Below are 52,910 nucleotides of genomic sequence, written 5' to 3'. Positions count from 1 at the left end.
TGTTGGATAATATCTTTAGGCTTTTTTGAAATCAAAAAGTGCCAGATATGGGAGGGATCGGGGGGGAGAATTAGGCACTTTTTCCCTGAAACTTAGGTAATTGACCACCTGAAAATGGGTAAAACCCCACACCCCACACCCAACCCCCCCGATGTCGGGGGGGTTGGGGGGGCCACACCCTACCCCCACGAAAAACTTTTTCAGCAAACCCTAATTATCCGATGATTGCTGGATTTAATCCCATGTATAGACGAGAATTACTGCAATTTATAGGCTCTCAGGCTCTTTTTGGGGCTATTAATCCAGAATTTGCTTGGAATTACCAAAATATTGACCATTGGGGCGAATTATCAAGGAATTATCGCCTCTGCACCACGGGAAAGCAACAAACACCGATCGATCTGAGTATAGTGACTGAAAAAGAGCTATACCACCCCACCTTTAATTATCGTCCTGTACCCCTAAAAATTCGCCATAACGGTCGTACAATCTTGGTTCAGACCGAAAAAGGTGGAAACATGAGTTTTCACGGCGAAAACTGGGATTTATTGCAGTTTCATTTTCATCATCCCAGCGAACATCAGATTAAAGGTCAGTCTTTCCCTCTAGAAATTCATTTAGTGCATCGAAATGGGAGGGGAAATTTAGCAGTTGTGGGCATCTTAGCCGAAATTGGTGCTTTTAATCCCTATTTACAAACCATTTGGGATTATTTGCCCCGAGAACCTTCTCCTGAAATGATTATCCCCGATACTTGGGTCAATGCCGGGCTTTTACTGCCAGAAAATAGCGATTTTTATGAATATCGGGGGTCTTTGTCCACTCCCCCCTGTAGCGAGGATGTTCTCTGGTTAGTCTGGCAAAATGCGATCAAAATTTCTCCCCAACAACTGCAACAATTGGCCGCAATTTTTCCCCGTAATGCGAGGAATATTCAACCCTTAAACGGGCGCTCGATCCTGCATTCCTAGTGGACGGTGAGCCTGTCGAACCGCAGAAATTGTCTGCATTTCAGCTAATTTAGATAATTTTATTAACTTTTAGACCAACAATGGTAAATAACTCAGGAATGCGCTCAATAACTAAAGCTTCTGCGGCTGTCCAGTCACTTTCCTTCGTGGCTAAAACCCCGAGAACACTCAGGGGAACCTGTAGAAATAGGTGACTTAAGAGGAGAGCGATCCCAGCGATTGCTAAACCTAAAAGCCGCCATTGGGGGAGATAGGCGGCCACGGCAGCCGCTAGAGGGGCAAAATTGTAGATTGGCCAAGCGATGAGAATTAAGAGGACGACTCCCAAAAGAGTAAGAAGACGATGGCGAGGACGTTGAAAAAGAGAGAGAATTTTTAACTGTTCGGGGGTGAGTTGACTCGGTTTCAGAGCAACCAACAAAAGACTAAAGATATCAAAAGGTTTTGTCCACTGCATCCAAAAAACGGGGACGATGGCGATCGCTCCTAGAAATAGCCATTCTAGCCAAAGAAAAGGCAAGGGATCACCCACAGCTAAACCAATCCAAGCGATTTGTAAAAAGATTGGCAAAGCCGCTAACCCTGCCAGATGAATCCACAAAAAAGGTTCTGATTTCATAGAGGCAAATGATAATTATAAATTATGAATTATGAATTATGAATTATGAAGTGGGGAGATGGGGGAGTGGGGGAGTGGGGGAATTATGACTGATAACTGATAACTGACTCCCGACTCCCGACGGTTCAAGTGTAATTAACTGGATAAAGTGCGACGTTTCATGACCATTTCGTAGGCTTCGATAATGTCGCCTTCTTTCCAGTCATTGAATTTAGAAACACCGACACCGCACTCGAAACCGGTGGCCACTTCCCGGGCATCTTCCTTCATCCGTTTGAGGGAATCGAGAACTCCCTGATAAACAATTTCCTTGCCGCGACGCACGCGCAGGAAGCGATTCCGCACCAGTTTACCTGATTGGACATAACAGCCCGCCACGGCCCCACGGCCGACGGTGAAGACGGCACGCACTTCGGCAAAACCGAGGTGTTCTTCCACTTCTTCGGGGTCAAGAAGACCTTCCATCGCCCCTTGAATATCATCCAGAAGCTTGTAGATGATATTGTAATCGCGGATATCGACCCCTTCCCGATCGGCGGATGCGCGCGCACCACTGGCCAGGGTGGTATTAAAGCCCACCACCACCGCACCACTAGCGGCGGCCAGATCCACATCGGTTTCGGTGATTTCCCCCGGAGAGGCGAGGAGAACCCGAATCTGCACTTCGTTTTGGGGTAACTGTTTGAGCGCACCGAGGATGGCCTCGACGGAACCTTGCACATCTGCCTTGAGGATGAGATTAAGTTCCTTGAGTTGTCCTTCTTGAGCTTGGATAGAGAGGGTGCTAAGGCTAACGCGACGAGAAGAGAGGGCCTGTTGTAAACGGGTGTTGCGTCGTTCGATCGCCCGTTGATCAGCGATCGATCGGGCTTCTTTCTCACTTTCATAGACATCGAATTCATCGCCGGCGGCCGGGACATCACTAAGACCGAGGATTTCCACGGCGAAGGAGGGGGTAGCCGCTTCGACTTTTTGACCGCGATCATCGATCATCGCCCGAATTTTGCCGAAAACGGAACCGGCGACGATGCTATCGCCCACCCGGAGAGTACCATTCTGGACGAGCAGGGTAGCCACGGGACCTTTGGTGCGATCGAGGTTAGCTTCGATGACGGTTCCCTTAGCCAAGCGATCGGGGTTAGCGACCAATTCCTCCACTTCTGCCACCAAGAGAATCATTTCCAGCAGATTATCGAGATTTTCACCCCGCAGGGCGCTCACGGGAACCATGATCGTCTCACCGCCCCAATCTTCGGCCACCAGTCCCTGTTCGGTCAATTCCTGTTTAATCCGGTCGGGGTTAGCTGAAGGTTTATCGACTTTGTTAATCGCCACAACGATGGGGACTTCGGCGGCCCTGGCGTGACTGATTGCCTCTTTCGTTTGGGGTTGTACGCCATCATCGGCGGCTACCACCAGCACCGCTATATCGGTGACTCTCGCCCCGCGGGCGCGCATGGCGGTAAAAGCTTCGTGGCCGGGGGTATCCAAAAAGACAATCTGTTCCGGTTTGCCGTTATGTTCCACATCGACGTGGTAAGCACCGATGTGCTGGGTGATGCCGCCGGCTTCCCCTTGGGCGACTTTGGTTTTGCGGATCGAGTCGAGGAGGGTGGTTTTGCCGTGGTCAACGTGACCCATAATGGTGACGACGGGGGGACGACGCTGGAGACTTTCCAAGTCGGAGACATCGATCATTTCCGTGGTTTTGATCGCCGCCGACTGGGTGCTGGGGGTTTCCACGGTCATCTCGAAGTCCCTGGCGATCATTTCGATCGTGTCCACGTCGAGAGTTTGGGTGATATTAACCGCCATCCCTTTAAAAAATAGGGTTCTGATGATCTCGGTTTCGGGGACTTTCATCAATTCCGAGAGGTCGCGCACGGTGAGACTGCCGGTGATGACGATGCTTTCCGGGCGTTTTTCCTCTTGGGGTTCTTGGCGCTCGCTTTTCGGGCCGCCGGTGTGGGCGGTTGGTTTACTAGGCCGCTTAACTTTGACTGCTGTTGGAGTGCTAGGGGTGGCAGCTTTAGCGGTGGGCGGTTTGGGGGGACGAGCGGTGGAGAGGGTAAAACTGGGGCTATTGATTAACCCGGATAGTTCCGATTCTAGATCATCATCATCTTCAAAGAGGGCTTGGGTGCGGCGTTTGTTTTTGCCGGCAGTTTTGGCGGTTTTGGCCGCTTTTTTCTCTTCTTCTTCTTCTTCTTCCCAGGTAGATTTTTTGGCCATGCGAGGGGGCATGGTCGGTCGTTTGAGTTTTTTCAGCCCGTCTGCTCCGAGCAATCCGGTATCTGTATCGATTTCTGTGCCATCAACGCCAGTTTTCTTGGTGGTGTCGGTTTCTTCCTCGCCAGTAGCCGAGATTTTAGCGGGCATACCGGGGCGAACCGGGCGCTTCAATTCCACCGTCTCCCGCACTTCTCTAGCTGGTTCCGCCAGTTTCGGGCTTTTTCCGTCGGGTTTGCGGTTGAGGGTCGGTTTTTCTGGTTTAGCCAAGCTAACCCTGCGCTCAGGACTAGGGGCGTTTTCGCTCTCGCCGCGCTCGCGTTTTTCTCCCCCCCTTCGACTTGGCTCAGGGCAAGGGGGCTTGTCGTTACTGCCAGGGGCATTTTTAGGTCGGGGTTCTGGCCGGCCCGAGGCGGTTTCAGGGCGTGGTTTCGGGGTGAGGGAGGGTCGATTAGGTGGGGCGATTAAGGTGGGGGCTGCTTCTGGCACTAGCGGGGTTTCGGTCGGGGTTTCTTTAACACTGGCGGCCTGAGATAGCATCTCCGCAGCGGTGGAGGGAGTTTTTTCGGCCGCACCGTCGCGCCCCGGGGGAGCGACAAGGGGTTTAACCGGGGGACGAGGGGGACTGATTAAAGTCGGTTTGGCCGAGGAACCGGCCTGACCGGGATAGCTTTGACCCTCTTCGCCGGTTTCGGGGCGGTTGTGTTTATGCAGGGCCAAAATCTTTTGTTTTTTTTCTTCGGCAGGACTAACCGATTCTCGCTGACCCGTGCTATTTTTACTGGTACTCGAAACAACTCCCTTCGCAGCGATTGCTTTGATGCGTTGGGCATCCTCTTCGCTGATCGTGCTACTGTGGCTCTTGTACTCGATGTTCAACTGGTCACAGATGTCCAAAATGTCTTTGTTGTCTAGATTCAATTCTTTTGATAAATCGTAAATTCTGACTTTCGCGTTACTCATCCATTATCCCCCGGCTAAAGTGTTAGTGATCCTATAAGTTGGCTGATTTTTTTATCCTGTCAAGACTGCCCCCTTTCCATGCTAACGATTTTGTGGCTATGATCGTCAATTTTAATCCTGATTTGGACGACCTTGCTTGGCAGTACCGAGGCGCTCTTGCAAGGATTCATAGAGCGTTTCGGGAATATTGGCTTTTAGGGCCCGTCCGAGACGATTTTTTTGCCGGGCCAGTTGCAGGCAATTAGGTTGCGGACAGATATAGGCAGCCCTTCCCATGCCTTGATCTAATTGTATCTGTCCGGACGGGTGTAGTCGGACAATTCGCCAAAAGGATTCTTTCGGGGCGAAGAGACGGCAGCTAATACAGCGTCGATAATTGACGAAGGGGTTCATTCTCGGTCTAAATCCTGCGCTTCTGGGTCGTTTTCATCGGTTTTTACCTCTTGTTCACCTTTATAGAGGGCTATATCCTTAATATCGATTTTCCAGCCCGTCAGACGGGCGGCTAGACGCACGTTCTGCCCTTCTTTGCCAATCGCTAAACTCAATTGATCCTGTGCCACCAGTACCAATGCTTGTCTTTCTTCGGCATTAGTGAACAAAACTTGGTCGATACGGGCGGGACTAAGGGCATTGGCGATGTAGGTGGCGGGATCTGGAGACCAGCGAATCACGTCGATTTTTTCGCCCCGCAATTCGTTCACCACGGCTTGAATCCGCGAACCTCTGGCCCCAATACAGGCCCCAACCGGATCCACGTCTCTCTCTAAGGTATCGACGGCGATTTTTGTCCGCGAACCAACGTGACGGGAGGGGGGATTGGCTTCTCGAGCGACGGCGACAATACGCACGATTTCCTCCTCGATTTCGGGAACTTCGTTAGCGAACAGATATACTACCAAACCCGCCGCCGCTCTGGAAACGATTAATTGCGGGCCGCGGTGAGAACCTTCTAGGACTTTTTTGAGCAGCACTTTAAAGGTGGCGTTGGCGCGATAGTTATCGTTGGGCAGTTGTTCCCGTTTGGGTAGTTCTGCTTCCACTTCCGGTTGACCGTAGGTACTTTGTACCATAACAATAGCGGCCTGTCTTTCAAAACGGACGACTCGGGCCTGTAAAACCGTTCCTTCCAGATCTTGGAACTCCTCTTGAATCAGTTTGCGTTGGTTATCCCGCAGTTTTTGCAGTAAAACCTGTTTAGTTTGAATCGCCGCCATACGACCAAATTCTTTTTGGTCGGGGGTGACATCAAGAACTACTTCATCCCCTAATTGGGCCTCATCGGCCACTTCTTGCACTTCTTTGAGGCCGATGTGATGGTCGGGATTGGTCACTTCTTCGACAATAGTTTTAGTAGAAAGGATGCGAAAGCCTTCTTCTTCTACGTCTAATTCTACATCAAAGTTATTGAAATAATCTTCATGGAATTGAGCGGCTTTTTCTAAACTTTGGGCGCGTCGATAGCGTTCATACCCCTTGATAAGTGCCTCACGCAAGGCTTCCTGTACGGCATTTTTTGGCAAATTATGTCGTTGGCTAATTTCTTCGAGCATTATTTTTAAACCAGGCAAATTAACAGTGGCCATAATTATTTTTTTCTCCTTACTTTTGAGTCATTAGTTTTTTAGCTATTAGCCTTGTATCAATGAGCAGTTATCAGTGATCAGTTATCAGATGTAAGTGATCAGTTATCAGATGTAAGTTTTAAGTTAATCAGTTAGTTAGTTATTTATTTATCTTCATCCTTATCCCTGATTACTGATTACTGTTTACTGATTACTGATTACTGATTACTGATTACTGATTACTGTTTACTGATTACTGTTTACTGATTACTGTTTACTGTTTACTGTTTACTGTTTACTGTTTACTGTTTACTGTTTACTGTTTACTGATCACTGATTATTGCGCTGCTCATCCAAACGGACGCTGATGACAGTGGTGCGATCGATGCTCAGGGAGCGACCTTTTTGGTTAAGATAAATAGATTGCTCATCTCTACCTTGCAGTTTTCCGCGCCATTCTTGCGGTTTTCCTTGGCTATCCTGGCCAGTAACGATGACGGGAAAGCCTTTAAAAGAGTGAAATTCGCGCTCACTGCTCAGTTGTCGAGAAATGCCGGGGCTAGATATTTCTAAAACGTAGGCCCCTGGTAAGATTTCTTGACTGTCGAGGGCGGTTTCCAAAGCCCGACTCATCTGCTCACAGTCCTCTAAACCAGTATCTCCCGCAAGATTGCGAATATCGACGCGCAGGACGGGAGGCCTTTTATTGGTTTGGAAAACGATATCGACCACTTCTAGCCCCAAGTTTTCAGCGATAGGGGTGGCTAGGTGCAGCAGGTCGGGGATGAGCGGATGGGTCATGATTTAGACAATAAAAAAAGCGGGCGAAACCCACTTCCCTAAACTGTTAGTGATTGGGATAGGCAGTTGTTAGACCACCTAGCTGAATACAGTATAGCAAAAAACCGTCATCACTATTTGCCCCCGGGGTCGTGCCTGGGGGAAAACAGAACAGTGGTCACGATCAAGTCGATCTGTCACAATGAATACAGGGTAACTAGATATAGAGTCAATTATGGATCAAAAATCTCCGCTCACCGTAGTTAGAGCCAAGTCAGCCAAGAATCGTGGTAATCGGCCAGTATGGAAAGGGATTGTCACCACTTGGATGATTCTGCAAACCTTTGGCCATGTCACTGCTGCTTGGAGTCAAAAAAACCCAAATACCCTCACCTACGGTGAATTGTTAGAGAAAATCGAGCAAGGAAAGGTAAAAAAGGTCGAAATCAATCCTTCTTTGCAGCAGGCAGCAGTTACCCTCGTCGGTCAAACGGACAAGGATCCCCCGAAAGAAGTCAATTTATTTGACCAAAATCCCGAATTAATCAAGAAACTCGATGCTGAAAAAATTGAGTACGGTATTCTCCCTCGCACTGACAATTCGGCCCTGATCAATGTTCTCACTAACCTGTTAGTGATTATTATCGTCTTGGGATTATTGGTGTTTATTATCCGTCGTTCCGCTAATGCTTCCGGTCAAGCGATGAACTTCGGTAAATCAAGGGCGCGGTTTCAGATGGAGGCGAAAACTGGCATAGAATTCAATGATGTGGCGGGTGTGGATGAGGCCAAGGAAGATTTACAGGAAGTGGTGACATTCCTCAAACAACCGGAAAAATTTACGGCTATTGGCGCAAAAATCCCCAAAGGAGTCCTGTTAATCGGTCCCCCGGGGACGGGGAAAACTTTACTGGCTAAAGCGATCGCGGGAGAGGCGGGAGTGCCTTTTTTCAGCATCTCCGGGTCGGAATTCGTGGAGATGTTTGTCGGGGTTGGTGCGTCGCGAGTGCGAGATCTGTTCCGAAAAGCCCAGGAAAATGCCCCTTGTTTGGTTTTTATCGATGAAATTGATGCCGTTGGTCGTCAACGAGGGATCGGTTATGGGGGAGGTAATGATGAACGGGAACAAACCCTGAACCAATTATTGACGGAAATGGACGGTTTTGAAGGAAATACTGGCATTATTGTCATTGCCGCCACCAACCGCCCTGATGTTTTGGATTCGGCCCTCTTGCGTCCGGGTCGTTTTGATCGGCAGGTAGTGGTGGATTATCCAGATTTTAAGGGACGTTTGGGCATTTTAGAGGTCCATTCTCGCGATAAAAAGGTGGCTGCTGATGTGGTTCTGGAGGCGATCGCCAGGCGCACACCGGGTTTTACTGGGGCAGATTTGGCTAATATGCTCAACGAAGCGGCGATTTTTACCGCTAGAAGGCGGAAAGAGGCCATTACCATGGCGGAAGTCAACGATGCCATCGATCGGATTGTGGCCGGTATGGAAGGGCGCGCTTTAGTTGATAGTAAAGCCAAGCGTTTGATCGCCTATCATGAGGTCGGCCATGCGATTGTCGGTACTCTCTGTCCCGGCCACGATCAAGTGGAAAAAGTCACCCTGATTCCCCGGGGTCAAGCGCAGGGGTTAACTTGGTTCACTCCCGATGAAGAACAGGGTTTAACCAGTCGTTCCCAGTTATTAGCCCGAATTGCGGGATTATTAGGGGGACGAGTGGCGGAGGAATGTGTCTTCGGTGAGGATGAAGTGACCACCGGGGCCGGTAATGATATTGAAAAAATTACCTATCTGGCCCGACAGATGGTAACGCGTCTGGGAATGTCGGAATTGGGATTGATTGCCCTAGAGGAGGAGGGCAATTCCTATCTCGGTGGTGCTGGTGCTGGTTATCATGCCGACCATTCTTTCGCGATGATGGCGAAAATTGATGCACAAGTACGGGAACTTGTCAAGCAATGCCACGATTTAGCAACAAAACTTATCCTTGACAATCGTGTGGCGATCGATCGCTTGGTGGATATACTGATTGAACAGGAAACCATTGACGGCGAAGAATTCCGGCGTTTATTGACGGAATTTCAGCGACAAGCGGACCGGTCAATGGTGACTATGGTTTAACTTGCCCTTCGTCTCCTCGCTTCGATTCAGTGGTTAGGAGACGATTTCAGCAAAAAATCTGCTAATCAGTCGGAGAAAGCCAGAATTAACGACTAACATTGTGATAAGCTGCCCGCGCATTTAAATTGCTTGTTGAGACGAGGCAAGAGGCAAGAGGCAAGAGGCAACAGTAAAGGGATTGGGGGAGATTCGGCTAATCTTAAGAATAAGCGCTTTAAATGCGTCTTAGCTTACTAAATCCGTTGAGTATAGGCTAGTTATGAGGAGAGGCACTCATGCAAGAGGCAACCCCCCCAACCCCCCACCCCCCTGCCCCCCCGACATCGGGGGGGCAGGGGGGGCAAGGGGGGGTAAGAGGGAATAGATAATCAGTCTTTAATAACCGGATTTAGTGTGAGCAGGAATTTTATTAATGGAATGGCCATTATGATTGCCTTTGGTGGGGGCAATAATATTAGCTTCTAAAGCTGAAGTCATCTCGGCCAACATTTCTAGATTGAAACGATAGCCGACGTTGCGGACAGTTTGAATTAAATTAGGTTGCCTGGGATCGGTTTCGATTTTTTTTCGCAGAGAGAGAACATGAGTATCAATTGTCCGGGGATTATCGATTTCCTCGGGCCAAGCGCGACGCAGCAAATCGGCTCTTGATAGGGGTGTTCCCTCCGCTTGGGCTAAAACGTAGAGTAAACTAAATTCTTGGGGCGTTAATTCGATATACTCCCCGTGAAATTGTACCCGTCGTTGGGCTAAATCTATTTTTAATTCCCCATAATCCAAGTGTAGGGGAGCGGCCACACCGCGTAAACGACGGGTTAACACTTCTACCCTAGCCATAAATTCTTGCATTCCAAAGGGCTTTTTCAGGTAGTCGTCGGCCCCTGCTTTTAAACCATTGACCACATCTTTTTCGCCATTACGGGCCGAGAGAATCAGTATTAAAGACTGTTTTTGTTGATAAAGCCAACGGCAGAGTTCGATCCCATCCCCATCTGGCAAGTCGGAATCGATAATTGCTAAGGTTGGTTGACGATGAAGGAAAGCTTGACGCGCACTTTGCAGGTTTGCCGATTGATTGACCAAATAACCGGCCTGTTGCAGATGCCAAGCTAATAGCGATCGCAAGTGCGGGTTGCCCTCAACAATAGAAATATGGATCGATACCACTTGAATTTCTGCCCCATTACTGCACAGATTGACACATTGTCAGGATATCAGAATTAATGTCAAGATGTTGTAACAATCGTAACATTCGTCGGTCGTCAGCTTTGAATCAGTTGTCAGTGATCAGTTATCAGTTATCAGATGTGAGTTTTCAGTTCACTGATTACTGTTTACTGATCACTGTTCACTGAAAAAAAGCTCCCCTCTCCTCTTATGCTCAAAAAAAACTCGTTTACTTTTCCGTAAACGAGTTGACTTTCCATGATACGATTAATAGTCCTTTGAGTTATTTGGCAACTGCTACCGGTGCTTTGACGGGCTGGGGCTGGGGCTGCAGGTCGCGCAAACTTGGGAAGAGGAAGTGGTTTTCCTCCACATATTGCGCTCCAAACAGTCCTTTTTCAGCCCAGAAATAGCGATCGGTTGTATGCTCGTTACGCTTAACAATCAATAAAGCTGGTGGGCTAATGCCTATAGCTTGAATATACTTACGCGCCGCAGTTACGGGTTTATCTTCGCCACTTTCAATACTATACTGGGGTACAAGTTCAAGTATCTTACGTCCTTCTTGACGACGGCGACTTTTACGTTTCCGTTTTCTGGCCAACCCAATTACCTCCTGTTTTGGCTAATCGTTGTAATGATAGTTACAAAAGCCGTAGCGATTATATCCCTTCTAGACCAAGAAATCAAGTGTCTCTCACCAACCCAATTACAAACAAATTTGACTGGAAGCTAGACTGAGACTATGTTTAAGTTTTTGTTATAAAAACACACCCCCAAATCCCGATACAAAACTTATTATTCTTAAACTTTTTTTAATACATACCGTGATCCACCCCGAAAATAGTGAGCAAACCCTTGTCCTAATTAATTGCTTTTTACTGGCTGCCCTCGACCCAAGAGGATCGCCCTTCTCTCCTGTGTAAACTGGGAAACAAAACTCGCAACCCTAGCTGTATCTAGGTTTTCTGACTTTTTACTTTTTACTTTCTTGGTATGGCCTTCTCCTCCCCTTCCCGGACTCCCCTTAGTGATGATTTTATTGCCCTCTGTCAGGCACAGATGGAACTTTTGCGGGAGCAAATGGAAGCGGACAGAAGTGCGGTTTATTTAACTGAACCTTTATCGAGTAATTTAATCCCAGTCGTTGTTTATCCTCCTTTTAATCCCCCTTATCCCCAAAAAAAGCGGCTTTCCTTACAACCAGGGCAACCAGAGGCAGACTTGTTAACTGCGGTTAAGCTAGAAGATTTATCCCACCTCTGGAGTAATCAGGAGACCGTCAGCAGTCATCGCTTGTTTTTACCCTTAATGTATGAAGAGGGCATGATCGGATTATTGGTGACAACCAGAGAAAAACGACCTTGGCAAAGTTGGGAATTAACCCAGATGGAAAAAATCACCCAAACCCTCGCTTTAGCCTGTGTACTCGATCGCCAATTAGGAGAAGAACGTTATTATCGACAATGGCAAAGTCAGCGCCTCGATACCTTTCTCCATCAAATCCGCAATCCCCTCACCGCTTTAAAAACCTTTGGTAAACTTCTGCTCAAAAGACTTTTAGCCGAAGAAGGTAACGATCCCGCCATTACCGGTATATTGAGGGAAAGCGATCGAGTTCGGGACTTAATTGCCGAATTTGAGGCACAAATTCAGCAAGAAAGCGAAAATTACCCCACTGTCGATATTCCTCTCCTGCAAGGGCAATCTTCCCCCACCGCCTTTCTCTTGCCTGCTGGCAGCGGCCCACTAACTCCGATCGATCTCCATGATCTTCTCGATCCGCTGCTCCTTTCCGCCCAAGCGGTAGCCAAAGAGAGAAATCTCAGTCTAGAAACGATTCACGGGGAAGACATACCACTTATTCGCGCCAATATCCCCAGTTTGCGGGAAGTATTCAGCAATTTAATCGATAATGCCCTCAAATATACTCCCGCCGGCGGAAAAGTCACCGTCGAGGTAAAAAATGTTAAGAATAGTGTAGAAATTGTTTTTAAAGACACGGGTTATGGTATTCCGAGGAGCGATCAAGAAAGAATTTTTCAACGTCACTACCGGGGAGTGCAAGCGGGGGGAGATATACCTGGTACGGGATTAGGTTTAGCGATCGCCAAAGAATTAATTACCAGCATGGGGGGGACGATTGAATTTATCAGTCCCAATCCCGAGCCAACAAGTTCCCTCTACCCCGGCACAGTTTTTCGGGTTAGTATGCCAGTTATGCCCGACGATAACCTCAGTATAGGAAAATGATCGGGCCCGTAAATTCTGCCTATTTTCTCGATAGTGAGATTCCCTGAGTGATCGGTTAAAATATATCGAAAATATCAGTGTCACTGGTAAATTGGCTGTGAAGCAAAGAATTAACTAATTATGGCGACTATCGAACAATTGGAACCCGCTAATAAGGCCGATGTGCTAGTATATATGCCCTACTATGCCAAGGACAAACATAGTATCCTGCCCTATGCGATCACTTTGTATCAAGGAGGATCTTTAGAAGGTCGTCGTCGCATAGAAAACAGTGAAGGGATTCCCTTTGTGGCCTCTTGGTATGTATCAAAATTGCCCTCGGAATTGACCCGTTGTCGTTTACAATTTGAAGGACAGGCCGACCTAAGCTATGAGATGACGATTATTAACTCCCAGTTGATCGAATATCTCATCGATGCGATTAAAACCTTTAAGCAGCTAGGTTCGGCCGACTTTTCGCAGGGATTTTATCGGAAACTCCTGCGATTTGAAGAATAAAAGTCGGGATTTTACGGGTTAAAAGGAGCAAATCGTGGCCAAATCAGCCAAATCTATACTTATCTCTTCCCTAGAACCCCTTAGTGGTAAATCGGGAACTGTCGTCGGTTTAGCGCATCTCTTGCGACAAAAAGGACTAGAGATAAGTTACGGCAAACCAATGGGCAATTGTCCGGGCTACGTCGATGGGCAACTGGTCGATGAGGATGTAGAATTTATTCGGCAATTACTAGAATTATCCCCCGAGCAGCTGCGTTTACCGGTGATTTACACAGATGTGGATTCCGTTGCTAAACGTTTACAAGGTACAGATAAACAGGACTACGGCAATGTTCTTGCCGGCTATCTCGATCGAGTTAACAGTGATATTACCCTTCTCGAAGGACCGGGGACCCTCTGGGAAGGGAGCATTTTTCAGCTATCCATGGGGGAGATGGCCAAAATTCTCCAGACTCCGATCCTATTGGTGGCCCGCTATAGTTCTCCCCTAATTGCCGAGAGTCTGCTGAAAGCGCAACGGGAATTAAATAATCAGCTGCTGGGGGTAGTAATCAGTGATATTCCCACGGATGATTGGGATGAAGTACAATCCCTCCTGAAACCCTATCTCGCTGGCCAAGGCGTGGAAGTTTTGGGACTGTTACCCGCTAGTAAACTGCTGCGTAGTATTAGTGTTCGGGAAATTGTCCATCTTTTAGGAGCAAAAGTGCTATGTCGGCCCGATCGTTTGGATTGGATGGTGGAAAGTTTAGCGATCGGGGCCATGAATGTCAACGCCGCTTTAGAATATTTTCGCAAGGGGGAAAATATGGCCGTGATTACGGGCGGCGATCGCACAGATCTACAGTTAGCTGCCCTAGAAACTTCCACCACCTGTTTAATCTTAACCGGTTCCATCTCTCCGGATCCCCTGATTCTAGGCCGGGCCGAGGATTTAGAAGTACCGATTCTCTCGGTAAATTTAGATACTCTCACCACCGTGGAAATCGTCGATCAGGCCTTCGGGAAGATTCGCTTACAGGAACAGGTAAAAGTTGCTTGTATTCGAGAATTAATGGAGGAACATTTTCAGATTGATCGCCTGTTAGAAAAGTTAACAATAGGGGCGTAATTTCTCCCCAGCTGCCGAGAATATGGCTCCATCATCCCCCCCTGTGTCCCCTCCGATCAAAGAAAATGACTGGAGATTATTATTAAGACTACTTCCCTACGCAAAAAAGCAAAAAGCCCTGCTATTTTGGTCATTAATACTTCTTTTTCCCCTATCTCTCACGGGGGCAGTCCAACCCTTAATTATCGGTCAAGCGGTCTCCCTTTTGCAAAAGGAACAAACTTGGGATTTTTTGGCTCAAATGCCCTTAACAGCAGCCATCAATACCCTAATTATTATCCTGTCGGCTGCGATTATTTTACGACTGATTTTAGGGACAACACAAGGTTATCTAGTGCAGAAAGTCGGTCAGTCAATTACTGCTAATGTCCGGGAAGATTTATTTACCCATGTCACCTCCCTTTCCTCTAGTTTTTTTGATCGCTCTCCCGTGGGACGTTTAGTCACTCGTTTAACCAGCGATGTGGAAGCATTAGGAGAAGTTTTTGCTAGTGGGGCGATCGGAGTTGTCAGTGATCTGGTCAATATTTTAGTTATTATCATCACCATGTTTACCCTGCAATGGCAATTAGCTCTATTGTTGGTGTTGATGTTATTTCCCGTCACTGCTTTAATTATCTTTTTTCAAAAACAATACCGCATCGCTAACTATCAAGTACGCGAGGAATTATCAAAACTTAATGCCCAATTACAGGAAAATGTAGTCGGAGTTAATATTGTTCAATTATTTCGCCGCGAACGCTTTAACGCTGAAATGTTTCGCTCTATCAATACTCACTATCGTCAATCCCTAGATAAAACAATTTTTTACGATTCGGCTGTGTCGGCCACTTTGGAATGGATCGGATTAATTGCCGTGGGAGGAGTATTATGGTTAGGCGGGATTTTGATTCTCCAGAAAACCATTGATTTTGGGGTTTTATCGGCTTTTATTTTATTCTCCCAACGTCTCTTTAATCCCCTGCGTCAGTTTGCCGAAAAATTTACCATGTTTCAATCGGGTTTTACTGCTATCGAACGCATTGGGGAATTAATTAGTATTCCCATTGAAATCGCCGATACTAACAGTTCTAAAGAGCTTTATTTCCCAGAAAAACGTCAAACTGGCGAGATTATTTTTGAGAATGTTTGGTTTGGTTATAAACCCGATGAATATATTATCAAAGGTCTCAATTTTACCATTCATCCCGGGGAAAAAGTCGCTTTAGTCGGTCCGACTGGTGCGGGAAAAAGTTCAATTATTCGTCTTCTTTGTCGTCTTTACGAACCAAGTAAGGGCAGAATTCTAGTGGATGGTATCGATATCCGTTATCTTCCCCAAGCGGAATTAAGACGTTATATCGGTGTCATTCTCCAAGAAACTTTTCTCTTTGCTGGAGATGTTACTCGCAATATTACTTTAGGGGAAAATTATGATTTTGAGCAGGTGAAGGCAGCAGCTAAATTAACCAATATCGATCACTTGATCGAGGAGTTACCCGATGGTTATAATACCCGTTTACGGGAACGGGGCGCAAATTTATCGGGAGGACAAAAACAATTACTCGCTTTTGCGAGAGTCGCTATTCGTAACCCCGAAATTTTAGTTTTAGATGAAGCTACCGCTAGTTTAGACGTGGGGACAGAAGTATTAATTCAAGAAGCTTTAGAACAGATTTTAGTCGATCGTACTGCTATTATTATCGCCCATCGTCTCTCTACTATTCGCGATGTCGATCGAATTCTTGTCCTTAAACGCGGGGAATTAGTCGAATCGGGAACCCATGAAGATTTATTAACTAAAGACGGCCTCTACGCTAGTTTATATAAACTGCAAATGTTAGGCACAGATAGTTAACAGTTATCAGTTATCAGTTATCAGTTATCAGTGATCAGATTAAAGTGATAAGTTTTAAGTTTTAAGTTTTAAATGATATTATTCACCGATCAATCTTCACTAATTACTGTTTACTGGTAACTGTTTACTGTTTACTGTTTACTGATAACTGACAAACCCCCCACACCCCAAAATGCCTTCACCAGAATCCGCTCCATTGGTATCACAACTGCAAAAAAAAGTCAATAGTTTGGATGTACCATTTTATGCGCCAGGGCATAAGCAGGGGGAAGGAATCGGGGAAGATTTAAGTAATTTACTGGGAAAAAGCGTCTTTAAAGCCGATTTACCCGAATTACCCGACCTTGATAATTTGTTTGCCCCGACGGGAGTGATTAAAGAAGCGCAAATTTTAGCAGCCGAGACATTTGGGGCAGATAAAAGCTGGTTTTTGGTCAATGGTTCCAGTTGTGGCATTATTGCGGCGATTTTAGCCACTTGCGGCGAGGGAGATAAAATTATTTTGGCGAGAAATATTCATAAATCGGCAATTTCGGGCTTAATTCTCTCCGGGGCGCGACCTATCTTTATCAATCCCGAATATAATCCCACTATCGATCTAAATTTAAATATAACCCCCCAATCCCTCGAAAATGCCCTGAAACTTCATCCCGACGCCAAAGCGGTGATGGTAGTCTCTCCCACCTATCAAGGGGTTTGCTGTGACTTAGAAACTATCGCCCAGATTACCAATCATTATTCTATCCCGCTGCTCGTCGATGAGGCTCACGGGGCGCATTTTGCCTTTCATCCCGATTTACCTCCGGCTGCCCTGTCTCTCGGCGCCGATATGGCTATTCAGTCCACCCATAAGGTTTTAGGGGCATTAACTCAAGCATCGATGTTACACTTAAAAAGCGATCGCATTAGTTCCGAAAAAGTCGATCGAGCCTTACAATTAGTTCAAACCACTAGCCCTAGTTATCTACTTCTCGCCTCCCTTGATAGTGCTAGAAAGCAAATGGCGATGCAAGGACTAGATTTACTGACCAAAACCCTCGATTTAGCCGCTACTGCCCGAAAAGAACTCAATAAAATCCCTAATATCTCTGTTTTAGACTTTCCCCATTCTATCCCGGGTTGTCACTGGTTCGATCGCACTCGTTTAACGGTAATCGTCAAAGATTTTGGCTTAACTGGTTACGAAATAGACGATATTTTGCGAGAAAAATACGCCGTCACCGCAGAATTACCGACTTTAAGCCAACTTACTTTTATTATCTCCATCGGCAATCATCGCGAACACATTAATCGCCTCATTACTGCTTTTCAATGCCTTAAATCCCCTTCCTCTACCAGTTTACCCCCCACTCCTGCCCCAGTCACGGGAAATTCGACTATTTCTCCTAGAAAGGCTTTTTTTGCCCCTACAGAGATAGTATCCCGGAAAAATGCCCTCGATCGTCTTAGTGCTGATGTTATCTGTCCCTATCCCCCCGGTATTCCCGTTTTGATGCCGGGTGAGTTAATTTCTCAGGAAGTCCTCGACTATCTGCAAACTATTTTAGACCTCGGTGGCACAATTACTGGCGGTAGTGATGATAATTTTGAAACTTTTAGGGTTTTAAAATAATCGCAAAATTATCTGATATATTAACCGGAAAAAGGCGGTAATAGCAATTGCCCCGATGGCTGCCATCACGGCAATGATAGCAATTTCAGGAAAACTTAGGCTGCCTTGCAGTTGCGGAATTAACAGGAAGGCGAGGGTAATTGCTGCTAGAATCGGTAAATCTCTCCCTTCAATTACTTTTTTAAATAATGCCAAAACTAAGCCACCTAAAATCATAAAGGCGATGACAATTCCTGCCGAGGGGACTAAACTATTTAAGGCAATTACTAATAATGTCCCCTCAAATCCTGTAAAGGCAGCATTAGCGAAAGTTTCCCCAAGAGAAAAGCGGAAAGTTTTTCTCATCACTGGGGAAGCTGGAGGAATTGGGGAAGGTGGAGGAGATGGGGAAGATGGAGGAATTGGAGAAGGTGGAGGAGATGGGGGAGGAGGATTTAAAGCGCTTAAAACTTCTCCACAGGATTGAAATCTATCCCGGGGATTTGCTAGTAACATTTTATTGAATACTTGGGCTAAATCTGCACTGATATTAGGGGCATAATTTTGCCAATTCCAGACCTGTTTTTGCGGATCGTATAGATCATCAGGATCGCGATTAGTTAAGAGTATAACACAGGTAGCTGCTAGGGCATATAAATCTGTGGCTGCCGATACCTGATTGCCTAATTGTTGTTCGGGAGGAGCAAATCCAGCTGAGTAAATTGTTGTGGATTTCTGTTGTGTATTATTGGGATTATTGGTAGCCTGTTTTACTGCCCCAAAATCGAGTAAATAGAGGCGACCATTTTTGTCGCGCATGATGTTAGATGGTTTTATATCCCGGTGAATGGAACCATTTTCATGAATAAATTTGAGGATAAGAAGTAATTCTTTGAGAAGGTTTTTAACTTCACTTTCTTGAAAGGGTTTTTGTTGCTGTTGGAGAATTTCTTCTAGGTTTTTACCGTCGATATATTCCTGGGCCAGATAGAAAAATTGCTCTTCTTCTCCCGTTAATTGATTCTTGACTTTTAAAGGGAAAAAAGCATAGAGATCGGGGATTTGGGGATGTTCTCTTCCTAAATCTTCTAAAACGTGCGCTTCTTGAAAAAATAAGTTTTTTGCTTTTTCTAAAGCTTGCGGACTTAAATTACCGGAAGGTTGAAATTGTTTGAGTACACATTTAGCTTTTTTGGGACTATAACGATCTACTGCTAAAAATGCCGCTCCAAATCCTCCTTTTCCCAATAGACGTTCTGGTAAATAACGTCCACCCAAAATTAATGGCATCCCGCAAGTAATACAATATTTCTGCTCGATCGAGGTTAAAAGATTGCTATCGTCTAGGTCTAGGCATTGATTACGCGGTCTCGGACAGTGTGGACGCGTGCAAATAACTTCCATAGTCACCGTTTCCCGTGGTACTGCTCTTAGTTTAGCTACTACCGGCAATTCGGGTTAAAATTTTTGTTCTTGAGAAAGAGTTAAAAAGAGCGTTCGTAGGCCGACACGGATTCCCATTATACTACAAGGTTAGCAGAAATTTTGGAGTTTGTCAAGTCTTTGGCCACAAAAAAGGCTGAAAAAAATCCAGCCAGATAAGGGCGTTTATCGAAAAAATCGGGTCGCGCATATCACCCAAGGCAAGGGTTCTGGCCACGACTTGAGCGAAACGGTCTTGAACCATCTACTCCTGTGTCACCTCGTTTTCAGGCTCTTGAAAATATTGCTTTTTTTTCCCAAAGACAGTAAACTCAAATGTATTGTAAATGTATTTGAGATGAATTATGACTCTATATCTAGTAGAGGATGATCGACAAGAAAGGACAAAAGAAGAGGTGAGCGAGATATTGGAGCGCATTGCCACACTCGCATCAAAATCCCAGGGAGAGTTAATCGAAGCCCTAATCGGTGAAACAGAAGGGCGGTTATTCCTGATTATCAAAGCGATCGATCGCGCCTCCCTCGAACAAGTACTAGAAAACGCTGGGCTAAGTTGGCAACTAATCAAGGAAATGCGCTTGATTGGGCAGGACTTAGCCACTGTGCGAGAGCGCAAAGACAAAGCCAACTATCTAGTACAGTGGAATTTACCCCCGGGGCTAACGATGGAAACTTACCTGCAACGAAAAGCGGAGAAAACCCCCCTTTATGCTCAAGTGCCGGAAGTCAGTTTCGAGCGTACATATATTTGCGAAGACTTGAGTAAATGTCTCTGTTTCTACGATAGTCCCGATGAAGCGGCGGTAAAAAGAGCCAGAGAAGTGGTCGGCGCACCTATAGATAGTTTGACCTCGATTGAAAATATTCACCCCTAGGAGAGAACAATTATGCTCGATCGAGGCTCCGAAATCCTTTCTTTTCTGGAAGAAAGAGCCACTGACCTCAACAACGGTACAGCTAATCTCAACGTCGGTTGGGCCCTAACCAAGCTAGGAGAATCGGGCTGGTTCGGCTATGCTATACCTGAAAGCTTAGGAGGCCGGGGTGGCTCCTTATTACAGGCAGTAGAGGCGATTTCCTCTGTGTCCCAATGCTGCCTGACCACCGGTTTTGTTTTCTGGTGTCAGCGCGTCTTCATCCAATATCTGGCCGCCAGTAATAACACTTACCTACAAAACAAAATTCTACCTGCTGTTCTCAAGGGAGAGATAGCCGGAGCCACAGGACTCTCCAACGCCATGAAGTACCTCGGCGGGATCGAGGAGCTGCGTTTACAGGCAAAGATCGAGGGAGAAAACGTCACTGTTAATGGCTTCCTGCCCTGGGCCTCTAACCTCGACTCTAACGGAGAATTCATAGTAGCCGTTGCCGCTCAAACTACATCGGGAGAAACTCTTATCCTCGCCCTTCCCTCCTTCGCAGAGGGGTTAAAACGGGGTGAAGACCTACAATTATTGGGTTTACAGGCTTCCCGCACCAGTACCCTTGAATTCGATCGAGTTCAGTTATCTCACGACTGGATTATCAGCTTGGAAGCAGCAAAATTTTTACCCTCAGTCCGCCCCTGTTTCTTGCTGTTACAATGCGGACTGGCCCTTGGCATTACGCGTAAATCCCTTGGGGAGACAGAGAAAAGTTTAGGGGGAAAGGCAGCGGTAGCCAGCGATCGTTATTTCTTCGCCCGGGAGCGTCTGACTCGTCTAGAAAAGACAATCGAGCAATTCAGCACCCTAGAAAGCTTCGATCTCGGACGAACACGCCAACTATTCACCCTCAGAGTGGACATTACCCGGTTAGCGGTGGAATCCGTATGGTTAGAAGCGGAAATTAAGGGAGGAAAAGGCTATTTCCGTAATAGCGACACGGCCCGACGGCTGCGCGAGGTCGCCTTTTTACCGGTGTTAACTCCGAGCCTGATTCAACTAGAAAGAGAATTACAACGTCAGTCCTCTACCGATAAAATTCTCCCTGGCGAACTCGAGCGAGCGGGGGTGAGAGAATGAGCGTCGCCACGGATTACCCCGTCCTCACCCTCAAAAATCTCCATAAACGCTATAAAACCCGCCATGGCTACCGTACCGTTTTTGAGGATATTAACCTACAGGTGCGCTCCGGTGAGGTGGTTTGTTTGCTTGGGGCCAGTGGTTGCGGTAAATCTACCCTCCTTGCTACCGCCGCTGGTTTGCAGAGTGCCGATGGCGGAGAAATACAATTGCACTCACGACCCTTACAAGCCCCAGACATCCGCAGCTCGATCGTCTTTCAATCCCCCGCCCTTTTACCTTGGTTAACCGTTTGGCAAAACGTGGCTTTTGGTTTGAAATTAAAGCGGATGCCCCGCCTCGATCATCAGCAATTACGCGAAAGGGTTCACACCGCCGTTAAAAGCGTCAAACTAGAGGGCTTCGAGCGTGCCTATCCTCATCAACTATCGGGCGGTATGGCTCAGAGAGTTTCTCTAGCCCGCGTCCTCGCCCGGCGCCCCTCTCTCCTCCTCCTGGATGAGCCGTTTAGCGCCCTCGACGCGATCACCCGTTTCGAGATGCAAAAACTCCTCCTAGAAGTCATAGCTCTCTATAACAGCACGGTTCTCCTCGTTACCCACGACATCGACGAGGCCTTATTAGTAGCCGATCGAGTTCTTCTCATGGGCCGTCATCCGGTGGGCATCCGCCGAGAATGGACCATCTCGATGCCGAAACCCCGTTTCGAGTCAGCCAAGCTTTTGAGTGATCTACGCCAGTCAATTTTTCAAGAATTAGCCCTTGTCATGACACTGTAAATCCATGAACCTACACCATAATTGTGCTTGTTGCGGCATGAGCCGTCGAGATTTCCTGAAACTTTCGGCACTGTTTACCAGTTCCTTCGGAGCAGCGATCGCCGCCGATAATTGGAATCTCCCCGTTCACGCCAATGCCAACGATCAGCCTGTGAAAATCGGTTATCTACCGATTACGGATGCCGCCCCCCTATTGGTAGCCCACTCCCGAAAACTTTATCAAGCGGAAGGTTTAACTACAGAACAACCGCGCCTATTCCGTTCTTGGGCGCAGATTGTTGAAGCCTTTCTCGCTCGGCAGGTGAACGTTATTCATGTTCTTTTTCCCACCTCGATCTGGATTCGTTACGGGCGCAATTTCCCCGCTAAAATCGTCGCTTGGAACCATACCAACGGTTCAGCCCTCACCGTCCTTCCCGATATTGAAAATCCCAGGGAATTGGGAGGTAAAACGATCGCGGTTCCTTTCTGGTATTCGATTCATAATTTGGTCTTGCAACAACTCTTACAACGTAACGGGCTGAAAATAGTTCGCAAAGCCAAGGACGCGCCGATCGCTTCTAACGAGGTTAATCTAGTGGTTCTCCCGCCCCCGGATATGGTATCAGCCCTCGCCAATAAGAGCATCGGCGGTTATATCGTTGCTGAACCTTTCAACGCGGCGGCGGAAAATCTAAAAACCGGTAGGGTTCTCCGTTTCACTGGCGATGTCTGGAAGAATCACGCCTGTTGCGTCGTCTTTGTTCACGAGGAGGATATTAAGGAACGGAAACAATGGACGCAGAGGGTGGTAAACGCCCTCGTTAAAGCCCAACTCTGGTCCCGGGGCAATCGCTCCGAAGTAGCTCGGATTCTCTCTAAAGATGGTGGAAAATATACGCCTCACCCGCTGCCGGTATTGCAACGGGCGCTTACTTACTATGATCGCAATTTCTATAAAAAAGACGGGGCGATCGAGAATCCAGCTTGGCAAGTCAACCGGATCGATTTCCAGCCCTATCCTTTCCCTTCCTATAGGTCGGAACTGGTACGCTTGCTCAAAACCACTCAGGTGGAAGGAAATACGGATTTTCTCCAAAAACTGCAACCCCGACAGGTGGCGCGGGATCTCGTGGATGACTCTTTTGTCCGTAATGCCTTGCAACAGGTGGGCGGACCGAAAGCTTTCGGCTTACCGAATAATCTCTCCCGCATCGAGACGATCAAATTTTAAAGGTCTGAACCTATGAAGTCACAATCTTTGACCTCCCCGCCAATATCTTTACTACCCTTATGGGGTATCGGTTTTGGATTATTGCTCTGGTGGCTATTTACCAGTCCTCTATGGCACTCAAAACCGATTTTAAATGATTTTTCCCCTGAGCGATCTTTTGTCGCTTTATTACGTCTTTTTGTTGGGGGGGAGATTATGCCCCATATCCTCACCAGTTGCCGCCGGGTTATTGTGGGCTTGGTTCTCGCTAGTGCCATCGGTGTGCCGTTGGGGGTATTAATCGGGTTGTATCGCTCCCTTGAATCGGCTTTGTCGGCTGTATTTCAATTTCTACGCATGATCTCGCCCCTTTCTTGGATGCCTTTAGCGGTGATGGTTTTGGGAATTGGTGATCTACCGGTGTATTTTTTGCTGACGGTGGCGGCTATCTGGCCGATCCTTCTCAATACGGCTGCCGGGGTTAATGCGGTTGATCGCTCTTGGTTGACTTTAGCCCGCAGTCTCTGTGCTACCCGAGGGGAAACGGTTTTCCAGATTATTCTGCCTGCGATCCTCTCCCATCTCCTAACTGGTTTCCGTTTGGCTATAGGTATTATCTGGATCGTTCTTGTCCCGGCGGAAATGCTGGGGGTTAGTGCGGGTTTGGGCTATTATATTCTCGATACACGCGATCGACTCGCTTATTCGGAGTTGATGGCGGTGATTCTCGTTATTGGCGCGATTGGTTATCTGCTCGATTGGGGTTTGCGTCTGGCCCATCGCTCTTGGACGCATCAAGATTAGCCTATTGGTTCAACTATGGGGGAAGTGGGAAGGGGGAAGTCTTGGCGCTTTTCCTTAGTTGAAAGAGCGGGCCAGACGACTAACACCAGTGTGTAATAACTGTTCCAAGCTTTGGCGATCGCTAATGGCTTGAAAATTGATCACAAAACAGGTTAAACCTAGTCCAAAGAGGATAAAAGTGGGGGCCATAACCACACCAATCATCAACCAGGTGGCGACGTGGAAAAACATGGTGACAGCGAACAACAAAGCTAGGGAAGCAATGGGGAAGATTTGACGGGTAGGACGACCGAAATAGAGAAAAAGAACCGTTAAAAGGGTGGTTACTAAGTTAGCGGGTACTAAAAAGGCACAAATCGAGACGCAATAGTTGCGGGAAAATTCAGCGAGAGTATTAAAATCTATCATTAATATTACTTTACAATTGCCTGAGTCTTAGTACTCTCGATTGTAGCGAAAAATTTAGATGATCGGGATGAAGGCGGCTGAAGACGGATTAAGCTGTGGTCCAATAGATTTTCGAGAGGGAGCTAAAACGAGGATCGGGGTATAGATCCTCCGGTTATAATGAAATCTGGGAAAATGACACCGCCCTTCGGCTTCTCTCAGGGTCAACCCCATCCCGAAAACTCTTACCCCTTGCTAGGTATAATCGATCGCAGGAAGAATTTTATGAGTAAATTTGTCTTTGTCACTGGGGGAGTCGTCTCCAGCATTGGGAAAGGAATTGTCGCTGCTAGTTTGGGAAGATTGTTGAAAAGTCGGGATTATTCCGTCTCAATTCTGAAATTAGACCCCTATATCAACGTGGATCCGGGTACGATGAGTCCTTTTCAACACGGAGAGGTATTTGTCACCGATGATGGGGCCGAAACCGACCTCGACCTTGGCCACTACGAACGTTTTACCGATACGGAACTCTCCCGTCTCAATAGTGTGACTACCGGCTCGATTTATCAAGCGGTATTGAATAAAGAGCGCCGTGGTGCTTATATGGGGGGAACGGTGCAGGTAATCCCCCATATTACCAACGAAATCAAGGAAAGGATTCTCCGGGTGGCCAAAGATACCAACCCCGATATTGTCATCACAGAAATTGGTGGTACGGTGGGAGATATCGAATCTTTGCCTTTTTTAGAAGCAATTAGGCAATTTAGGAAGGATGTAGGTCGAAATAACGTGGTTTATATGCACGTTACCCTAATTCCTTGGATTCCGGCCGCTAAGGAGATGAAAACGAAACCGACGCAACACTCGGTCAAGGAATTAAGATCGATCGGTATTCAACCGGATGTGTTAGTCTGTCGTTGTCATCTACCCCTACAACCGGGGTTAAAAGAAAAACTCTCAGCTTTCTGTGATGTGCCGGTGGAATCGGTGATTACTGCTCAGGATGCCAGCAGTATCTACGAAGTGCCTCTCAATCTGGAAAAAGAGGGATTAGCGCAACAAACCCTAGAATTATTAAACCTGGGTCCCCGATACCCCCATCTGGAGGAGTGGGAAAATCTCATCCGACAGATGCAATCCCCCGGTCAAAAATTAGAGATAGCTATCGTCGGTAAATATGTGCAATTGGGGGACGCTTATCTCTCGGTGGTAGAGGCCTTGAAACACGCTGCTATTGCCCTTGATAGCGAGATAGAATTGCGTTGGGTAAGTGCCGAAGATGTGGACCACGATTCGGCCGAAGCTCATTTAAGCGGTGTTGACGGTATTGTTGTACCAGGTGGTTTTGGTATTAGGGGTGTGGATGGCAAAATTAAGGCGATCGAGTATGCTAGGGTCAATAATATTCCTTTCTTGGGTCTCTGTTTAGGGATGCAGTGTTCGATTATCGAATGGGGTCGCAATGTGGCCCGATTGGAAAGGGCTAATAGTTCCGAATTTGAAGAGGATACACCGAATCCAGTGATTAATTTACTGCCAGAACAGGCAGATGTGGTAGATTTAGGGGGAACAATGCGCTTAGGTCTCTATCCCTGTCGTTTAAATCCCGATAGTCTGGCTTTCTCTCTCTACGGTCAAGAGGTTATCTATGAGCGCCATCGTCACCGTTACGAGTTCAATAATGCCTATCGTAGTCTCTTTTTCGAGACTGGTTATCTGGTGAGTGGCACTTCTCCTGATGGTCGTTTGGTGGAAATTATCGAACTACCAAAACATCCTTTCTTTATTGCTACCCAATTTCACCCCGAATTTCGCTCCCGTCCCAATAAAGCTCATCCTCTCTTTTATGGTTTCATGAAAGCAGCCCTCAAGAGTGCAGAGCAAAAGTTCTCCCTTAGTGGTCAGCATTCGGCTATTAGTTAGGGTTTGCCGGTCTGATTGGCTCTAAATCTGGTTTTTTTGGGGGGAAACCCCCGAAAATTTGTCATCTTAACCCCAGTTTGGCCTAGGGTTTTCCGAATTGACGTTGATAAACTACTTCTTCCTTGCCAGATTCCAGTTTAATATCGGAGCGAGGATAGGCCACACATAACAAAGCATAGCCTTCTTTTTGCAGGTCGGGGGATAATCCCATGCCCTCACCTTGTTCGACGCTACCCTGGGAAAGTTGAGCGGCACAGGTAGTACATACGCCCGCATTGCAAGAACTGGGTAAGTCAATCCCCGCATCGTAGGCCGCTTGTAGTATAGTTTGATCTTCCCTAACTTCGATCGTTTGTGTTGTTCCTAAATGAGAAATTTCTACTTTGTAGGTTGTGGTCATAGCTAATGAATGATGCTTTGAACGTCACCCATTTTATCATTCTAGATACCCCAAACAAAATCGATCGCACTAATCCTACGATGAGCGATCAAATGACTGATCACAAACAACTGACAACTAAACCCTAATAATTCCATCTTGGGCCTTTTTCGCCACCGCTTCGGCTCTTCTGGTTTTCCTGTGTTAATTTTTGTTATGAATTAAAGCAAGCAAACAGCTTAAGTCGAAGATGTTCAAAATTGGTAAATCCATAACTTATTCTTTTAATAAGCTTTATTTTGGTATTCATTCCCTCAGTTAATCCATTGGTTGTCTGATTTTCAAAGTAATTACAGATACCCGCCAAATGCTTCTGAATCATACCAGCACTACTTTGATCTAATATTCCGCCTATTCTTATCCATTTTTCCAATTTTCTCTCAGCACCTCTGAACGTTCTACAACTGTTTATCCCCTTCAAATGCTAGTTCCAAATCATTGCCCCTTTGCCAACTGAAATATCCCGCATTATACCATATCCTGATGGCGGAATAACAATTTTTTCTATGCGATCGCGTCTTGCCAAAGTTTGATTAATAGAGAGAGCTATAAGCGATCGCCGCTGATAGGTAAAGGGTATGTCACTAAAGTAACACACCTTTATTAGTGTTGGGTTTCGTTGTTTCAATCTAATCGAGAAGAAGGGGCTGGATCATTGGGAGCTATTCCTTCATCTTGATCTAAGATCAATAATATTTTCATTTGTTGAGTTACACTAAATAAGCGCAATCGAATATTGAATGAAAATTGAATCACTTGTAATGATAGGGAGATTTTCAGCCATAGATTGAGCAATAATAATGCGTTCAAAAGGATCTCTATGGTGAAAAGGTAGAGAAGCATTAATTTTTAGATGCCCTAGTTCAAGATTTAGTAAAACAATCCTACTTTCGTTCACTTCTTTCTCAATAAACTCTTCCTAGTAAGGAACTAACCTTAACTTTACTAAATTCTATTTAATAGACATTTCCCAAAGACTGGCGATACTAAGATAACTAAAATTGTTCTCATCTTCAATTAAATCTTTGAGAGCATTGCTTAATCTAGGATCGTCATTAACAAACCAAAGAAAAATATGTGTGTCCAATAAAAAAGTCATTCCCTGGAATTTTGAAAGTCTTCAAGAGGTTCATCAAAGTCATCGCTCATCCATACTTTTCCCTTAGCACTTCCTCGTTTTAAGGGTCGTTTGATGGGGGAAATTTTGGCTACTGGCTCGTCGCCTTGTATAATAACGATTTCCTCTCCGTTAATTGCCAAATCGAGAAGTTTTGAGAGATCGGATTTAGCTTGAGCTATATCTAATTTAGTCATAATGTTAAATCTCTATTTAAGTTTTCAAAAAATCTTGCCAATGTTCTTCGTCATCAGCTACGATGGTAATCATTCCTTGACATAGTCCAGGGCTAGGGCGTTGGGGCGGTATGGGTATTTGCCCGATTAATTGGGCAATTGGATGATTATCGTCGGTGATTAACAATTCTTCCCCCAGTTTGAGATTGTCAATCAGTTCGGGGAGTTTAGCCTGAGCTTCTTTGAGAGAGATGATCATGGATGTTGGATTCTATCTAACTCATGCTGATAACGCTACAATTTTAACTGAATCTCAGCAAGGAATAGATAAAATACGGTTGGGTTTCACTATCGTTCAACCCAACTTACACTCTTCGCAGCTCACCATTAAGATAACTGCTATCAAACTGATATTATAGGTATATAATTAACCTTAACATCCCTTAAAAAGAGAGTAAAAATTGTGTTCAACCAGCTTGATTGGAATCCTGCCTACTCAATTGAAACCTTAGAACCAAATACGGTATTTTTTCTATCTGAGCGAGAATCTATCTGTTTTCAAGAGCCGCTTTATTATCGTTTAGTAAGATTAATCGATGGTCAACGTAATCTTGATGAAATTATTGATATTCTTCAGTTAGAATTTTTACAAAATCAAGAAATCAATCCCAATAATGCTAATTCCTTCGCAGTGATTATTAATTATAGTCTGGCAATTCAAAAAGCGATTTTTCAGTTATATAAACGAGGGTTTTTACTAGAAAAAAAAGAATTATTGCCGTCTAATCTAGCAATTTTATGCCATCATCTTCAGGTTTCTCAAGCCCAAGCTTTTGAACGATTACAATCTCTGAAGGTTACGGTTAAAAGCCTAGGCTCAATTCCCCAGCAAGATTTGATCAATATTTTAAATTCATTGCAAGTTCAAGTCGCAGATGAAGGGGATTTAACCATTATTTTAACCGATAATTATCTTCATCCTGATTTAGAGAGTATTAATCAACAAGCTTTAGTCTTGCAAAAGCCTTGGTTATTAGTTAATCCCCTGGGAAACCTAGCATGGATTGGTCCCTTATTTGATCCCGATAAAACTGGTTGTTGGCATTGTTTGGCTCAACGATTACGAGATAATCGTCCCGTGGAGGAATTTATTATTAGACAGAGAGAAAATAAGATTTCTTTAATTTCCCCTTTAGGGTTTTCTTCAGCGACAATACAGACGGTTTTAAATCTGACGGCTATGGAGGTTTTTAAGTGGATTATTCAAGGTAAAAATCAACGTTTAGAAGGAACAATGATGACTTATGATACTTTAAATTTACAATTTCAAGAGCATATTTTAGTTAAACGTCCGAACTGTCCTAGTTGTGGATATTCTCTAAATAAAACACCTTTACCTGTGGTTTTGGGACATCGTAAAAAGGCTTTTACCAGTGATGGGGGACATCGTTTTTGTTCTCCTGAAGAAACCTTAAGAACCTATCAACATCTTATCAGTCCCATTACGGGAATTGTGCGAGAATTAAATAAGATACAAGGGAATGCTTTAGTTCATACTTATGTAGCGAAACATCATTTTCGCAGTGTCTTTGATGATTTAGACAGTTTACGGCAAAATATTGGAGGTAGAAGTGCGGGAAAAGGCCGCACAGATAGTCAAGCAAAAGCAAGTGGATTTTGTGAAGCTATTGAGCGCTATTCGGGAGTTTTTCAAGGGAATGAAATCAGAGAAAAAGCGAATTATCAAGAGTTAGGAGATAAAGCTATTCATCCTAACAAATGTATGAATTTTAGTGAAAAACAATATCAACATCGAGAAGAATGGAATGCGAAGAATCAAGGATGGTTTCAAAAAGTCCCTGAACCTTTTGATGAAACTAGAATGATTGATTGGACACCTGTATGGTCTTTAACTGCTCAAGATTTTAAGTATTTACCGACGGTATATTGTTATTATGGTTATCCTCAATCTGAACCCTTAGATTGTTGGGCTGATTCTAATGGCTGCGCCGCAGGAAATACGATAGAAGAAGCGATTTTACAAGGATTTATGGAGTTAGTGGAACGAGATTGTGTGGCCTTATGGTGGTATAATCAATTAGTTAAACCTTCCGTTAATTTAGAGAGCTTTAATGAGCCATATTTTGAGCAATTAAAGCAATATTATGAGGGGTTAAATCGGGAGCTATGGGTGTTAGATATTACCAGTGATTTGAATATTCCCTGTTTTGCTGCTATTAGTCCGAGAAAGGAGCGGGAAGTGGAGGACATTTTGTTAGGGTATGGGGCGCATTTTGACCCGAAAATTGCCATTAGTCGGGCGTTAACGGAGGTTAATCAAATCTTACCGAATGTGTTATCTTTTAAGGAAGATGGGACAACGATTTATAATCCTTCTGCTGATCCTTTGGCGGTTAAATGGTGGCAAACTGCAAGGTTAAGCAATCAATCTTATTTAGTTCCCGATAGTAAAATAATACCGAAAAAAAGTAATGATTATTTACAATTAGCTAGTGATGATTTATTCGAGGATGTTAAATTGTGTCAGCGAATTGTTGAGTCAAAGGAGATGGAAATGTTAGTCTTAGATCAGACTCGTGCTGATATTGGTTTAAGAGTTGCTAAAGTCATTATCCCCGGAATGCGTCATATGTGGAAGCGTTTAGGGGCAGGAAGATTGTATGATGTTCCTGTTAGCATGGGATGGTTAAAAGAAGCTTTAACGGAAGATGAATTAAATCCTTTTCCCATGTGGATGTAATGCTTTGGAATAGGGGACATTATAACTGAATGGTTACAAATTAAGTTTTTATTTTGTTTGTAAAAAATCATCTGGACTAATGCCAGCCTGTTTGAGAATAGCTCTTACAGTCCCCTCTGGTAGATCACCAGAATGATTAGGAATTGTTGTATAGTTCTCTGTCTCTGGATTGTACCAAATTTCGTGACTACCTGCGGCTTGGCGATCTAAAACAAAACCAAGCTTTTTAAGTTTTTTGATAATATCACGATACCGAAATCCTGATAATCTTCCCATTTTTTATTTTAATCTGTTTAGACAACTAAAGGGTAGTAAAAATCATCTTCTATATCTTTTAAATTATCAATTTGATTGCGTTGTTTTTTAGCCTCGATTAATTGATGAGCGACATCTCTGGCAATTTCTAGGGTTTCTTTAAGGGTTTTCCCTTGTGCAACTAATCCCTGTAAGTCATCGGAGGTTGCTAAATAGAATCCTTCGGGTAGCTTTTCAATATGTAATTGGATCAATTTTTCCATCAGTTTTTCTCCTAGTTTAAGGCTTAATGGTCATTATAGGGTACATAGAGAATTAACAAAGTACAGGTATTTTATCCCTGACAAACTAGAAGCTTGTTCTACATTTTATTATGAGCGCGAGGATAAAACGAATTTCCAGGCTGATAACTTTTCAATTCTAACCGATCTGAGCCAGAAATGGATAAGCTGCCCTCATGACAGATAGATAAAAGGTATGTCACCATAGTAACACACCTTAAATAATGTGGTTCTTCCAAACTTGTCATGTAAAACTATCAGCAACTTACCCTTGTAAAGTTTGTACACTAAAGCTTTGAGTTTTTGTTAGATTAATATTTATCAGCTTTAGAGCATTGCTAACCCCAGAGGGAGCTTGAGGAATTTTCTACAGTGTAAGTTCGGAAGAACGAATAATGTTGGGTTTCGTTTCTAACTTTAGGCGATCATTAGCAAGAGATTTCTTTCCAACTAGGATTAAGTGTTGTTCCAGATATCTCATAACATTTGGTAACAGGGCTATTAAAATCTTGAGTAAAAATAGTACTCCAAGAACCAATAAACCAAGCTTCCTCAACTTTTAAGTGAATTTCAGTAGCACCTGCAGGGATACTGATAGATTTGTTAACACCTGCAGTAAACTCTCCACTATCTTTACTAAAATCTTGGCCTTCAAATTTGTAAGAGACTGAAAAGCGAGAAACATATCCTCCACTATTTCTTACAAGAAAAGAACCACCTACGGGTGCGTTTAATTGATTGGTTACAGCCATAGTCACAGTGTTCATAATTTGTTTCTTCCAGAAAAATCAGGTTTTTTGGGTTAAAAGTGATTTGTTTAATCACCTTTGATACCAGAATAAGTTTTATTTTGGGTAATGGCAATCTCTAAAGTTAATACTTTTCTAATATATTTTTTTGAGCAGAATATTAACTTTTATATGAGATTTATATTAGATTTATATTAGATTTAAAGGGTCACTTTATGGTATAATGGCGTAATCTCTTAAGTAGAACAAATGAATTAATCAATCAAATTATAGAGATTGAGTCAAAAGGGATGGAAATGTTAGTATTAGACCAAACTCGTCCTGATATTGGTTTAAGAGTAGCTAAAGTCATTGTCCCCGGAATGCGTCATATGTGGAAGCGTTTAGGGACAGGAAGATTGTATGATGTTCCTGTTAGCATGGGATGGTTAAAAGAAGCTTTAACGGAAGATGAATTAAATCCTTTTCCCATGTGGATGTAACCCTTGTTTATGGTCAATTGTTGATGATTTTAAGTTACTTGGTGAAGATTTCGAGTTTAACTTTTATTCCCGTTTTATCTAAAAGACTGAGTAATTTATCAACAGTAAAACGGCTAATTTCTCCATTCATTAAATCACTAATTTTCGGTTTTGTTTCCTCGAAAAAAGTGGCGGCTTCTTGCTGTGTCCATCTTTTTTCTTGGATAAAAGACCGCAAGGTTAACATCAAATCGGCTCTAATTTTTAAGTTAGTTGCTTCTTCACTGTTAAATCCTAAATCTTCAAAGATGTTATCGCTACCAAAAGTGATCTCAATAGTGTTAGATTGTGTCATGGTTATCCCTCCTGTAATTGTTGTCTAAATTGAATCATTTGTTGATAACGTTTTTGTCCCAATTCAATTTCTTTTTTCGAGGTTTTCTGTGTTTTTTAACCGAAAGCATGAAGGACATAAATCGCTTCTTTAAACCTTGCCACATAAAAGATTCTGTAGGTTTCTCCTGTCCAAATTCTAATTTCTTCTGTTCCTTGACCAATAATGGGAATGGGTTTAAAATCATTGGGTTTCTCTCCTTGTTGAATAGCTCTCAGTTGAAAACCTGCTTTACGCTTTGCGTCTTCAGGAAAATCTCTAATATCTTCCCTTAACGTCCCAATCCAGTAAATGGGTTTATCTCCCATGTTGGGGATAATGATTAAGGTTGATACCTAATTTAGTATAACAGGATCATCAGTTTGTCAATTGTTCGTTAGTTAACAAGCAAGATGATGATCATTTTAGTTTAACTGAATCTAAGTAAAGTGTATCAGGGCAAATATCTTGTTCATGAGGCCATAAGCAAAGTTATTCTGGACTTAAACGTACCTGTAGGGGCAAACCCCCTGTGGTTGACCCCGTGTTGCCCCTGCACTAAGCAATACAAGCGCGTAAATCATTAAGAGTAATCATCAACGTCATCGGTTCAAGAGGAGACACATCAAAACCTAAAGCCAAATAAAAATTCTTAGCTTCTTCTGAAATAGCATGAACAATAATTCCCCGAATACCAATGGTATCAGCCGCTTTAACAACCCGTAGCGCACCATCACGAAATAAACCGCATCCTAAACCTTGACCTTGGTAAGAAGTATCTACTGCCAATCGTGCCAAAATTACCACTGGAATTGGGTTAGGCATATTCCGCCGAAATTTACCATTAGCTGATTGTATACTAATCGCCCCGGAAGCAAGGGCGTAATACCCAACTACCCTATTGTCAACGCAGGTAACAAAAGTTCTAGTTGCACCACTGGCTTGATTAGCATAAGCTCGACGCTTCAACCAATCATCAAGAGAAGTAATTCCGCAGGAAAAATCAGTGATTGAGTGATAACTAGCCAGAGGTTCAGGTGGTGTCAAATTCATTCCTTCTCCCAAGGTGCGAGCGTCTGCATGGTTTTGCGTAAACGTTCATTAGGTTGAGGTGGTGCATCTAGAAGTGCGATAAATTCTGCATAAGCCTCTGGACTAGCCAAAAAAATAGTACGTTCGAGCAAAGTTTCCTCCGCAGCATTCCGCGCGGCTTCCAAAATAAAATCAGTTCTATTCTTACCTTTCACTTTGGCTGCCATATCGATCAAATTGCGTTCTTCTGGCTTAATTCGCAAATTTAGGGTATTACGCGGAGTCTTACTTTTTGTTTTACTACTCATGAGATGGGTGTGTAATTCCAAACTTAATTATTTTAACATAATGTAGTGACAACGACATTACACTATGTACGATACGATACCCGGATTTTTCAGAGAGATGAGCATCATTTGATGAAAGTCTAGGCTTCAAACCTTTCCATTATAACTGATAGGTAAAAGGTGTGTCACCGCAGTAACACACCTTAAATAGTCTTGGGTTTCGTTGTTTCAAACTAATCGAGAAGAAGGGGCGTGCTGCTATGCAGTGCCGTAGGCATCGCACTATTATTGAGGAATTAATTTAATTAAACTTCTTAAAGTAGCATTAACGGATTCCGAATTAGGAAAATACTTTTTAACATCAGGATCAAGAATAATTACATCATTTTGCGCTGGAAAATGTTCAACCGTTTTTGTTCCATCTTCATGATGAATAGTAACGCTATGACCTTCCCGATACTGTTGGTAATATTTTCCGCGAACAGGATTTTTAAGTTGACTTAAATCATATTCTTCTCGCAAGTCATCTTCTAATTCATCTTGGATTTTCTCGTTCATAATATCTCCTTTCTTTGGGTGTAACTAATCTTGCACTAATTAAACGAATTTTATGATCACGATCCGTATAAGAAACAAATAGAAATTTACTTTGATCTGATAAACCTATTATAAGATAGCGATTCTCCCCTGTAGAATGGTCAGGATCATCGAAATTTACAGCTAAGGGATCATCAAATACGGTGGATGCTTCTTCAAAAGAAATGTTATGTTTTCTTTGATTTATTTTTGCTTTCTGTTTATCCCATTCAAATGCTAGTTCCAAATCATTGCCACTTTGCCAACTGAAACACCCCCCATTATAGCATATCCTGATGGCCTAATAACAATTTTTTCTGTGCGATCGCGTCTTGCCAAAGTTTGACCAATAGAGAGATCTATAAGCGATCGCTGCCATAAGCATCTCAAAAAGCGAGTACAAATCAGTTCAAAACATAGAAATGCGAGCGCCATTTAGTTCAATATCCAGAAAAGCGTCGCCGTCATATAAAACAAGATGAAACTAATGTCTAGGCTTCAAACTTTCCCATTATAACTGATAGCTAAAAGGTGTGTCACCGCAGTAAAACACCTGATGAAAATAGGCGAGCGCTTTAGGGTCACTTTATGGTATAATCGCCCCATAAATCAATATTAAAGTAACCGTCATGACAAAATCATCATCATCGAAAACGGTACGACGGGGACGAATTTTCCCAGAAAAACAACTTTCTGCCGCAGAAAAAGTCAGACTAGAAGCGGAAGATGCCGTATTTTATCAACAGTGTCGTAAGGTGTTTGATCGAGTTCAACCTGAATTAATCAAAGACCATTATGATTGGTTTATTATTATTGAACCTGAGAGTGGGGATTATTTTATTGATAAGGATAAAAAAATAGCTCTGTCTCAATCTCGTGCTAAATATCCGGGGAAGAAGTGTATTATTATGCGGATAAATAAAACGGGAACTTGTGGAACAATATGAGCCAAGGAGAATTTAATGAACGTGGGGAGTTATTTTTTGAAATTGGCTTAATCTCTGCTGATGAGGAGATTATTTCTGTGATGGCACTGTTAGATACAGGGTTTACGGGTTGGTTAGCGATTGATAATCAAGATGCAGATAGTTTAGGATGGGTTTGTGATAGTGAACCACAGGATATGCAAACAGCTAACGGAGAAACACGGTTTAATTTATATGAAGGAAAAGTGATAATTGATGGGGAAATGTTTACGATTGAGGTGTTAGGAGGAAATGAGTTAATAAATGTGCTGTTAGGGGTTTGGTGGTTACAAACTAAGCGTTTAGTAGTGGATTGTCCGATGAGAGTGATAAGCAAAAACTGATAGCTAAAAGGTGCGTCACCGAAGTAACACACCTTAAATAGTGTTGGGTTTCGTTGTTTTAATCTAATCTAGAAGAAGGGGCGATCACATTTTAGTTATTGGGCTGTAATAAATGGATCCCAGTTAATGAAATAAGAAACAGGTTGAAGTTGACCAACTGTCACTTTGATCTGTATCTGATAGGTTTGTGATCCTGTATTTAACGCTTGTCCAATCCAATAGCTGCCATCAGGTTCTTTATTAGGAGAAGGCTGTTTTCGGGGTTGACCAGCAGCAGTAAAAACATTTCCCTGAGATACTGTAAACCCAGTAATAATAACTTGATCTCCTGATACTCCTTCACCATTAATTGGTACTGTATTAAAGCCGATTAAGCTACCCACAGGACACTTAGTATGTAATTCTAGTGTTCCTTCCCCAGAGCTACCGTTAGCTACCATATTGTCCATCATATAAATACCTTGATTAATATTTCGACCTTGCTGTGCAGCAACATAGGCTGTGTCAACAGCAATCGTAATCGCCGTTGTCGGATTAAATTGTGGTTTCTCGGCTACGCGAATAACAGTACGATCTGGATGTAAAGTAATCATGGTTTGTCTCTCTGGTTTAATTGTGTTGATTAGAATTGAATGCCCAAAGTTTTTGAAACCCCATGCGGAATGTTTAGGAGTGCACTGACAGAGTTGGATTAACAGTCGTGGTAATTCCTACACCTTTTTCAGCATTGAAGGTTATTGAATACTGAGCCTCTCCATTAGCTTGTACTTGTCCAGTCCAAATATTAGGCTGATATTGTTGCGGCGTACCTCCCGCTCCAAAAACACTTGCATTTGAAAGATTGGCAATGCTAAGTTGAACATCAGAGTTAATGTTAGTATTTAGAATTGTCCAACAAATTTTGCTGTTAGTTGTAGCATTAGTTTTAAGAAAGGTTGTTCCTTCTTGTGAACTGCCATTGTTGTGATTGCTATCTACTAGATAGACACCTTTTGTAGAGCCGTTTTGAAGAGCATTGGTATCCACCCAAATTTGAATAAAAATGCTACACTCGCTAGGTTGAATTGTATTAGCCATTGTTTTTACCTCTTGTGTTGTTTTTGTTGATTTAAGATTCGATTGGAGACCGATAAAGGAAAATGTCTGGTCTTTTGGGTTAGGTTAAAGGTGATTGAGTTCAATCACCTTATTTGTTTTTAAAGATGAATAGTAGTAGAACCTGTTTTGCAACCAACAAAAGGAGCGCAGCCAGTGGCTTTAATTGTTAATATATAAGTATTAAAGTCAAAGCTTAACTCAACTTCTGCTTTGAAGCCTAAAGCACTACCACCAATTTTGGCTGTGGGGTGATTAGGATTAAGATCAACCCCAGCAATTCTGATTTTTTGACCTAAAGCATTAATAAAAAGGTCAACTTTAATTTGGGGAGGAGAAATAGACAGAGAATAATCTACTTCAAGAAAACCAAAAAAGGTATAACTACCTGATACAGCTTCTTGGGCAACAGTTGCGGATGTGGGAACTTCCATAGTTGCAGCTTGAGGAACGCCTTGCTCAGTAGAAATGTGAGGCAGTAAATCGGCTTGTGTTGTGGTTACTTGCATGAAAATGACTCCTTATGATATAGATAACTAATTGAGTTAGCCTTGTACACTCCTAAGACACTCTCAAAAATCCATTGCTGAAGTCTTCGAGTTAGACATAATGCTATAAAGCAAAATGTGTTGTCTTTTGAGTTAAAAGTGATTTCTTCAATCACCTTTGATACCAGAATAAGTTTTATTTGTGGTAATGGCAATCTCTAAAATTAATACTTTTCTAATAGGTTTTTTTGAGCAGAATATTAGATTTATATTAGATTTATATTAGATTCAACGGGTCACTTTATGGTATGACTCCCTAATTCCTTAAGGAGAACACATGAATTAATCAGGCGACTAAAATCATCAAAACCCTTTTACCCTCTGATTTGTAGCGGTTTTAGAGGATGAAAAAAAAGCAGCAAAAAAGCGATCGCTTATCCCTCAAGGAAAACACCTGCCCTAAGTAAGGAGATGCTACCACCGAATGATGAGTATAACCTTCCAATTAGTTCTGGCTTTACTTTCCCGTGGTCAAGTGATTTTACAAGGAGAAAACCATGACAAAAAAGCCTCACATTAAACTCATCCACATTGGAGAGTACATGGCTGAAGTGGAAGTAGAACTGATTGAGACTCCCGAAGGATGGTCGCCCTATTTATCATTAGAAGACGCTCAAAAATTAGATGATGTCCGAGAAGCCCTTCGTCAAGGTGATCTACAAAAAGCTTCCCATTTAGCACATCTTTACAAAATTACCCCTCTTGCCGTTTAACTAAACTTTGACCAGAAAAAATTAAAAAGCGATCGCAATCCTTGAAAACAGACAGCGATCGGCTAACTTGTAACTATCATAAGCAACATTATTGGAGGGCTGATAATTCTTCCCGAAGAATACGACGTAAATCGGACTGAGTGAGCGATCGCTCAGAAGGAGATTGGATATATTGTTTTAAAGCCTCATTAATTAGGGTTTGATAACCCATTCCTGCGGTTTCAGCCTGTTCTCGAAAATAAGCTAGAATCTCATCATCTAGATAAATGGTAATGCGTGTTTTTCCCTGAGAGGAAATGAGCGCCCCTCGTTTTCCTTTAGAAAAATCATATTCCTTTCTCATAAGTTTTTCTCTCTTGTTTTGTAGCACGACGAGCGGAAATCAAGCGAATGACTTCACCCCGCAAAGTATAAATAACCACTAATAGTGATCCCATGTTTCCCATCCCCACTGCAATAAAACGTTCTTCTGTTACACAACCGGGATCAAGATCATGAATAGCGAGGGGATCAAAAAACACCATTTCAGCTTCTGCAAAGGAAACACCGTGCTTTTGCCAGTTGGTTTTTGCTTTTCTGGGATCATATTCAAATGTTATACATACATTATATGTATTTTAGAAGGTTGAGTCAAGCTCAAAACCCCTTCAGAGTATCACACGGATCGCCTTACCTTCCCACTTAGAGGGGTATTCAGGGGGAATGACAACTGTGCCATGATGAAGAATCATTTTAAATTCAATCGCTTCCATTCGTTAAGTTTAATAAAGTGTTGTATCAAGTTTAACCCAATCAATCCATGGAGTTTTAGGGGATGAAAAAAAAGCCTAAAAAAAGGGACCGCTTTTTCCCAATCAAATATAATTTAGGTAGAAAATTGCCTAAAAATCGCTATGCTCAACGGGTACAAAATTATTGATGCTGATTCCCATGTCATTGAACCCCCCGCAATGTGGGGACAATACCTAGAACCTAAATTTAGGGAATTTGCCCCTTCTGCTGACATGAAAATCAAAGGAGAACCGATTAGTCAAAAAATCTCCCCACAAGTCCAAGCAGAAGGGAATAAGCAGATGATGCAAGCTCATCCCCATGCTTATCTCAACCGCTATAACCCAGAGTCCCATGTTCAATCTATGACACAAATGGGCATAGATGTGGCTTTTATTTATCCTAATTACGGACTGTGGTTATTTGCCATTGATAGCCTACCTGCTGAAGTGATGGGGGCTTTTGTCCGTGCTTACAATACATGGTTATATGAAGAATTTTGTAGCTATGACCCGGCTAGACTGAAAGGAGTGGCTGCAGTCAATCAACATGATCCCGAAGATATGGTCAAAGAGCTAAACCGCATGGCAAACTTGGGCTGGAAGGCGGTTTTTTTGCGCCCTAATCCCGTTAAAGGCAGAATTTTGAGCGATCCAGCCTATGAACCCTTTTGGGCGGCCTGCGAGGATTTGGACATGGCTGTAGGAATTCATGAAGGCACTTATAGCCGCTTACCCACCACCAGCGCCGATCGATTTAACACCCGTTTTGCCCTTCATGCTTGTTCTCACCCCATGGAGGAGATGATGGCACTGTTAGCCTTAATTGAAGGGGGGGTGTTAGAACGTCATCCGAGGCTGAGAGTGGCGTTTCTAGAATCAGGGTGTGGTTGGCTTCCCTATTGGTTATGGAGACTTGACGAAGAGTATCAAGTTACACCTTGGGAGGTCAAAGATCGGGTAAGATTAATGCCATCAGAGTATTTTCGCCGTCAATGCTTTATTGCCGTTGAACCCTCTGAACCTTATCTGTCCCAGCTTATAGACTACATTGGCAGTGACAATATTATCTTTGGCTCAGATTATCCGCACATGGATCATAAGCCCGATATTGTTAGTCAAGTGCTTAAGCTTGAGAAAGATTTAGCTAAGGAAACAGTAGAGAAGATACTTGCGGACAATCCTAACCGTTTTTATGGCTCAGTCTGAGTTTTTACAGTAGAATCAAATTTATTAACCAACTTCCTGGAGGAATTCACCAATGGCACAGGTCTTTACTCACAGTTATGTTCAAAATTTACAATCAAATTTGTCTATAAAGATTGGACAAGACTTTGGCAGTACTCATAAAACTCCTACTGAACATCAAGACTATTATTTTCAGTTACTTATATTTGAGGAATTAAAGAATCCTCCTAAATTGGTCTATGGCACAAAAAAGAATTTAAAAAATAATTTTAAGATGAAGGAGGATTTTCCGACACCTGGAGTAGAAATTGAACAAGATTTTTTACCAAAACGCCAGGACGACGACGATTCTTCAATTCCTTTTGAATATGGCAGCATGATCCATTGGTTACTGCAAACTCGTAAACTCTCCCAAATGATTGCCTATAGTTGGGTTAATCCAGAAAGTATCCTAGACAATGAGACAAAAACAAGAGTAAGTTTGGTAAAAAAGATTCTTGATTTTGCCAGTATGGAACTGGAAATTCAGTGTGTCACCAATAATGGAATTGAAGACTGCAAAAACGGTCTTGATGATTTACCAAACAAAATTCCAGGAATTAAACTCTTTTCTCATGGAAAAGAGCCGCATTCAAGTTTCTTAATTTCTCCTGACCATATAAGTTTTGAGTTCATCGCTTTAGCCCTTTTGTTGTGTGGTCAGGCATTTTACAAAACAAAAATCAATGAAGAGCCAGAGTATGTCAGAATTTGGGAGCCTATTGCTGACATCAGGCAATTAATTATGGAATTAGGGATTGGGGTAAGTTGGGACACATTCTATGGGACGGTCACCGATCTTTCAGAAGTCGGAAAAAAATCCCAAAATCCCTATAAAAAAGCGATGATACCCTATCCCCCCAGACCCAGTGAATTCAGTCTCAGTCAAGAGGACATAAAAAACTGGGCAGAAGCCCCAGATAAAGATGGACAATATCCATTCTATCCCCCAGAAACAACTGCTTCTAATGAATGGGACACACAATTTGTTAACCCACCTACACCTTATATACCTCTCAGTTGTGTGTAATCAATTGAACTGAAATGAAGATAATCAGTTGTAGAGTCAAGCAATATAGCGGTAAGCGCTTGAGTGAGATACAAACCAAGCTTTGCCTAGCATGGTTTATAGCTCGTGACACTGTACCTCATACGACTGCACACCGCTATAGAAATAATTGAACTTTTTTGCTTGATTCTATAACTAACTTAATCAGTAGCTCATGGAAACAAAATATCAAATCATCGAAAAACTCTACGAAAGTGCTAACTCCTTAGTTTATCGAGGTTTTCGTCATGCCAATAATCAGGCAGTTATCCTTAAAATTCTCAAAGAAAATTACCCAACGCCATCGGAACTCACTCGCTATCAACAAGAATACCAGATCACTCGCTCTTTTAATGTTGATAATATTATTAAAGCTTATGATTTACAGCGATATGAAAACAGTTTAGTTATGGTTTTAGAAGACTTTGGTGGTCAATCTTTAAAATCATTACTAGAGCAAAGTCAATTCAACCTAGAAGAATTTTTGAAAATTGCCATTAAGATTGCTGAAGCTTTAGCTGTTATTCATAAAGCCAATATTATTCACAAAGACATTAACCCTTCTAATATTGTCTATAACCCCAAAACCGAACAACTGAAAGTTATTGATTTTGGTATTTCTAGCCAGTTAGCTCAAGAATTTATCAGCGTTATCTCTCCCCATCAATTAGAAGGAACGTTAGCTTATATTGCCCCTGAACAAACAGGAAGAATGAATCGTGGACTTGACTATCGTAGTGATTTTTATGCCCTTGGAGTCACTTTTTATGAACTTTTAACCAACAGACTTCCTTTTGAAACTACAGACCCAATGGAGTTAGTTCATTGTCATATTGCTCAAGACCCTTTACCCCTACACGAACTGATTCCAGACCTTCCCTTGGCTCTGTCTAATATTATCAAAAAACTATTAGCAAAAACCCCAGAAGAAAGATATCAGAGTGCTTGGGGAATTAAAAATGATTTAGAAATTTGTCTCAATCAACTCAAAAGAGGGGAACAGATTCAGCTATTTTCTTTAGGAAGTCGGGATCTTCCAGAAAAATTTCAGATTCCGCAAAAACTCTATGGTCGAGAACGGGAAGTTGAAAAACTCCTAAACATTTTTGAAAAAATCAATCAAGGCTCATCTGAATTGATCCTGATTTCGGGTTATTCTGGGATTGGTAAAACAGCTTTAGTCAATGAAATTTACAAACCAATTACACGCCAACGAGGACGAGTTATTAAGGGCAAATTTGACCAACTACAACGAGACATTCCTTATTCAGCAATTACTCAAGCTTTTCAAGATTTAGTAAAACAGTTGTTAAGTGAACCAGAAAGACATCTTGAAACCTATAAAGACAAGATTCTAGAAACTTTAGGAAATAATGGTCAAATTATTGTTGAGGTTATCCCTGAACTCGAAAAAATTATTGGTAAGCAACCTCCTGTAGAACCACTGGTTAAAACGGAAAGTCAAAATCGCTTTAACTTATTTTTTAAGCGTTTTCTCACGATTTTTTGTCAACCAGAACATCCCTTAGTGATTTTTATTGATGATTTACAGTGGGCAGATTTATCTTCTCTAAATTTAATTAAGCAATTAATTTTAGAGCCAGATATTAACTATTTTCTCCTAATTGGTGCTTATCGAGATAATGAAGTGGAAACAACTCATCCACTAATGCACACTTTAGGCAAAATTAATCAAGCCCAAAAAACAATTAATACGCTCTCTCTTTCACCTTTAAAAAGGAGAGAGATTAATCAATTAATTGGCGATACTCTAAATTGTTCTAGAGAATTAGCTAAACCCTTAGGGGAATTACTCAGCAGAAAAACCGAGGGTAATCCTTTTTTCTTAACCCAATTGTTTTATTCTCTCTACGATAGAAAATTCCTGTTTATTAGGGAAAATTTAGATTTAAAGAGAGCGAAGTACACAAAACAATTTTATTGGCAATGGAATATACAACAAATTGAAAGTTTATCTATTACTGATAATGTAGTTGATTTAATGGTGAATAAAATTAAAAAATTATCTCAAAATACGCAACAGGTTCTCAAGTTAGCAGCTTGTATTGGCAATCAATTTAATTTAGAAATCCTTAGGATTATTAATAATAAATCTGAAACTATTACCGCTCAAGAACTACAGTTAGCTCTAGATGAAGGCTTGGTGATTCCCCTAGACAAAAATTATAAAATTCCTCTATTATGGAATGGAGAAGATTTGTCAAATAATAAGCTACAAGATGCTTTTAACTATTCTGCTGATATTTATTATCGATTTTTACATGACCGAGTACAACAAGCAGCTTATTCTCTTATTTCTGAAGAAGAAAAAGAATGTTTTCATCAGCAAATAGGACGTATTTTATTAGAGAGTTATCAAGATGATGAGTTACAGAATAAAATTTTTGATATTGTTAATCAGCTAAATGAGGGAGCCCCATTAATTACTGAGCAATCAGAAAAAAATGAACTGGCTAATTTAAATCTTCAAGCGAGTAAAAAAGCCAAAACGTCAACAGCTTATGACTCGGCTTTGAGATATTTAGAAAAGGGGTTAGAATTGTTAGCATTAAATAGCTGGAAAACTGATTATCAATTAACGCTAGAACTTTATGTCGAAACCTTAGAAGCTCTTTACCTAACTACTAAATTTGCTCAAATTGAGGAATTATCCGCCACCATCTTGAAAGAAACTACAGACATATTTGATAAAATCAGAGTATATCAAACACAAATTAGTTATTACTTTGCTATATTTCAACCTCAAAAAGTGGTCGATGTAGCCCTAAAAATTTTACCAGAACTCGGCATCAAAATTTCTCTTCAAGAAAAAGAAATTCAAAAAAGAATTAGTAACCACCAGAAATCCATCGATTTTTTGTTAACAAATCAATCGATTGAGGAGTTAGCAGCTAACCCAATAATGATTGACTCAAAAAACCTAGCAGTAATAACAATAATTTTGCCAATACTATCGGCTTCAAATGTGATAAATTTACCTCTATTTATAGAATTAGTATTAATTTTAGTTCAACTCTGTATTAAACATGGAAATCCACCACAAGCAGATGTTATTTATAGTTATTACGGAATGCTTTTATGTGGAACAATGGAAGAATTTGAATCTGGTTATCAATTTGGAAAATTAGCTATTGATTTACTAGAAAAAAACTATAGTTTACAATCAAAACCACGAGTTATTCTTCTTTATTATGCTTATATATGGTGTTGGAAAAATTCCATTAATAATCAAGTAATTAAAGAAAAACTATTGGATAGTTTACAACAAGGAATAAATACAGAACAGGGTGAATATACTGGGTTTGTTGCTCAAGCCTATTCTGTTATCAAGTTTTTAGGAGGCTGCCAGTTAGAAGAAGTAGAACAAGATTGTGAAAAATATATCCAATTAGCGAGAAAACTCAGCCAAGAATATTCTTGTAAATTTTTATTAATTTTGAGAAACACTGCTGAAAATATACGAAATATTGATCGTTGTCAAAATTTTTTATTGTTAGGAAACTCCCGAAATGAAGATGATAAATATCTCCAAGAATATCTTGAGCAAAATAATCAATGGTTACTCTTTATTTATTATTTCGGAAAAATGGTTAATTGTTATATTTTCAAAGCCTTTTTTGATTCTTTGCAAAATAGTCAATATGCAGAAAAATATGTAGCGGTAACGAGTGGTGCCACTTTATTTAAAGCACAACATAACTTTTATTTTTCTCTGAGCGTCTTAGCTCACTATCCTAACTGCGATCATAATCAACAACAGGAATCATTGAATAAAGTTGCAAAACATCAGAAAAATATGGCAAAATGGGCAAGTCATTGTCAAGCTAATTTTCAACATAAATATGATCTAGTCGAAGCAGAAAAAGCGAGAGTCTTAGGTCAAAACTGGGAAGCTCAAGAATTTTATGAAAAAGCCATTCAAGGAGCAAAAAAATACGAATTTATCCATGAAGAGGCTTTAGCGTATGAGCGTGCCTCTGAATTTTATTTTACTTTAGGTAGAGAAGAAATCGGTAAACTATATCTCAGAAATGCTTATCATTGTTACATTCGTTGGGGTGCAAAGGCCAAAGTTAAACAATTAGAAGAAGAATACCCTCAATATTTATTAGGTATCAGCAATCAAAACAAATCTAAAGGACTGAGTACCACCATTTCAACCACTGGTAATGATGGAGCAGTTCTTGATTTAACCACTATTCTCAAAGCCTCACAAGCAATTTCTGGAGAAATTAAACTGGAAAATCTCCTAACAAATTTAATGAAAATTGTCATTGAAAATGCAGGAGCGCAGAAAGGTTGTCTGATTTTAGAACAGGAAGGAAATTGGGTCATTGAAGCTCAAGGAACAATTGATCAAGAAACGGTTAATATCCTAGAGTCAATTCCCATAGAATCTATCGACCATGATAACTCAATTCCTATCTTACCCACTAGCATTATTAATTATGTCGCTCGTACAAAAGAAACTATCGTTTTAAATGATGCCACATCTGAAGGTCAATTTACCAACGATTATTATATTGTGGCTAAAGAAACTAAATCTATTCTTTGTACTCCTTTACTCAATCAAGGTCAATTAAAAGGAATTGTTTATTTAGAAAATAATTTAACAACAGGCGCATTTACCTCAGAAAGAGTTGAACTATTAAATATTTTAGCAGCTCAAGCCGCTATCTCTATTGATAACTCAAGACTCTATCAAACCTTAGAACAAAGAGTAGAAGAACGGACAAAAGAACTCACAAACACTTTAGAGGTACTGAAAGCAACTCAAGCAGAACTTATCTTTGAAAATGACCTGCTTAAAAGTGCTGAACAACCTCCCAAATTTGTCTATCAAGTGGGGGGCAGTTTACCGATGGATGCACCGAATTATGTGGTTCGACAAGCCGATCGCAATCTTTATAAAGCTCTCAAACAAGGTCTATTTTGCTATGTTTTAAATGCACGTCAAATGGGAAAATCTAGCTTAATGGTACGGATGATGAGCCAATTACAAAAGGAGGGAATTAGATGTGCAGTAATTGACTTAACTCGGCTAGGAACAGACAATATTACCCCCGAACAATGGTATAAAGGATTAGCCGTTGATCTGCTCCGCAGTTTTGGATTAATCAAAGAATTGAAAACTTTTAAAGCTTGGTGGAGTGAACAATTCGACCTGCCTCCTGTACAACGATTAGGACAATTTATAGAAAATTTTCTTCTAGTTAATAATGATTTTAATCAGCGGCAATCTAGACAATCGACTGTTATATTTATTGATGAAATTGATAGCATTTTAGGGTTAAAATTTGATGCCTCTGACTTTTTTGCTTTAATTCGTTCTTTTTATAACCAGAGAGCGATTCAACCTCAATTTCAAGAGCTAACTTTTGCCTTTTTTGGTGCTACCACACCTTCAGCTTTAATTACTGACCCCCAGAAAACACCTTTTAATATTGGTAACGCTATTGAATTAGCAAGTTTTAAAGAACACGAAGCCCAACCTTTATTATATGGGTTAACAGAAAAAGTCAGTAATCTTCAGACAATGCTCAAACAAGTCTTAAGCTGGACGGGAGGGCAACCTTTCTTAACTCAAAAACTCTGTCAACTGATGCGGGATAGTGAGCAACCAATCCCCTCTAATCAAGAAGAACAATGGTTGACCAACTTAGTAGCAGAAAAAATTATTCAAGATTGGGAGATGCAGGATCAACCCGAACATTTAAAAACCATTCAAGATCGCCTTCTTCAAAGTCCAAACCGACCCCAGTTATTAACCTTGTATCGACAAATCCTCCATCAAGAAGCAATACAGATTGATAACAATCCCTATTTACCTGAGTTATTTTTATCTGGATTAGTGGTAAAACGCCATGGAAAAATGGACGTTCATAATCGGATTTATCAGACGATATTTAATACCGATTGGCTTGAGCGATCGCTATCTTAATACCATGGTTCAAAAATTTATTTATACTGAACCAGTATATTGACTTCTAAAGTACTTTTGATACAACTGACAACTGACAATTGCTTGATTTTCTCTGAGTTTAATTAAACCCATACTATTAAGTTTATAAGCAATAATTGGATTAACTATCATTGGTTGATTCCCTTGACAAATCTGTTGAAAAACATCGGCAAGTTCAGGTTGTTTTTGTAAAGTGACCCAGTGCAGCTGTAAATGAGAGGAATAAATCCCCGTTGATGTAGTTGCTGATTTGATTAAATCTGGCATCGTGATTCGCTCTTGGCTAAGATGATAAATCGCTAAATGAATCAAGGCAGGATGTCCCCCCACTAAGTCGATCAACTGTTGAATTTCGTTGATTGCTAATTCATTTAATTGATATTTTTTGGCTAATTCTGCCACTTGTTCTTGACCAAAACCCTGTAACTCTATGGGTAATCCCACATTAAAAGGAGACTGTTCTAATCGCAGAGAAACATAAGATTCTGTGGATTGAACAATAATTAAACGTAATTTCTGCCACAGGGGAGATCGCTTAGATTCTTCATAACAAGCTCGGATTAAAGGTAAAAAATCTTCCGCTACTTTCGGATGTTCAAAGACTCGATGCACTTCATCTAAAGCCAATACCAGTGGCTGTTTTATCTCTCGTAAAATATACTCTTCAAAATAAATTGTCCAACTCATTTTAATTCCTATATCTTCATCCCAATAATCATCTAATTTGGCTTCTAAATTCAACTGCCGAGCGCAATTACGGCAAATCCAGCGTAATAACTTGTTAAAATCTGCTATGATGTTTTGGTCTGCTTTTTGTAAATCTAAACTAACAATTTGATAACCGAATTGTTGTTGACAAGCCTCTAAAATTGTTAATAATAAAGAGGTTTTTCCCCATTTTTTGGGAGCTTTAATGCGAACTAAAGCCCCAGATCGGTCGATTTCCTCGATAATTTTTGCTTCAAGGTTTCTTTGTTTCAGATAGTAAGGAGAATTATAGGGAATAGGAGCATCGGGGTATTCTGGACGCTCATTTTGGAGATATTCCTGACTGCGATACTGAGACGATGTGGAGTTGCTAAAATGAGATTGTAGTCTAGGTAAAAAATTTTTTTTATTGACCGTTTCTCCGATCAGTTGCGAGACTCTATCATAGAGTACTGGGGCAACTACATTGGCAAGATAGCTGCTACTATAACCGTTTTCTTGGGCAATTTCTTGATAGCTCTTTTTCTGCCAAAGTCCTCGCAATAATAATTTTTCTGTCTCATTGAGACAACGATTCTCAAGCTTGAGCAGTTGCCCATTAAGAATCTCTTGGATTTCCTCGAATTTCATTATTTTTATCTAAGGTAAGAAGATTTGAAGAAATAGATTATTTGATTTTCCAGTTCCGTTGCAGCCAGAAATATTGAATCTTGACATAACAGCACCGATTCAAAGTAGAATTGGTATATTTGACAGACAAGCTGACGAGAACCAGTAACCGACAAAATTGTGCGACGGCAACACCGAGAGGGATTAGTTTTCCCCCTTGCTAGGAAATTATAGCATTTCTTGTCAAGGTCAATTACACGGCAGCAATTATCTCTTGATAATTTCTATCAAAACCCCTATCTTCAGGGGAGTATCTCACTTGTGCAGCGAGCATCAATGCTTATGGCTGTCAAAAACTATAAAACCTTGAGTAGTGATTCGATAGTAGTGGTAGTCTGAGAAGCTTATATAGCAAAGATAAGGTAGAATCTTAACTAATATAAAATTGTGCCAAATTTACCCCCCTAAACCAGCATTTTCAGGACTCCCTTTTTGGCATTCCTCTTTTTTTACTTAACCCAAGGGCTCTCTTATTCTTTGTGTGATCTCGCGTAGCGAGCGCGTTGCGACCAGTTTAACTTATATAGGAGCGCTCAATCTTTGTGTCCTTTGTGTCTTTGTGGTTCGTTCCACTCGCTCGCCAGCAGGACTGTATCTTAGAATACATTTTACCCACCAAACCCAAGAGAGCCACTCAATTGACTTGAGAACAGCAATTAACAGACAAATATTATCCCCTAATCACTCACTCTAGCCTTCCTTGTCCTCGCCGTGGTTTTTATCACACTATTAAGCAATGGAAAGCCGAAAAACCCGTGTAAAGATTGTGGTCGTCAGTTTGTCATTGCTCTCAGTCAGAATCAGGTATCAGAAAAAACAAAACAATTAATCGATCAGCTATTGTTAGAGCAAATTTCTTGACGAGGTATTGCCAGAGTAACAGGATTAAGCTGGTCGTGGTTACAGAACCTTCTAAATATTAAATTTAGTGAGTTTCCCCGTCAGGTAAGCGTTTCCGCCAAGCCAAAAGGAAAATTAACTAGAGAAGGTGAGGAACTCTGGTATGATTATTTTCTCCAAGAATAATAAGTAGGTAGGCGTTAAAAATTATCAGACACCCCCGTTATCAAGGGTAGGGTTGATTCATGAATCAACCCTACCTTATCAAGGAGGGCAGGGGGGATCGAACCTAAAATCCATTTTAAATTTAATTATAACCAGCTACTTAAGTTTTATGTCTGGCTAGCAATTGATAGACAAATAAGAGAAATTGTCGGTTGTTATGTGGGAGATAGGGGTCGTGCGTCAGCGCAAAAACTTTGGGAAGGCCTACCTGATGTTTACCGACAATGTGCAGTAGCTTATACAGACTTTTGGGTGTCATATTAAGAAGGTTGTTTCTGGTGGCGTTGCTGATCTAAGAGATAAATCCTCTTTTCTGGGATTTTTCTAGTTGGCATTCATACCTCGATTCAGCCATGCCTAGTATGTTTTTTGACTGCTATTTTTCAATTTTATTAGTGAGAGTTCCCACTACATCAATACCGAGGGTTTGATGGACACTGGCGAGGAATTGATTGACGATTTCGGGATAGACTTTAATCAGGGCAGCGAGGGATTTACCATCACCATTATCAACGATATTAACTCGATCGAGGTGTAAGCGTTTAGGAATTTTGATCGCTTCTTCCAGGATGGTTTCTAACTGTTGAATCAAGAAAATTGCTGATGCTTCGCTGCCGGTGTTTTGCCAGACTTCCGCGAATAATTCGTTAACCAAGGCTTCAGCTTTAGCATTTTCTTCAAAAATTGCCGCTTGTCCTCTAGCGCGGAAAGTTTCAGCTTCCTGCTGCGCTTCTGCGGGTAAAACTTCATCTGCTTGGAGACGTAATCTTTCTAATTCTGCCCTGACCTGTTGCAATTTTTCCTCAACTATAGCACGTTTTTCCTTAGCGGCGGCGATAGTTATTTCTTCTTCCGATTTGGCCTGTTGTTCTAGTTTTGCCTTTAACTTTCTCAACTCGTTTTCTTGCTCTAAAATGATAATTTGATCGCGGGTTTTAGCTACGGTTGCCTGTTCCTCACATTCCGCTGCTATTTGTTCAGCTTCATTGAGGGCATTTGATTCGGCAATTTCAGCATCACGCATGACTAAAGCGATTCTTTCCCGTCCGAGGGAGTTAAGATAATCCACATCATCGGCAACATTTTGAATTTTGAGAGTATCAATTTCTAAACCGAGTTTTAACAGGTCTTGACTGACGTTACTGGTAATACTTTCGGCAAATTTTAGGCGATCTTCGTTCACTTGTTCGGGGGTCATTGTTGCGACTACACCCCGCAAGTTTCCTTCTAAAGTTTCTTTAGCTACGCGAACAATTTCTTCTCGATCTCGGTCTAAAAAACGTTCGATCGCATTGCCGACTATTTCAGGGTTAGAACTAACTTTCACGTTAGCAATTGCCACTATATTCAGGGGAATATTACCCTTAGAATAGGCATTTTTAATCTCGATTCTGATCGGGGTTGTGGTGACATCCATGCGTTTAACGGTTTCTAAAATTGGAATACGAATTGCCCGACCCCCCGATACCACTCGATACCCCGCATCTTGTCTATCTTTTGATTTGCGTTTCATCCCACTCAGGATTACTACTTCATTGGGTTTACAAATACACAAAAAAGAATTGAAAAACCAAATCGCACCAATCCCAAAAAATATCAATAAAGCAATGGGAACACTATTCAATAATAAATTGCCAGCACTGTTGTTATTATTATTGTCGTATTGATTGGGATTGATTTGGATGAGATAGGAATTATTTTGACTATTCATAGTTAGTTACCCTTTGGTCTAGAAGAAATTACAAATCGCCTCTGATATACTTTTCCGCAATGACTAAAACTTTATTGTCTGTGCAACTGAGAATAAATGCTTGATCCCCGACATTAAATTGTTCTTCCCCTTCTGTTATCGCTACTATATCGATCAGACTATCTCCGACATTAACTCGTACTTTCCCCTTGCTATTTTTGTCGAAGGGGATTTGAACAACTCCAATTAAACCGATGAGAGAGTGATGATCGACAATACTATTTACCTGTTGGTTGCAGCGTCTTAACTTGACTAAAATTAGGAGTAGAATAGCCAAACCAATACCTACCCCTAAAGAAATTAAAACGATTGTGAGCAGTTGAGCATTCATAAGTTTAGTTATTTACCGTTATAGTTGCCCCCAATCTAATTACCGTTAACTAATTCGAGACTTCGGCCATTTCAATCACGCGATCAGCATTATCTTTGACCAAAAAATTTAAAGGTTTATTGCGACGAACTTTATACTTTAAGCGTCGTGATTCCACCCGCAGCAGAATTTGTTCTAAACAATCGTGATCAAAACAAACGTGACGATGACGATCCTTATAACCCGCGGTTGCCCCACCAACGATGTGCAGTTGGGTATTTTTCTTTAACTGATACCATAAACCCTGGGGTTGATCTCCCAAAGAAGGGTTGGCAGTAGTCACAGCCGGATTACTAGACATATAAAATGGGTCAATCATATTATTGCCCATCGTCTGCTCATAATTGTAATAGTAATGGAGGGGAACATCGGCCGTGGGTAAATTTAAAAGTCCTTCATAAAATTGTCGGGCTGTCTCCAAATCTGTCACCATGATTGTATGAACTTTTGGGGCGCTAGTTAGAAACATCCACATGGCTAAAGCATAAGCGGCCAGAAGCATAACCATAATCCCCTGGGTGGACAGGAGAGTATCAAGGGGTAGGAAAGCGCCGAAGAAAAGATGATTTATCAACACTGATGTGATCCTATTGTCTAAGAATTTCTATCATTCCCTAATTATAATCACGACGCTGAAACTTAAGTTAACGGGGTGGGGAGTGACCAAGTTCCGTACATTTGTATTAAAATGCTCCCTACCCAGTTTAAATGCAGTACAATTTACCTCAAATTCTCCTATGGGATGAATAAGTAGCTGGTTATATAGCGTTTTTCAGTCTGCTGAGGTACAAAAGTTATGGGTTTTAGGCAAAAGGCAAGAGGCAAAAGTCAAAAGGGAAGAAAAATATGTGTACCTCACTAGCTTATAGCGGTGTGCAGTCGTATTAGGTACAGTGTCA

The 52,910-nt window shown here is 42.0% G+C and carries 53 protein-coding genes and 1 pseudogene; 22 read left to right on the top strand and 32 right to left on the bottom strand.

Annotated elements, in window-relative coordinates; all coding sequences use genetic code 11:
• Positions 1-15: 15 nt before the first annotated feature.
• Entirely contained in the window at positions 16-207 is a 192-nt protein-coding gene (locus tag O9334_RS23120; RefSeq protein ID WP_072024785.1) for a hypothetical protein, read from the bottom strand.
• Between the two features lie 35 nt (positions 208-242).
• Here O9334_RS23120 and O9334_RS07020 point away from each other — a divergent pair, with 35 nt between their 5' ends.
• Complete coding sequence (locus O9334_RS07020) at positions 243-971, top strand: carbonic anhydrase (RefSeq protein ID WP_045358240.1); 729 nt, start codon at positions 243-245, stop codon at positions 969-971.
• A gap of 49 nt (positions 972-1,020) precedes the next feature.
• On the opposite strand, the gene O9334_RS07015 is transcribed toward O9334_RS07020, so the two are convergent.
• The 5 genes from O9334_RS07015 to rimP all read right to left on the bottom strand — a co-directional run bounded on the left by O9334_RS07015 (position 1,021) and on the right by rimP (position 7,148).
• Positions 1,021-1,590: a low-complexity tail membrane protein gene (locus O9334_RS07015; protein ID WP_190381615.1), complete on the bottom strand. Its 570-nt coding sequence runs from the start codon at positions 1,588-1,590 to the stop codon at positions 1,021-1,023.
• A 135-nt stretch (positions 1,591-1,725) separates the two neighbouring features.
• Entirely contained in the window at positions 1,726-4,782 is a 3,057-nt protein-coding gene (gene infB / locus O9334_RS07010; protein WP_287999730.1) for a translation initiation factor IF-2, read from the bottom strand.
• 111 nt (positions 4,783-4,893) lie between these two features.
• Entirely contained in the window at positions 4,894-5,175 is a 282-nt protein-coding gene (locus tag O9334_RS07005; RefSeq protein WP_002738851.1) for a YlxR family protein, read from the bottom strand.
• Positions 5,172-6,368, bottom strand: coding sequence for a transcription termination factor NusA (gene nusA, locus O9334_RS07000; RefSeq protein WP_287999729.1), 1,197 nt, complete (start codon positions 6,366-6,368; stop codon positions 5,172-5,174). Before nusA ends, O9334_RS07005 begins: the two co-directional genes overlap by 4 nt.
• Positions 6,369-6,677: 309 nt before the next feature.
• Complete coding sequence (rimP, locus tag O9334_RS06995; RefSeq protein ID WP_045358002.1) at positions 6,678-7,148, bottom strand: ribosome maturation factor RimP; 471 nt, start codon at positions 7,146-7,148, stop codon at positions 6,678-6,680.
• A gap of 214 nt (positions 7,149-7,362) precedes the next feature.
• Between rimP and ftsH the strand changes: the two genes are divergently transcribed.
• Complete coding sequence (gene ftsH / locus O9334_RS06990; protein WP_045358001.1) at positions 7,363-9,258, top strand: ATP-dependent zinc metalloprotease FtsH; 1,896 nt, start codon at positions 7,363-7,365, stop codon at positions 9,256-9,258.
• A 375-nt stretch (positions 9,259-9,633) separates the two neighbouring features.
• Here ftsH and O9334_RS06985 read toward each other — a convergent pair whose 3' ends face one another.
• Positions 9,634-10,425 carry a response regulator transcription factor gene (locus O9334_RS06985; protein WP_287999728.1) on the bottom strand — a complete coding sequence of 264 codons (792 nt, stop codon included), beginning with the start codon at positions 10,423-10,425 and terminating at the stop codon, positions 9,634-9,636.
• Positions 10,426-10,708: 283 nt separating this feature from the next.
• Entirely contained in the window at positions 10,709-11,029 is a 321-nt protein-coding gene (locus tag O9334_RS06980; protein WP_002768353.1) for a DUF3155 domain-containing protein, read from the bottom strand.
• Between the two features lie 392 nt (positions 11,030-11,421).
• On the opposite strand from O9334_RS06980, the gene O9334_RS06975 reads away from it, so the two are divergent.
• The 5 genes from O9334_RS06975 (at position 11,422) to O9334_RS06955 (ending at position 17,736) form a co-directional block, all read left to right on the top strand.
• Positions 11,422-12,678, top strand: coding sequence for a GAF domain-containing sensor histidine kinase (locus O9334_RS06975; protein ID WP_045357954.1), 1,257 nt, complete (start codon positions 11,422-11,424; stop codon positions 12,676-12,678).
• 120 nt (positions 12,679-12,798) lie between these two features.
• Positions 12,799-13,176 (top strand): type IV pilus biogenesis protein EbsA, encoded by a 378-nt coding sequence (ebsA, locus tag O9334_RS06970; protein ID WP_045357952.1) that lies wholly within the window; start codon positions 12,799-12,801, stop codon positions 13,174-13,176.
• A 34-nt stretch (positions 13,177-13,210) separates the two neighbouring features.
• Positions 13,211-14,287 (top strand): phosphotransacetylase family protein, encoded by a 1,077-nt coding sequence (locus O9334_RS06965; RefSeq protein WP_287999727.1) that lies wholly within the window; start codon positions 13,211-13,213, stop codon positions 14,285-14,287.
• A 22-nt stretch (positions 14,288-14,309) separates the two neighbouring features.
• Positions 14,310-16,124 carry an ABC transporter ATP-binding protein gene (locus O9334_RS06960; protein ID WP_045357950.1) on the top strand — a complete coding sequence of 605 codons (1,815 nt, stop codon included), beginning with the start codon at positions 14,310-14,312 and terminating at the stop codon, positions 16,122-16,124.
• Between the two features lie 172 nt (positions 16,125-16,296).
• Complete coding sequence (locus O9334_RS06955; protein ID WP_045357949.1) at positions 16,297-17,736, top strand: aminotransferase class I/II-fold pyridoxal phosphate-dependent enzyme; 1,440 nt, start codon at positions 16,297-16,299, stop codon at positions 17,734-17,736.
• Here O9334_RS06955 and O9334_RS06950 read toward each other — a convergent pair.
• Positions 17,728-19,119: a serine/threonine-protein kinase gene (locus O9334_RS06950; protein ID WP_045357947.1), complete on the bottom strand. Its 1,392-nt coding sequence runs from the start codon at positions 19,117-19,119 to the stop codon at positions 17,728-17,730. The two genes, O9334_RS06955 and O9334_RS06950, sit on opposite strands and share 9 nt — an antisense overlap.
• Before the next feature lie 383 nt (positions 19,120-19,502).
• Here O9334_RS06950 and O9334_RS06945 point away from each other — a divergent pair, with 383 nt between their 5' ends.
• Genes O9334_RS06945 through O9334_RS06925 form a run of 5 tightly spaced genes read left to right on the top strand, consistent with a single transcriptional unit; the run spans position 19,503 to position 23,936 of the window.
• A complete protein-coding gene (locus O9334_RS06945) occupies positions 19,503-20,033 on the top strand; it encodes a DUF4242 domain-containing protein (RefSeq protein ID WP_002796116.1) in 531 nt (176 codons plus the stop codon).
• Between the two features lie 12 nt (positions 20,034-20,045).
• The gene (locus O9334_RS06940) at positions 20,046-21,161 is read left to right on the top strand and encodes an acyl-CoA dehydrogenase family protein (RefSeq protein WP_287999726.1); all 1,116 of its coding nucleotides are present in this window, start codon (positions 20,046-20,048) and stop codon (positions 21,159-21,161) included.
• A complete protein-coding gene (locus tag O9334_RS06935) occupies positions 21,158-21,940 on the top strand; it encodes an ABC transporter ATP-binding protein (protein ID WP_045357943.1) in 783 nt (260 codons plus the stop codon). Before O9334_RS06940 ends, O9334_RS06935 begins: the two co-directional genes overlap by 4 nt.
• Positions 21,941-21,944: 4 nt before the next feature.
• A complete protein-coding gene (locus tag O9334_RS06930; RefSeq protein ID WP_287999725.1) occupies positions 21,945-23,153 on the top strand; it encodes an ABC transporter substrate-binding protein in 1,209 nt (402 codons plus the stop codon).
• 12 nt (positions 23,154-23,165) lie between these two features.
• Positions 23,166-23,936 (top strand): ABC transporter permease, encoded by a 771-nt coding sequence (locus O9334_RS06925; RefSeq protein WP_287999724.1) that lies wholly within the window; start codon positions 23,166-23,168, stop codon positions 23,934-23,936.
• A gap of 54 nt (positions 23,937-23,990) precedes the next feature.
• Here O9334_RS06925 and O9334_RS06920 read toward each other — a convergent pair whose 3' ends face one another.
• Positions 23,991-24,344, bottom strand: a complete 354-nt coding sequence (locus O9334_RS06920) for a membrane protein (protein ID WP_045357938.1) — start codon at positions 24,342-24,344, stop codon at positions 23,991-23,993.
• A 264-nt stretch (positions 24,345-24,608) separates the two neighbouring features.
• Here O9334_RS06920 and pyrG point away from each other — a divergent pair, with 264 nt between their 5' ends.
• Positions 24,609-26,249, top strand: a complete 1,641-nt coding sequence (pyrG, locus tag O9334_RS06915) for a glutamine hydrolyzing CTP synthase (RefSeq protein ID WP_287999723.1) — start codon at positions 24,609-24,611, stop codon at positions 26,247-26,249.
• 82 nt (positions 26,250-26,331) lie between these two features.
• Here the strand turns inward: pyrG and O9334_RS06910 are convergent, their stop codons facing one another.
• Positions 26,332-26,649 (bottom strand): 2Fe-2S iron-sulfur cluster-binding protein, encoded by a 318-nt coding sequence (locus O9334_RS06910; RefSeq protein WP_002768334.1) that lies wholly within the window; start codon positions 26,647-26,649, stop codon positions 26,332-26,334.
• A 5-nt stretch (positions 26,650-26,654) separates the two neighbouring features.
• On the opposite strand from O9334_RS06910, the gene O9334_RS06905 reads away from it, so the two are divergent.
• The gene (locus O9334_RS06905; RefSeq protein WP_274518326.1) at positions 26,655-26,777 is read left to right on the top strand and encodes a hypothetical protein; all 123 of its coding nucleotides are present in this window, start codon (positions 26,655-26,657) and stop codon (positions 26,775-26,777) included.
• Positions 26,778-26,842: 65 nt separating this feature from the next.
• Here the strand turns inward: O9334_RS06905 and O9334_RS06900 are convergent.
• The 3 genes and pseudogenes from O9334_RS06900 to O9334_RS06890 all read right to left on the bottom strand — a co-directional run.
• A pseudogene (locus O9334_RS06900) lies at positions 26,843-27,094 on the bottom strand (transposase); the annotation flags it as partial.
• 689 nt (positions 27,095-27,783) lie between these two features.
• A complete protein-coding gene (locus O9334_RS06895) occupies positions 27,784-28,002 on the bottom strand; it encodes a type II toxin-antitoxin system Phd/YefM family antitoxin (RefSeq protein ID WP_287999722.1) in 219 nt (72 codons plus the stop codon).
• A 16-nt stretch (positions 28,003-28,018) separates the two neighbouring features.
• Positions 28,019-28,240 (bottom strand): type II toxin-antitoxin system Phd/YefM family antitoxin, encoded by a 222-nt coding sequence (locus O9334_RS06890; RefSeq protein ID WP_190380066.1) that lies wholly within the window; start codon positions 28,238-28,240, stop codon positions 28,019-28,021.
• A 204-nt stretch (positions 28,241-28,444) separates the two neighbouring features.
• On the opposite strand from O9334_RS06890, the gene O9334_RS06885 reads away from it, so the two are divergent.
• Positions 28,445-30,742 (top strand): TOMM precursor leader peptide-binding protein, encoded by a 2,298-nt coding sequence (locus O9334_RS06885; RefSeq protein ID WP_287999721.1) that lies wholly within the window; start codon positions 28,445-28,447, stop codon positions 30,740-30,742.
• A gap of 48 nt (positions 30,743-30,790) precedes the next feature.
• Here O9334_RS06885 and O9334_RS06880 read toward each other — a convergent pair whose 3' ends face one another.
• The 3 genes from O9334_RS06880 to O9334_RS06870 form a co-directional block, all read right to left on the bottom strand.
• A complete protein-coding gene (locus O9334_RS06880) occupies positions 30,791-31,018 on the bottom strand; it encodes a type II toxin-antitoxin system HicA family toxin (protein ID WP_045357929.1) in 228 nt (75 codons plus the stop codon).
• Between the two features lie 17 nt (positions 31,019-31,035).
• Positions 31,036-31,260 carry a type II toxin-antitoxin system HicB family antitoxin gene (locus O9334_RS06875; protein WP_045357927.1) on the bottom strand — a complete coding sequence of 75 codons (225 nt, stop codon included), beginning with the start codon at positions 31,258-31,260 and terminating at the stop codon, positions 31,036-31,038.
• A 446-nt stretch (positions 31,261-31,706) separates the two neighbouring features.
• Entirely contained in the window at positions 31,707-32,030 is a 324-nt protein-coding gene (locus tag O9334_RS06870) for a thiol-activated cytolysin C-terminal domain-containing protein (protein ID WP_045357925.1), read from the bottom strand.
• A gap of 254 nt (positions 32,031-32,284) precedes the next feature.
• Here O9334_RS06870 and O9334_RS06865 point away from each other — a divergent pair, with 254 nt between their 5' ends.
• Positions 32,285-32,509 carry a YcaO-like family protein gene (locus O9334_RS06865; RefSeq protein ID WP_312675946.1) on the top strand — a complete coding sequence of 75 codons (225 nt, stop codon included), beginning with the start codon at positions 32,285-32,287 and terminating at the stop codon, positions 32,507-32,509.
• A gap of 34 nt (positions 32,510-32,543) precedes the next feature.
• On the opposite strand, the gene O9334_RS06860 is transcribed toward O9334_RS06865, so the two are convergent.
• From O9334_RS06860 to O9334_RS06835, 6 genes are all read right to left on the bottom strand, one after another.
• Positions 32,544-32,843 (bottom strand): helix-turn-helix domain-containing protein, encoded by a 300-nt coding sequence (locus O9334_RS06860; RefSeq protein ID WP_287999720.1) that lies wholly within the window; start codon positions 32,841-32,843, stop codon positions 32,544-32,546.
• Between the two features lie 95 nt (positions 32,844-32,938).
• The gene (locus O9334_RS06855; RefSeq protein WP_287999719.1) at positions 32,939-33,190 is read right to left on the bottom strand and encodes a type II toxin-antitoxin system RelE/ParE family toxin; all 252 of its coding nucleotides are present in this window, start codon (positions 33,188-33,190) and stop codon (positions 32,939-32,941) included.
• 229 nt (positions 33,191-33,419) lie between these two features.
• Entirely contained in the window at positions 33,420-33,914 is a 495-nt protein-coding gene (locus O9334_RS06850) for a GNAT family N-acetyltransferase (RefSeq protein WP_002738857.1), read from the bottom strand.
• A complete protein-coding gene (locus tag O9334_RS06845) occupies positions 33,911-34,201 on the bottom strand; it encodes a type II toxin-antitoxin system TacA family antitoxin (protein WP_190380070.1) in 291 nt (96 codons plus the stop codon). Before O9334_RS06845 ends, O9334_RS06850 begins: the two co-directional genes overlap by 4 nt.
• A gap of 264 nt (positions 34,202-34,465) precedes the next feature.
• Positions 34,466-34,738, bottom strand: a complete 273-nt coding sequence (locus tag O9334_RS06840; RefSeq protein ID WP_002799473.1) for a hypothetical protein — start codon at positions 34,736-34,738, stop codon at positions 34,466-34,468.
• Positions 34,716-35,003 (bottom strand): BrnT family toxin, encoded by a 288-nt coding sequence (locus O9334_RS06835; protein ID WP_012266238.1) that lies wholly within the window; start codon positions 35,001-35,003, stop codon positions 34,716-34,718. The genes O9334_RS06840 and O9334_RS06835 overlap by 23 nt, the downstream gene beginning before the upstream one ends.
• A 382-nt stretch (positions 35,004-35,385) precedes the next feature.
• Between O9334_RS06835 and O9334_RS06830 the strand changes: the two genes are divergently transcribed.
• Both O9334_RS06830 and O9334_RS06825 read left to right on the top strand, forming a co-directional pair.
• On the top strand, positions 35,386-35,703 hold the full coding sequence (locus O9334_RS06830) for a hypothetical protein (RefSeq protein ID WP_287999718.1): 318 nt from the start codon (positions 35,386-35,388) through the stop codon (positions 35,701-35,703).
• Positions 35,700-36,065 carry an aspartyl protease gene (locus O9334_RS06825; protein WP_287999717.1) on the top strand — a complete coding sequence of 122 codons (366 nt, stop codon included), beginning with the start codon at positions 35,700-35,702 and terminating at the stop codon, positions 36,063-36,065. Before O9334_RS06830 ends, O9334_RS06825 begins: the two co-directional genes overlap by 4 nt.
• Before the next feature lie 95 nt (positions 36,066-36,160).
• On the opposite strand, the gene O9334_RS06820 is transcribed toward O9334_RS06825, so the two are convergent.
• From O9334_RS06820 to O9334_RS06810, 3 genes are all read right to left on the bottom strand, one after another.
• Positions 36,161-36,658: an AidA/PixA family protein gene (locus tag O9334_RS06820; protein ID WP_287999716.1), complete on the bottom strand. Its 498-nt coding sequence runs from the start codon at positions 36,656-36,658 to the stop codon at positions 36,161-36,163.
• A gap of 73 nt (positions 36,659-36,731) precedes the next feature.
• Positions 36,732-37,142, bottom strand: coding sequence for a DUF8788 domain-containing protein (locus O9334_RS06815; RefSeq protein WP_002798103.1), 411 nt, complete (start codon positions 37,140-37,142; stop codon positions 36,732-36,734).
• Between the two features lie 119 nt (positions 37,143-37,261).
• Entirely contained in the window at positions 37,262-37,669 is a 408-nt protein-coding gene (locus tag O9334_RS06810) for a hypothetical protein (RefSeq protein ID WP_002798105.1), read from the bottom strand.
• Positions 37,670-38,205: 536 nt separating this feature from the next.
• On the opposite strand from O9334_RS06810, the gene O9334_RS06805 reads away from it, so the two are divergent.
• Entirely contained in the window at positions 38,206-38,421 is a 216-nt protein-coding gene (locus O9334_RS06805) for a hypothetical protein (protein ID WP_045357900.1), read from the top strand.
• Positions 38,422-38,509: 88 nt separating this feature from the next.
• Here the strand turns inward: O9334_RS06805 and O9334_RS06800 are convergent, their stop codons facing one another.
• Together O9334_RS06800 and O9334_RS06795 are read right to left on the bottom strand one after the other, a co-directional pair.
• Positions 38,510-38,764 carry a BrnA antitoxin family protein gene (locus O9334_RS06800; RefSeq protein ID WP_002738362.1) on the bottom strand — a complete coding sequence of 85 codons (255 nt, stop codon included), beginning with the start codon at positions 38,762-38,764 and terminating at the stop codon, positions 38,510-38,512.
• Entirely contained in the window at positions 38,748-39,020 is a 273-nt protein-coding gene (locus tag O9334_RS06795; protein ID WP_287691338.1) for a BrnT family toxin, read from the bottom strand. The genes O9334_RS06800 and O9334_RS06795 overlap by 17 nt, the downstream gene beginning before the upstream one ends.
• Positions 39,021-39,314: 294 nt before the next feature.
• On the opposite strand from O9334_RS06795, the gene O9334_RS06790 reads away from it, so the two are divergent.
• The 3 genes from O9334_RS06790 (at position 39,315) to O9334_RS06780 (ending at position 47,428) form a co-directional block, all read left to right on the top strand.
• Positions 39,315-40,400 carry an amidohydrolase family protein gene (locus O9334_RS06790; RefSeq protein WP_287999715.1) on the top strand — a complete coding sequence of 362 codons (1,086 nt, stop codon included), beginning with the start codon at positions 39,315-39,317 and terminating at the stop codon, positions 40,398-40,400.
• A 52-nt stretch (positions 40,401-40,452) separates the two neighbouring features.
• Complete coding sequence (locus O9334_RS06785; RefSeq protein WP_287999714.1) at positions 40,453-41,448, top strand: hypothetical protein; 996 nt, start codon at positions 40,453-40,455, stop codon at positions 41,446-41,448.
• Positions 41,449-41,641: 193 nt separating this feature from the next.
• Positions 41,642-47,428, top strand: coding sequence for an AAA family ATPase (locus tag O9334_RS06780; protein ID WP_287999713.1), 5,787 nt, complete (start codon positions 41,642-41,644; stop codon positions 47,426-47,428).
• Between the two features lie 21 nt (positions 47,429-47,449).
• Here the strand turns inward: O9334_RS06780 and O9334_RS06775 are convergent, their stop codons facing one another.
• The 4 genes from O9334_RS06775 to O9334_RS06755 form a co-directional block, all read right to left on the bottom strand.
• A complete protein-coding gene (locus O9334_RS06775; protein WP_287999712.1) occupies positions 47,450-48,787 on the bottom strand; it encodes an AAA-like domain-containing protein in 1,338 nt (445 codons plus the stop codon).
• Between the two features lie 1,480 nt (positions 48,788-50,267).
• On the bottom strand, positions 50,268-51,602 hold the full coding sequence (locus tag O9334_RS06765; protein WP_045357884.1) for a flotillin family protein: 1,335 nt from the start codon (positions 51,600-51,602) through the stop codon (positions 50,268-50,270).
• Positions 51,603-51,630: 28 nt separating this feature from the next.
• The gene (locus O9334_RS06760; protein WP_287999711.1) at positions 51,631-51,972 is read right to left on the bottom strand and encodes a hypothetical protein; all 342 of its coding nucleotides are present in this window, start codon (positions 51,970-51,972) and stop codon (positions 51,631-51,633) included.
• Between the two features lie 49 nt (positions 51,973-52,021).
• Positions 52,022-52,588 (bottom strand): hypothetical protein, encoded by a 567-nt coding sequence (locus tag O9334_RS06755; protein WP_024971048.1) that lies wholly within the window; start codon positions 52,586-52,588, stop codon positions 52,022-52,024.
• Positions 52,589-52,910 lie beyond the last annotated feature (322 nt).

Origin of the sequence: Microcystis sp. LE19-8.1F (assembly GCF_027531715.1) — a bacterium.
Lineage (GTDB): Bacteria > Cyanobacteriota > Cyanobacteriia > Cyanobacteriales > Microcystaceae > Microcystis > Microcystis wesenbergii_A.
The sequence above is the reverse complement of the archived record's forward strand: the minus strand, read 5'-3'. Positions and strand labels throughout refer to the sequence as shown.

Coding starts and splice junctions, on each gene's coding strand:
- O9334_RS07020 (WP_045358240.1), top strand. CDS start 243: ATGTATAGACGAGAATTACTGCAATTTATAGGCTCTCAGGCTCTTTTT.
- O9334_RS07015 (WP_190381615.1), bottom strand. CDS start 1,590: ATGAAATCAGAACCTTTTTTGTGGATTCATCTGGCAGGGTTAGCGGCT.
- infB (WP_287999730.1), bottom strand. CDS start 4,782: ATGAGTAACGCGAAAGTCAGAATTTACGATTTATCAAAAGAATTGAAT.
- O9334_RS07005 (WP_002738851.1), bottom strand. CDS start 5,175: ATGAACCCCTTCGTCAATTATCGACGCTGTATTAGCTGCCGTCTCTTC.
- nusA (WP_287999729.1), bottom strand. CDS start 6,368: ATGGCCACTGTTAATTTGCCTGGTTTAAAAATAATGCTCGAAGAAATT.
- rimP (WP_045358002.1), bottom strand. CDS start 7,148: ATGACCCATCCGCTCATCCCCGACCTGCTGCACCTAGCCACCCCTATC.
- ftsH (WP_045358001.1), top strand. CDS start 7,363: ATGGATCAAAAATCTCCGCTCACCGTAGTTAGAGCCAAGTCAGCCAAG.
- O9334_RS06975 (WP_045357954.1), top strand. CDS start 11,422: ATGGCCTTCTCCTCCCCTTCCCGGACTCCCCTTAGTGATGATTTTATT.
- ebsA (WP_045357952.1), top strand. CDS start 12,799: ATGGCGACTATCGAACAATTGGAACCCGCTAATAAGGCCGATGTGCTA.
- O9334_RS06960 (WP_045357950.1), top strand. CDS start 14,310: ATGGCTCCATCATCCCCCCCTGTGTCCCCTCCGATCAAAGAAAATGAC.
- O9334_RS06955 (WP_045357949.1), top strand. CDS start 16,297: ATGCCTTCACCAGAATCCGCTCCATTGGTATCACAACTGCAAAAAAAA.
- O9334_RS06950 (WP_045357947.1), bottom strand. CDS start 19,119: ATGGAAGTTATTTGCACGCGTCCACACTGTCCGAGACCGCGTAATCAA.
- O9334_RS06945 (WP_002796116.1), top strand. CDS start 19,503: ATGACTCTATATCTAGTAGAGGATGATCGACAAGAAAGGACAAAAGAA.
- O9334_RS06940 (WP_287999726.1), top strand. CDS start 20,046: ATGCTCGATCGAGGCTCCGAAATCCTTTCTTTTCTGGAAGAAAGAGCC.
- O9334_RS06935 (WP_045357943.1), top strand. CDS start 21,158: ATGAGCGTCGCCACGGATTACCCCGTCCTCACCCTCAAAAATCTCCAT.
- O9334_RS06930 (WP_287999725.1), top strand. CDS start 21,945: ATGAACCTACACCATAATTGTGCTTGTTGCGGCATGAGCCGTCGAGAT.
- O9334_RS06925 (WP_287999724.1), top strand. CDS start 23,166: ATGAAGTCACAATCTTTGACCTCCCCGCCAATATCTTTACTACCCTTA.
- O9334_RS06920 (WP_045357938.1), bottom strand. CDS start 24,344: ATGATAGATTTTAATACTCTCGCTGAATTTTCCCGCAACTATTGCGTC.
- pyrG (WP_287999723.1), top strand. CDS start 24,609: ATGAGTAAATTTGTCTTTGTCACTGGGGGAGTCGTCTCCAGCATTGGG.
- O9334_RS06910 (WP_002768334.1), bottom strand. CDS start 26,649: ATGACCACAACCTACAAAGTAGAAATTTCTCATTTAGGAACAACACAA.
- O9334_RS06905 (WP_274518326.1), top strand. CDS start 26,655: ATGAATGATGCTTTGAACGTCACCCATTTTATCATTCTAGATACCCCA.
- O9334_RS06895 (WP_287999722.1), bottom strand. CDS start 28,002: ATGACTAAATTAGATATAGCTCAAGCTAAATCCGATCTCTCAAAACTT.
- O9334_RS06890 (WP_190380066.1), bottom strand. CDS start 28,240: ATGATCATCTCTCTCAAAGAAGCTCAGGCTAAACTCCCCGAACTGATT.
- O9334_RS06880 (WP_045357929.1), bottom strand. CDS start 31,018: ATGGGAAGATTATCAGGATTTCGGTATCGTGATATTATCAAAAAACTT.
- O9334_RS06875 (WP_045357927.1), bottom strand. CDS start 31,260: ATGGAAAAATTGATCCAATTACATATTGAAAAGCTACCCGAAGGATTC.
- O9334_RS06870 (WP_045357925.1), bottom strand. CDS start 32,030: ATGGCTGTAACCAATCAATTAAACGCACCCGTAGGTGGTTCTTTTCTT.
- O9334_RS06860 (WP_287999720.1), bottom strand. CDS start 32,843: ATGACACAATCTAACACTATTGAGATCACTTTTGGTAGCGATAACATC.
- O9334_RS06855 (WP_287999719.1), bottom strand. CDS start 33,190: ATGGGAGATAAACCCATTTACTGGATTGGGACGTTAAGGGAAGATATT.
- O9334_RS06850 (WP_002738857.1), bottom strand. CDS start 33,914: ATGAATTTGACACCACCTGAACCTCTGGCTAGTTATCACTCAATCACT.
- O9334_RS06845 (WP_190380070.1), bottom strand. CDS start 34,201: ATGAGTAGTAAAACAAAAAGTAAGACTCCGCGTAATACCCTAAATTTG.
- O9334_RS06840 (WP_002799473.1), bottom strand. CDS start 34,738: ATGAACGAGAAAATCCAAGATGAATTAGAAGATGACTTGCGAGAAGAA.
- O9334_RS06830 (WP_287999718.1), top strand. CDS start 35,386: ATGACAAAATCATCATCATCGAAAACGGTACGACGGGGACGAATTTTC.
- O9334_RS06825 (WP_287999717.1), top strand. CDS start 35,700: ATGAGCCAAGGAGAATTTAATGAACGTGGGGAGTTATTTTTTGAAATT.
- O9334_RS06820 (WP_287999716.1), bottom strand. CDS start 36,658: ATGATTACTTTACATCCAGATCGTACTGTTATTCGCGTAGCCGAGAAA.
- O9334_RS06815 (WP_002798103.1), bottom strand. CDS start 37,142: ATGGCTAATACAATTCAACCTAGCGAGTGTAGCATTTTTATTCAAATT.
- O9334_RS06810 (WP_002798105.1), bottom strand. CDS start 37,669: ATGCAAGTAACCACAACACAAGCCGATTTACTGCCTCACATTTCTACT.
- O9334_RS06805 (WP_045357900.1), top strand. CDS start 38,206: ATGACAAAAAAGCCTCACATTAAACTCATCCACATTGGAGAGTACATG.
- O9334_RS06800 (WP_002738362.1), bottom strand. CDS start 38,764: ATGAGAAAGGAATATGATTTTTCTAAAGGAAAACGAGGGGCGCTCATT.
- O9334_RS06790 (WP_287999715.1), top strand. CDS start 39,315: ATGCTCAACGGGTACAAAATTATTGATGCTGATTCCCATGTCATTGAA.
- O9334_RS06785 (WP_287999714.1), top strand. CDS start 40,453: ATGGCACAGGTCTTTACTCACAGTTATGTTCAAAATTTACAATCAAAT.
- O9334_RS06780 (WP_287999713.1), top strand. CDS start 41,642: ATGGAAACAAAATATCAAATCATCGAAAAACTCTACGAAAGTGCTAAC.
- O9334_RS06775 (WP_287999712.1), bottom strand. CDS start 48,787: ATGAAATTCGAGGAAATCCAAGAGATTCTTAATGGGCAACTGCTCAAG.
- O9334_RS06765 (WP_045357884.1), bottom strand. CDS start 51,602: ATGAATAGTCAAAATAATTCCTATCTCATCCAAATCAATCCCAATCAA.
- O9334_RS06760 (WP_287999711.1), bottom strand. CDS start 51,972: ATGAATGCTCAACTGCTCACAATCGTTTTAATTTCTTTAGGGGTAGGT.